51 protein-coding genes, 1 tRNA gene, 3 rRNA genes and 1 riboswitch (2 of these 56 only partly in view) are annotated in these 56872 nt (G+C 57.7%); of the genes, 43 read left to right on the forward strand and 12 right to left on the reverse strand.

Translation table 11 applies throughout. The annotated features are described in order from the left end of the window. The 13 genes from ACKXGA_RS12115 to ACKXGA_RS12175 all read left to right on the forward strand — a co-directional run. A protein-coding gene (locus ACKXGA_RS12115; protein ID WP_423729590.1) for an NAD(P)/FAD-dependent oxidoreductase crosses the window boundary here: on the forward strand, positions 1 to 1207 show its 3' portion. 89 nt of this gene lie to the left of the window's left edge; the window shows 1207 of its 1296 coding nt (coding positions 90-1296); its start codon lies beyond the left edge, outside the window; its stop codon occupies positions 1205 to 1207. A 121-nt stretch (positions 1208 to 1328) separates the two neighbouring features. Beyond that, positions 1329 to 1994, forward strand: coding sequence for a (d)CMP kinase (cmk, locus tag ACKXGA_RS12120; RefSeq protein WP_215666279.1), 666 nt, complete (start codon positions 1329 to 1331; stop codon positions 1992 to 1994). Continuing rightward, positions 1995 to 2606, forward strand: coding sequence for a lysophospholipid acyltransferase family protein (locus tag ACKXGA_RS12125; protein ID WP_117477202.1), 612 nt, complete (start codon positions 1995 to 1997; stop codon positions 2604 to 2606). Between the two features lie 24 nt (positions 2607 to 2630). Further along, on the forward strand, positions 2631 to 4541 hold the full coding sequence (locus tag ACKXGA_RS12130; protein WP_423729591.1) for a bifunctional 4-hydroxy-3-methylbut-2-enyl diphosphate reductase/30S ribosomal protein S1: 1911 nt from the start codon (positions 2631 to 2633) through the stop codon (positions 4539 to 4541). Between the two features lie 155 nt (positions 4542 to 4696). Beyond that, positions 4697 to 5308, forward strand: coding sequence for a sodium ion-translocating decarboxylase subunit beta (locus ACKXGA_RS12135; RefSeq protein WP_423729592.1), 612 nt, complete (start codon positions 4697 to 4699; stop codon positions 5306 to 5308). A 149-nt stretch (positions 5309 to 5457) separates the two neighbouring features. Further along, positions 5458 to 5595, forward strand: a complete 138-nt coding sequence (locus ACKXGA_RS12140) for a hypothetical protein (protein ID WP_005929299.1) — start codon at positions 5458 to 5460, stop codon at positions 5593 to 5595. 14 nt (positions 5596 to 5609) lie between these two features. Then, positions 5610 to 6275 (forward strand): deoxyribose-phosphate aldolase, encoded by a 666-nt coding sequence (gene deoC / locus ACKXGA_RS12145; protein ID WP_005929296.1) that lies wholly within the window; start codon positions 5610 to 5612, stop codon positions 6273 to 6275. A 136-nt stretch (positions 6276 to 6411) separates the two neighbouring features. Continuing rightward, a riboswitch (SAM riboswitch) is annotated at positions 6412 to 6510 on the forward strand. Between the two features lie 104 nt (positions 6511 to 6614). Further along, complete coding sequence (gene metK, locus ACKXGA_RS12150) at positions 6615 to 7769, forward strand: methionine adenosyltransferase (protein WP_097769956.1); 1155 nt, start codon at positions 6615 to 6617, stop codon at positions 7767 to 7769. Between the two features lie 523 nt (positions 7770 to 8292). Continuing rightward, positions 8293 to 9666 carry an MATE family efflux transporter gene (locus ACKXGA_RS12155; protein WP_423729593.1) on the forward strand — a complete coding sequence of 458 codons (1374 nt, stop codon included), beginning with the start codon at positions 8293 to 8295 and terminating at the stop codon, positions 9664 to 9666. A gap of 14 nt (positions 9667 to 9680) precedes the next feature. Then, positions 9681 to 10433, forward strand: coding sequence for an exodeoxyribonuclease III (locus ACKXGA_RS12160; protein WP_035393287.1), 753 nt, complete (start codon positions 9681 to 9683; stop codon positions 10431 to 10433). A gap of 39 nt (positions 10434 to 10472) precedes the next feature. Beyond that, on the forward strand, positions 10473 to 10955 hold the full coding sequence (locus ACKXGA_RS12165; protein WP_215666281.1) for a COG2426 family protein: 483 nt from the start codon (positions 10473 to 10475) through the stop codon (positions 10953 to 10955). 203 nt (positions 10956 to 11158) lie between these two features. Continuing rightward, a complete protein-coding gene (locus ACKXGA_RS12170) occupies positions 11159 to 12547 on the forward strand; it encodes a Sapep family Mn(2+)-dependent dipeptidase (RefSeq protein WP_423729594.1) in 1389 nt (462 codons plus the stop codon). Further along, positions 12547 to 12966: a DUF3842 family protein gene (locus ACKXGA_RS12175; RefSeq protein ID WP_154277558.1), complete on the forward strand. Its 420-nt coding sequence runs from the start codon at positions 12547 to 12549 to the stop codon at positions 12964 to 12966. Before ACKXGA_RS12170 ends, ACKXGA_RS12175 begins: the two co-directional genes overlap by 1 nt. 141 nt (positions 12967 to 13107) lie before the next feature. Here ACKXGA_RS12175 and epsC read toward each other — a convergent pair whose 3' ends face one another. Next, complete coding sequence (gene epsC, locus ACKXGA_RS12180; RefSeq protein WP_097772761.1) at positions 13108 to 13779, reverse strand: serine O-acetyltransferase EpsC; 672 nt, start codon at positions 13777 to 13779, stop codon at positions 13108 to 13110. 483 nt (positions 13780 to 14262) lie between these two features. On the opposite strand from epsC, the gene ACKXGA_RS12185 reads away from it, so the two are divergent. The 18 genes from ACKXGA_RS12185 to ACKXGA_RS12270 all read left to right on the forward strand — a co-directional run bounded on the left by ACKXGA_RS12185 (position 14263) and on the right by ACKXGA_RS12270 (position 34992). Next, on the forward strand, positions 14263 to 15453 hold the full coding sequence (locus ACKXGA_RS12185) for a dihydroorotase (protein WP_423729595.1): 1191 nt from the start codon (positions 14263 to 14265) through the stop codon (positions 15451 to 15453). A gap of 119 nt (positions 15454 to 15572) precedes the next feature. Next, the gene (pyrF, locus tag ACKXGA_RS12190) at positions 15573 to 16439 is read left to right on the forward strand and encodes an orotidine-5'-phosphate decarboxylase (protein ID WP_097769949.1); all 867 of its coding nucleotides are present in this window, start codon (positions 15573 to 15575) and stop codon (positions 16437 to 16439) included. Beyond that, positions 16420 to 17193, forward strand: coding sequence for a dihydroorotate dehydrogenase electron transfer subunit (locus ACKXGA_RS12195; protein WP_156059886.1), 774 nt, complete (start codon positions 16420 to 16422; stop codon positions 17191 to 17193). The genes pyrF and ACKXGA_RS12195 overlap by 20 nt, the downstream gene beginning before the upstream one ends. After that, positions 17193 to 18119 carry a dihydroorotate dehydrogenase gene (locus ACKXGA_RS12200; RefSeq protein ID WP_005929272.1) on the forward strand — a complete coding sequence of 309 codons (927 nt, stop codon included), beginning with the start codon at positions 17193 to 17195 and terminating at the stop codon, positions 18117 to 18119. The genes ACKXGA_RS12195 and ACKXGA_RS12200 overlap by 1 nt, the downstream gene beginning before the upstream one ends. A 136-nt stretch (positions 18120 to 18255) precedes the next feature. Beyond that, a complete protein-coding gene (pyrE, locus tag ACKXGA_RS12205; protein WP_097769946.1) occupies positions 18256 to 18849 on the forward strand; it encodes an orotate phosphoribosyltransferase in 594 nt (197 codons plus the stop codon). Between the two features lie 34 nt (positions 18850 to 18883). Next, positions 18884 to 19993, forward strand: a complete 1110-nt coding sequence (locus tag ACKXGA_RS12210) for a carbamoyl phosphate synthase small subunit (protein ID WP_005929268.1) — start codon at positions 18884 to 18886, stop codon at positions 19991 to 19993. 1 nt (position 19994) lies between these two features. Further along, a complete protein-coding gene (gene carB / locus ACKXGA_RS12215; RefSeq protein ID WP_275253042.1) occupies positions 19995 to 23246 on the forward strand; it encodes a carbamoyl-phosphate synthase large subunit in 3252 nt (1083 codons plus the stop codon). Positions 23247 to 23386: 140 nt separating this feature from the next. Beyond that, positions 23387 to 23698 (forward strand): HU family DNA-binding protein, encoded by a 312-nt coding sequence (locus ACKXGA_RS12220; protein ID WP_005929264.1) that lies wholly within the window; start codon positions 23387 to 23389, stop codon positions 23696 to 23698. A gap of 129 nt (positions 23699 to 23827) precedes the next feature. Next, a complete protein-coding gene (locus tag ACKXGA_RS12225; RefSeq protein WP_423729596.1) occupies positions 23828 to 25015 on the forward strand; it encodes a DEAD/DEAH box helicase in 1188 nt (395 codons plus the stop codon). Positions 25016 to 25206: 191 nt separating this feature from the next. After that, positions 25207 to 25860, forward strand: coding sequence for a MerR family transcriptional regulator (locus tag ACKXGA_RS12230; protein ID WP_423729597.1), 654 nt, complete (start codon positions 25207 to 25209; stop codon positions 25858 to 25860). After that, entirely contained in the window at positions 25841 to 26152 is a 312-nt protein-coding gene (locus tag ACKXGA_RS12235; RefSeq protein WP_005929259.1) for a heavy metal-binding domain-containing protein, read from the forward strand. The genes ACKXGA_RS12230 and ACKXGA_RS12235 overlap by 20 nt, the downstream gene beginning before the upstream one ends. Further along, complete coding sequence (locus tag ACKXGA_RS12240; RefSeq protein ID WP_423729598.1) at positions 26149 to 27051, forward strand: lysostaphin resistance A-like protein; 903 nt, start codon at positions 26149 to 26151, stop codon at positions 27049 to 27051. Before ACKXGA_RS12235 ends, ACKXGA_RS12240 begins: the two co-directional genes overlap by 4 nt. 539 nt (positions 27052 to 27590) lie before the next feature. Further along, positions 27591 to 29101 (forward strand): 16S ribosomal RNA (locus tag ACKXGA_RS12245). A 271-nt stretch (positions 29102 to 29372) separates the two neighbouring features. Then, positions 29373 to 32207, forward strand: a 23S ribosomal RNA gene (locus ACKXGA_RS12250). Between the two features lie 124 nt (positions 32208 to 32331). Beyond that, positions 32332 to 32448 (forward strand): 5S ribosomal RNA (rrf, locus tag ACKXGA_RS12255). Together the 16S, 23S and 5S rRNA genes form the textbook arrangement of a ribosomal RNA operon. Before the next feature lie 561 nt (positions 32449 to 33009). Then, positions 33010 to 33813 carry a DUF1287 domain-containing protein gene (locus tag ACKXGA_RS12260; protein ID WP_423729599.1) on the forward strand — a complete coding sequence of 268 codons (804 nt, stop codon included), beginning with the start codon at positions 33010 to 33012 and terminating at the stop codon, positions 33811 to 33813. Between the two features lie 184 nt (positions 33814 to 33997). Next, positions 33998 to 34327: a PadR family transcriptional regulator gene (locus ACKXGA_RS12265; protein ID WP_117477412.1), complete on the forward strand. Its 330-nt coding sequence runs from the start codon at positions 33998 to 34000 to the stop codon at positions 34325 to 34327. After that, entirely contained in the window at positions 34324 to 34992 is a 669-nt protein-coding gene (locus ACKXGA_RS12270) for a hypothetical protein (protein ID WP_423729600.1), read from the forward strand. The genes ACKXGA_RS12265 and ACKXGA_RS12270 overlap by 4 nt, the downstream gene beginning before the upstream one ends. A 124-nt stretch (positions 34993 to 35116) precedes the next feature. Here the strand turns inward: ACKXGA_RS12270 and ACKXGA_RS12275 are convergent, their stop codons facing one another. The 5 genes from ACKXGA_RS12275 to ACKXGA_RS12295 all read right to left on the reverse strand — a co-directional run bounded on the left by ACKXGA_RS12275 (position 35117) and on the right by ACKXGA_RS12295 (position 41069). After that, positions 35117 to 36655 carry an AAA family ATPase gene (locus tag ACKXGA_RS12275; protein WP_423729601.1) on the reverse strand — a complete coding sequence of 513 codons (1539 nt, stop codon included), beginning with the start codon at positions 36653 to 36655 and terminating at the stop codon, positions 35117 to 35119. A gap of 12 nt (positions 36656 to 36667) precedes the next feature. After that, complete coding sequence (locus ACKXGA_RS12280; protein ID WP_423729602.1) at positions 36668 to 38110, reverse strand: VWA-like domain-containing protein; 1443 nt, start codon at positions 38108 to 38110, stop codon at positions 36668 to 36670. Next, positions 38094 to 39170, reverse strand: a complete 1077-nt coding sequence (locus ACKXGA_RS12285) for a leucine-rich repeat protein (RefSeq protein ID WP_423729603.1) — start codon at positions 39168 to 39170, stop codon at positions 38094 to 38096. The genes ACKXGA_RS12280 and ACKXGA_RS12285 overlap by 17 nt, the downstream gene beginning before the upstream one ends. A 63-nt stretch (positions 39171 to 39233) precedes the next feature. Beyond that, positions 39234 to 39386 (reverse strand): hypothetical protein, encoded by a 153-nt coding sequence (locus ACKXGA_RS12290; RefSeq protein ID WP_005936439.1) that lies wholly within the window; start codon positions 39384 to 39386, stop codon positions 39234 to 39236. 24 nt (positions 39387 to 39410) lie between these two features. After that, positions 39411 to 41069, reverse strand: coding sequence for a glutamine--tRNA ligase/YqeY domain fusion protein (locus tag ACKXGA_RS12295; RefSeq protein WP_156075173.1), 1659 nt, complete (start codon positions 41067 to 41069; stop codon positions 39411 to 39413). A gap of 203 nt (positions 41070 to 41272) precedes the next feature. On the opposite strand from ACKXGA_RS12295, the gene ACKXGA_RS12300 reads away from it, so the two are divergent. The 4 genes from ACKXGA_RS12300 (at position 41273) to ACKXGA_RS12315 (ending at position 42275) form a co-directional block, all read left to right on the forward strand. After that, positions 41273 to 41348 (forward strand) — tRNA-Pro (locus ACKXGA_RS12300). 28 nt (positions 41349 to 41376) lie between these two features. Further along, complete coding sequence (locus ACKXGA_RS12305) at positions 41377 to 41817, forward strand: hypothetical protein (RefSeq protein ID WP_423729604.1); 441 nt, start codon at positions 41377 to 41379, stop codon at positions 41815 to 41817. Positions 41818 to 41843: 26 nt separating this feature from the next. Beyond that, positions 41844 to 42074 (forward strand): hypothetical protein, encoded by a 231-nt coding sequence (locus ACKXGA_RS12310; protein WP_117536024.1) that lies wholly within the window; start codon positions 41844 to 41846, stop codon positions 42072 to 42074. Between the two features lie 3 nt (positions 42075 to 42077). Then, positions 42078 to 42275: a type II toxin-antitoxin system mRNA interferase toxin, RelE/StbE family gene (locus tag ACKXGA_RS12315; protein ID WP_097771795.1), complete on the forward strand. Its 198-nt coding sequence runs from the start codon at positions 42078 to 42080 to the stop codon at positions 42273 to 42275. A gap of 138 nt (positions 42276 to 42413) precedes the next feature. Here the strand turns inward: ACKXGA_RS12315 and ACKXGA_RS12320 are convergent, their stop codons facing one another. Beyond that, the gene (locus ACKXGA_RS12320) at positions 42414 to 42845 is read right to left on the reverse strand and encodes an RrF2 family transcriptional regulator (protein ID WP_117477394.1); all 432 of its coding nucleotides are present in this window, start codon (positions 42843 to 42845) and stop codon (positions 42414 to 42416) included. A gap of 283 nt (positions 42846 to 43128) precedes the next feature. On the opposite strand from ACKXGA_RS12320, the gene cysK reads away from it, so the two are divergent. Beyond that, on the forward strand, positions 43129 to 44061 hold the full coding sequence (gene cysK / locus ACKXGA_RS12325) for a cysteine synthase A (RefSeq protein ID WP_005936447.1): 933 nt from the start codon (positions 43129 to 43131) through the stop codon (positions 44059 to 44061). A 90-nt stretch (positions 44062 to 44151) separates the two neighbouring features. Then, positions 44152 to 45093: a tRNA dihydrouridine synthase gene (locus tag ACKXGA_RS12330; protein WP_423729605.1), complete on the forward strand. Its 942-nt coding sequence runs from the start codon at positions 44152 to 44154 to the stop codon at positions 45091 to 45093. A 46-nt stretch (positions 45094 to 45139) separates the two neighbouring features. Here the strand turns inward: ACKXGA_RS12330 and ACKXGA_RS12335 are convergent, their stop codons facing one another. Continuing rightward, the gene (locus ACKXGA_RS12335; protein ID WP_005936452.1) at positions 45140 to 45385 is read right to left on the reverse strand and encodes an IreB family regulatory phosphoprotein; all 246 of its coding nucleotides are present in this window, start codon (positions 45383 to 45385) and stop codon (positions 45140 to 45142) included. 186 nt (positions 45386 to 45571) lie between these two features. Here ACKXGA_RS12335 and ACKXGA_RS12340 point away from each other — a divergent pair, with 186 nt between their 5' ends. Next, positions 45572 to 45988, forward strand: coding sequence for a holo-ACP synthase (locus ACKXGA_RS12340; RefSeq protein ID WP_117534600.1), 417 nt, complete (start codon positions 45572 to 45574; stop codon positions 45986 to 45988). 143 nt (positions 45989 to 46131) lie between these two features. After that, the gene (locus ACKXGA_RS12345; RefSeq protein ID WP_005936458.1) at positions 46132 to 46482 is read left to right on the forward strand and encodes a type II toxin-antitoxin system PemK/MazF family toxin; all 351 of its coding nucleotides are present in this window, start codon (positions 46132 to 46134) and stop codon (positions 46480 to 46482) included. Between the two features lie 53 nt (positions 46483 to 46535). On the opposite strand, the gene ACKXGA_RS12350 is transcribed toward ACKXGA_RS12345, so the two are convergent. Further along, positions 46536 to 46922: a metal-dependent transcriptional regulator gene (locus tag ACKXGA_RS12350; RefSeq protein WP_035395062.1), complete on the reverse strand. Its 387-nt coding sequence runs from the start codon at positions 46920 to 46922 to the stop codon at positions 46536 to 46538. 403 nt (positions 46923 to 47325) lie between these two features. Here ACKXGA_RS12350 and ACKXGA_RS12355 point away from each other — a divergent pair, with 403 nt between their 5' ends. Continuing rightward, positions 47326 to 48468: a ribose-phosphate pyrophosphokinase gene (locus ACKXGA_RS12355; protein ID WP_156059949.1), complete on the forward strand. Its 1143-nt coding sequence runs from the start codon at positions 47326 to 47328 to the stop codon at positions 48466 to 48468. Between the two features lie 96 nt (positions 48469 to 48564). On the opposite strand, the gene ACKXGA_RS12360 is transcribed toward ACKXGA_RS12355, so the two are convergent. Genes ACKXGA_RS12360 through ACKXGA_RS12370 form a run of 3 tightly spaced genes read right to left on the reverse strand, consistent with a single transcriptional unit; the run spans position 48565 to position 51158 of the window. Then, entirely contained in the window at positions 48565 to 49116 is a 552-nt protein-coding gene (locus tag ACKXGA_RS12360; protein ID WP_005936462.1) for a Fe-S-containing hydro-lyase, read from the reverse strand. A 14-nt stretch (positions 49117 to 49130) separates the two neighbouring features. After that, complete coding sequence (locus ACKXGA_RS12365) at positions 49131 to 49970, reverse strand: fumarate hydratase (protein WP_098923225.1); 840 nt, start codon at positions 49968 to 49970, stop codon at positions 49131 to 49133. A 15-nt stretch (positions 49971 to 49985) separates the two neighbouring features. Next, positions 49986 to 51158, reverse strand: coding sequence for an NAD(P)-dependent malic enzyme (locus ACKXGA_RS12370; protein WP_098923223.1), 1173 nt, complete (start codon positions 51156 to 51158; stop codon positions 49986 to 49988). Positions 51159 to 51438: 280 nt separating this feature from the next. Between ACKXGA_RS12370 and ACKXGA_RS12375 the strand changes: the two genes are divergently transcribed. From ACKXGA_RS12375 to ACKXGA_RS12385, 3 genes are all read left to right on the forward strand, one after another. Beyond that, positions 51439 to 52581, forward strand: a complete 1143-nt coding sequence (locus ACKXGA_RS12375; RefSeq protein ID WP_423729606.1) for a trigger factor — start codon at positions 51439 to 51441, stop codon at positions 52579 to 52581. 237 nt (positions 52582 to 52818) lie between these two features. After that, on the forward strand, positions 52819 to 55431 hold the full coding sequence (gene clpB, locus ACKXGA_RS12380; RefSeq protein ID WP_423729607.1) for an ATP-dependent chaperone ClpB: 2613 nt from the start codon (positions 52819 to 52821) through the stop codon (positions 55429 to 55431). A 306-nt stretch (positions 55432 to 55737) separates the two neighbouring features. Continuing rightward, positions 55738 to 56872: the 5' portion of an HlyC/CorC family transporter gene (locus tag ACKXGA_RS12385; RefSeq protein ID WP_098923219.1), read on the forward strand. The gene runs 185 nt beyond the window's last position; 1135 of the gene's 1320 nt are visible here — the first part of the coding sequence; the start codon lies at positions 55738 to 55740; the stop codon falls past the right edge of the window.

The following is a 56872-nucleotide window of genomic DNA, read 5'->3' on the forward strand; positions in this document are numbered from 1 at the left end:
GGAGCATACCGACAAGCCCGGTCAGAAGATCCTGGTCACGGGCAAGGGGCGCTGCAATGTGACCAACGACTGCACCGCAGAGGAGTTTCTGCACCATGTCCGCACCAATCCGCGCTTTCTGTTCTCCTCGCTGGGGGCGTTCCCGCCCGCCAGGACCATGGAGCTGTTCGAGAGCCTGGGCGTGGAGCTGAAGGTGGAGCGCGGCCGCCGGGTGTTCCCGGTGTCCGACAAAGCCGAAGAGATCCGGCAGGCACTGCTCCGCTACGCACAGGACGCGGAGATCGTCTATGACGGGGCAAAAAAGCTGCTTCTGGAAGAGCTGCCCCCGGAGCCGGAAGCCGCCCCTGCCGTGCCGGAAAATCCGCACCATCCCAAAAAGAAAAAAGCCGGGCCTGCCCTGCGGTGTGTCGGTGTGCGGGGGACTTCCGGGAAAGAATACCGGGCCGATGCCGTGCTGGTGGCTACCGGCGGTGTGAGCTACCCCACCACCGGCTCCACCGGTGACGGCTACCGGCTGGCCCGGCAGGCCGGGCACACCCTTGTGGAGCCGGTGCCCAGTCTGGTCAGTCTGGTCAGCCATGACCCGGACTGCAAAAAGATGATGGGGCTTGCCCTGAAAAATGTGACCCTGACCCTTTTTGAGGACGGCAAGGACATCTTTGAGGAGCAGGGCGAGATGCTGTTCACCCACTTTGGCATCAGCGGCCCGTTGACCCTGAGCGCGTCCAGCCATCTGGGCGATATGAAAAAGCACAAGTACCACGCCGAGATCGACCTGAAGCCCGCCCTGAGCGAGGAGCAACTCTATGACCGCATCACCCGGGATTTTGCCCTGTTGGCCAACCATGCCGCCCAGGGGGCGCTGGTCAAGCTGCTGCCTGCCAGTATGCAGCCGGTCATGGTGGCGCGCTGGGGCATTGACCCCGCCACAAAGGCCAACCAGATCACCCGGGAGCAGAAACGGGAGCTGGTGCGCCTGATGAAGCACTGGAACGTGCCCATCGATGCCCGGGGCGACCTGGCCCATGCGGTCATCACTTCCGGCGGCGTGTCCGTGCGGGAGGTGGACCCCAGGACCATGCAGAGCAAGAAGGCGCTGGGCCTTTACTTTGCAGGTGAGGTGCTGGATGTGGATGCCTATACCGGCGGCTACAACCTGCAGATCGCTTTCTGTACGGCGCAGAGCTTTGCGAGGAATCTGGACTAAACCTCTCAGTCATCTGCGCTTCGCTTGATGTCAGCTCCCCTAGTAGGGGAGCCCTTGGCATTACGTAAAGTTTATACTGACCGATAAAAGAAAAGCTTATATTATAAAAGGAGCGTATCAAATGGTTTCAGTTGCAATCGACGGCCCTGCGGGGGCAGGCAAATCCACCCTGGCGCGGCGGCTGGCCGCAGAGATGGGCTACATCTATGTGGATACCGGTGCCATGTTCCGCACCATCGGCCTGTATGCCCTGCGCAAGGGCGTGGACCCGAAGGACAATGCGGCGGTCAACACCCTGCTGCCGGAGGTCGGCCTGCGGGTGGACTGCATTGACGGGGAGCAGCATATCTATCTGAACGGCGAGGACGTGAGCACCGCCATCCGCACGGAGGAGGCCGGCATGGCCGCCTCTGCCGTGGGTGCCAACCCGGAAGTCCGCGCCTTCCTGCTGGAGCTGCAGCGCGGCATGACCAAGACCCAGAACGTCCTGATGGATGGCCGGGATATCGGCACTGTGGTGCTGCCGGATGCCACTGTCAAGATCTTCCTGACCGCTGCCCCCGAAGCCCGGGCCAGACGGCGCTGGCTGGAATACCAGCAGAAGGGGATGGAGGTCGCCTTTGAGGATGTGCTGGCTGATGTGAAGCAGCGGGACTATCAGGACACCCACCGTGCCGCCGCCCCCCTGAAGCAGGCCGAGGATGCAGTGCTGCTGGATACCTCTGACCTCAACTTTGAGCAGAGCCTTGCGGCGATGAAAAAGATTATTGCAGAAAAGGTTAATTAAATGGTACTATATTACATACTGCTGCCGCTGGCCTGGCTGGTGTTCCACATCGGCTTCCGGGTCCATACCGTTGGCCGCGAGAACCTGCGCAAGGTGCAGACCAAAGGCTGCATCATTGCCCCCAACCACGTTTCAGCCATTGACCCGGTGTTCATCGTCATCAGCCGGTTCTGGGGCAGGCGGATGCTCGTTTTTGCCAAAAAGGAGCTGTTTGAGATCAACGTCCTGCTCACCTGGTTCTTCCGCTGCTGCGGCGCGCTCTGCGTGCGCGGCACCAAGGAGGAGCTGGAGATCATTGACCGGACCGTGGAGGCCTGCCGGGCGGGGGAGACTTTGCTCATCTTCCCGGAGGGCACCCGCGAAAAAGAGGGCAGGCTCCTGCCGCCCAAGAGCGGCCTGTTTGTCATTGCGGCGCAGGCTGGGGTGGATGTAGTGCCGGTGCGCATCCGCTACGATACGCCGGACGGGAAGATGCGGCTGTTCTGCCGGGTGAACGTCATCTACGGCGAGCCGATGCCCGCCGCCCAGTTCGCCATGGAGAGCCGCCGGGATATGAAGGTGCTCCGGGCCAATAAGCAGGCACTGCTGGATGCCTGGGAGAATTTGAAGTAAGAGGTTTGGAGAAGGAGAAACGCTATGGAAATTCGTCTTGCCAAAACCGCCGGCTTCTGCTTTGGCGTGAACCGTGCGGTGGAGCTGACCTACAATCTGCTGAACGAGGGCCATAAGGTGGCAACGCTGGGCCCGCTGATCCATAACCCGCAGGCGGTGGCCGATATGGAAAGGCGCGGTGCGCTGGTGGCCGATACCGTGAACGATATCCCCACCGGGTACGAGGTCATCATCCGCAGCCACGGCGTGCCCCGCACCATCTATGATACTTTGGAGCAGCGCGGCCTTGTTTACCACGATGCCACCTGCCCCTTTGTGAAGAAGATCCAGAGCATTGCCGCCCGGGCCGAGGCCGAGGGCGCGGTGCTTCTGGTGGCCGGTGATGCTGCCCACCCTGAAGTGCAGGGCATCGTGGGCCATACCCGGGGAGAGGTATTTGTGTTCAGTGATCTGGACGAGTTGAAGGCCTGGAAAGGCCCCTCTGACCCCCAAAAGCCCATTTTTGCGGTTGCACAGACCACATTTCAGGTAACAAAATGGCAAGAAAGTTCGGAGTTTCTCAAAAAAGCCTATACAAACGCCCGAATTTTTGATACAATATGTAATGCGACGTGGGCGAGGCAACAGGAAGCGGAAGACCTCAGCCAACAATGCGACATCATTGTTGTCATTGGCGGTCATCATTCTTCCAATACCCAAAAGCTGGTACAGGTCGCCGCAAAGCATACGAAAGCCGTGACGGTCGAGACAGCGAGCGAACTTCGGCCGGAATGGTTTGCAGATGTAAAAACGGCGGGCGTAACAGCAGGGGCTTCAACGCCATCGTCTATTATTGAGGAGGTACTTAACAGTATGAGCGCAGAAATCAATGACAGCATGAGCTTCGAGGAGATGCTGAACGCATCCGAGGAGAAGCGTGTTCATGCAGGCAGTATTGTGAAAGGAATCGTGACCAGCATCTCTGCCAACGAGATCCAGGTGGATATCGGAGCCAAGCAGACCGGCTTTGTCAAGCTGAGCGAGCTGACCGATGATTCCTCCGCCAAGGTCGAAGACCTGGTGAAGGTTGGCGATGAGCTGGACCTCATCGTCGAGAAGGTTATGGACCAGGACGGCGTTATCCAGCTCTCCCGCAAGAAGCTCGCATCTCGCAAGGGCATGGAAGAGATCGCCAAGGCTGCTGAATCCGGCGAGGTCGTCGAGGGCGATGTCACCGAGTTCAACAAGGGCGGCGTTGTCGTCAACGTCAAGGGTGTTAAGGTGTTCGTTCCCCGTTCTCAGGCCACGATGCGCCGTGACGAGGACTACACTGCTCTGGTTGGCCAGCATGTCCAGCTGGTCGTTACCGAGTGCTCCGGCCGCAAGATCGTCGGCAGCATCAACAAGGTCACCGCTGAGCAGAACAAGGCAAAGCGTGAGGAGTTCTGGGCAAATGTCGAGGTGGGCAAGACCTACACCGGCGTTGTCAAGAGCCTGACCTCTTACGGTGCATTCGTCGATATCGGCGGTGTGGACGGCCTGTGCCACATCAGCGAGCTGAGCTGGAACCGCATCAAGCATCCCTCCGAGGTTGTCTCCGTTGGTGACACCATCGAAGTGTATGTGAAGGACATCGACACCGAGAACCACAAGGTCTCTCTGGGCTACAAGAAGGCTGAGGACAACCCCTGGGAGCAGCTGAAGAACAACTACCCCATCGGCAGCACCTTCCATGCTCCGGTCGTGTCTCTGACCAAGTTCGGTGCATTCGTCCGCATCCTGCCGGGTGTTGACGGTCTGGTCCACATCAGCGAGATCAGCAATGATCGCGTTGAGAAGGTCTCCGACGCACTGAAGGTCGGCGATATGGTCGATGTGAAGCTGCTGGATGTTGACTTCGACAAGAAGCGCATCAGCCTGTCCATGAAGGCTCTGCTGAACGACGACGCTGAGTAATCAGTCCGTGGTTCGCTGAGTTTCAGACACAATGCGACTGCAGCCCCGTTGCCGGGTAACGGCGGCGGGGCTGTTTTTGTTAAGCGGATTGCCCTCTCCGTCATTGCTTCCGCAATGACGGAGAGGGTGAGGATGCTGACAGGAAAGATATTTTTATGTTCAAATGGATCAAAAAGCATTATGAGGTCCTGTCCTACCTGATCTTCGGCGTGCTGACCACCCTGCTGAATATTGTGCTGTACGCCCTGTTCAACAGGCTGTTCGGCTACACCGCCGCCAACAGCTGGGGCAATGTGCTGGACAACATCCTCTGCATCCTGTTTGCCTATGCCACCAACCGGGCGTTCGTCTTCCGCAGCAAGACCCGTGGCCGGGAGATGGCACGGGAGTTCGGCACATTTGTCACCTGCCGTCTGGGCACAATGCTGGTGGATACGGTGATCATGCTGGTGCTCGGCAATCTGCTGGCGGCCCAGGGCGCGGCGTTGATGGAAAACCTGATGGGCGGTGTGCTGGGTGTGCTGGCCCGCTGGTTTGGCCCGGATACGGTGGTGCACGCCGTTCAGGCTTCGAGTGTGGCTTCGGCGGCGGATGGATCTGCTGCCATTGCCATCATCGGCGGTGCAGACGGCCCCACGGCCATCTTTGTCACTACCCTCTACGATGCGCAGGAGCTGTGGGGTCTGTGCGTCAAGGTGTTCTCCAACGTGGTGGTCGTGGTGCTGAACTATGTGTTCAGCAAGCTGATCATCTTTAAGAAGAAGTAACTCCCTCTGTCTGCACCTACGGTGCAGCCACCTCCCTCTGGGAGGGAGGCATTGCCTTGCATTTGCCGACAAGGCTCCCTCTCAGAGGGAGCTGTCACCGAAGGTGACTGAGGGAGTTTTAAGTAACAAAACAATGGAGGTACGGTATTATGAAACGTGGTCTGAAAGGTTTTGCATTCCTGGTTTCCGGTCTTGTTCTGGGCATCATTGGTGCCACTGCGTCCGTAACGGCAATTGCCCTGAGCGCTGTGGGCATGGCAAAGGTCCGCCGTGCCAGCAAGAATTGATGGAGGAAAATAATATGACCCGTGAAGAAATCCTCTCCCATGTCGATCATACCCTGCTGAAGCCTGAGGCCACCTGGCCCCAGATCCAGACCATCTGTGATGAGGCCATTGCCAACCACACCGCATCCGTCTGCATCAACACCTGCTATGTAAAGCAGGCGGTCGAGTATATGGCGGGCCGCATCCCGGTGTGCTGCGTGGTGGGCTTCCCTCTGGGTGCCATGGATACCGCCAGCAAGGCCTTTGAGGCCAAGACTGCCATTGAGAACGGCGCTGCCGAGGTGGACATGGTCATCAACATCGGCCGCCTGAAGAACAAGGAATACGATGCAGTCCGTGAGGACATCCGTGCTGTGAAGCAGGCTGTGGGCGACAAGGTACTCAAGGTCATCATTGAGACCTGCCTGCTGACCGACGAGGAAAAGGAAAAGATGTGCGACATCGTCTGCGAGGCGGGCGCTGACTACATCAAGACCAGCACCGGCTTCTCCACCGCAGGCGCTACCTTCCACGATGTGGAGCTGATGGTCAAGGGTGTGCATGGCCGCTGCAAGGTCAAGGCTGCCGGCGGCATCTCCACCGTGGAGGATATGGAAAAGTTCCTCGCTCTGGGCGCAGACCGTCTGGGCACTTCCCGTGCGGTCAAGCTGCTGAACGGCGAACAGGCTAAGGGTTACTAAGAGAGCTTCGGGAAACTCCCGGTACTTCTAGGGGAAATCCTAATCAATTTCGTTGAGATGTCTAAAAAGAGTGATACTCTTCTTGACAATCTGACGAAGAGATGATAAGATATCTCTCGGAAAACAACTGAATACCGACTTATCAAGAGCGGCTGAGGGGACAGGCCCTGTGAAGCCCGACAACCTGTGCGAAAGCATAAGGTGCCAAATCCTGCGGGAAACCGAAAGATAAGAGTGCAAACGCTCAGAGCTTCGGTTCTGAGCGTTTTTGTTTGCGCAAACTTGATGGACGTGTATGAAGCTGTGCAAGATTCACCACACACATGGAGGACAAAATTTATGGCAAGACACCTGTTTACTTCTGAGTCCGTCACCGAGGGACATCCGGACAAGATCTGCGACCAGATCTCCGATGCCATCCTGGACGAGATCCTGACCCACGATCCCGATGCCCGCGTGGCCTGCGAGACCTGCGCTTCCACCGGTCTGGTCCACATTATGGGCGAGATCACCACCAACTGCTATGTCGATTTCCAGAAGATCGTCCGCGAGGTCATCTCTGACATCGGTTACACCCGTGCAAAGTACGGCTTTGACGCTGACACCTGTGCCGTGATCTCCAACATCGACGGCCAGAGCCCCGATATTGCACTGGGCACCAACGACCAGGTCGGCGGTGCCGGTGACCAGGGCATGATGTTCGGCTATGCCTGCGATGAGACCCCTGAGCTGATGCCCATGCCCATCAGCCTGGCCCACAAGCTGGCCAAGAAGCTGACCGAGGTGCGCAAGAGCGGCGAACTGGATTACCTGCGCCCGGATGGCAAGAGCCAGGTGACCGTGGAGTACGACGAGAACAACAAGCCCATCCGGGTGGATGCAGTCGTCATCTCCAGCCAGCACAGTGAGAACGTGACCATGGAGCAGCTCCGGGCCGATATCATGGAGAAGGTCATCAAGGCCACCATCCCTGCCGAGCTGCTGGATGAGAACACCAAGTACTACATCAACCCCACCGGCCGCTTTGTTGTGGGCGGCCCGCAGGGTGACAGCGGCCTGACCGGCCGCAAGATCATCGTTGACACCTACGGCGGCTACGCCCGCCACGGCGGCGGCGCATTCTCCGGCAAGGACCCCAGCAAGGTGGACCGCAGTGCCGCTTACGCAACCCGCTGGGTTGCCAAGAACATCGTGGCTGCCGGTCTGGCCAAGCAGTGTGAGGTGCAGGTGGCCTATGCCATCGGCGTGGCAAAGCCTGTGTCCATCATGGTGGATACCTTTGGCACCGGTACCGTGGCCGATGAGAAGATCGAGCAGGCAGTGGAGAAGGTCTTTGACCTGACCCCCGCCGCCATCATCCGTGACCTCGGCCTGCGGAAGCCCATCTACCGCAAGCTGGCCGCCTACGGCCACATGGGCCGCGAGGATCTGGGCGTGAAGTGGGAGAACACCGACCGCGTGGATGAGCTCAAGGCCGCTGTTGCAGCGCTGTAAAACTGAAACGCAAAGCGCCCTGTACCGTGAAAGGTGCAGGGCGCTTTTCTATGGTGGGCGGCAGACAAACAAAAAACGCTCCCCCGTGCAGGTGGGGAAGCGTTTTTTGTTTGTCCTTTTCAGGACAGGGTAAATGATAAGAAGGTAAATGAAGAAAATAGCATAATAATAGAAGGATGAACAACAGGAGTACCGGAAAGGAAAGCGCGTCGTTTCGCTTTGTATCCAACTGACGCTCCTGTTGGATACAAGATAACACTTTTCACAGAAAAATACAAGAGCTTTTTTGAAAAAAGTTCTCTTGTTCGAGAAAAAAATGCAATTTTGTCACAACGCACAAAAATGGGAGAGATACATTTGGCAAAGTGATGAAACAAGCACGGGCAGGGGGAAGAGGTCCGGAATTGCAGAAGCTGATTCTTTACAACAGGATGCGGCTGTGTTATGATGGATACATCTATGAGAAAAGGACGCTCTGCGGCCCGGAAGGGCAGAAAAGGTGTGGGAAGAAGCGAGGAATAGAATGGAACATACGATCGCACAAAACAAGGCCCCGTGCTTTGGCGGGCGGGCCCCGCTGTTCAGCCAGCGTGACCTGCTCAGGCTGGTGGGGCCGCTGCTGGTGGAGCAGCTGCTGGCCGTGACGGTGGGCATGGCCGATACCATGATGGTTTCCCGCTGCGGCGAAGCCGCCATCTCGGGTGTCAGCCTGGTGGATATGATCAACAACCTCATCATCGTGCTGTTTGCGGCGCTGGCCACCGGCGGCGCGGTGGTGGTCAGCCAGTATCTGGGTGCAAAGGAGCAGAAGCACGCCAACGCAAGCTCGGGTCAGCTGATCCTGCTCAGCGCTCTGCTGGGCGTGGGTGTGGGGGTGTTCTGCTTTGTGCTGGCCCGTCCCATGATCCGGCTGTGCTATGGCAGCATCGATGCCGACGTACTGGAGGCCGGTGTGCTCTACCTGCGCATCACGGCGGTCAGCTACCCGTTCCTGGCCATGTACAATGCCGGTGCTGCGCTCTTCCGCAGCATGGGCAACTCCAAAATCTCCATGCAGATCAGCATCCTGATGAACATCATCAACATCGTGGGCAATGCGGTCTGCATCTTTGTGCTGGGCATGGGCGTGGACGGCGTTGCCTGGCCCAGCGTCCTCTCCCGTGCTGTGGCGGCGGTGCTCATCCTGAACCGCTGCTACCAGAAGGGCCATATGCTCACCGTGCCCAAAACGTTCCGGCTGGATGGCCGGATGGCAAAGCGCATCCTGGGCATCGGCATCCCGTCCGCCTTTGAGAACAGCCTGTTCCAGGCGGGCCGCATTCTGGTGGTCAGCATGATCTCCACCTTCGGCACCGTGCAGATCGCCGCCAATGCCGTGGCAAACAATCTGGACGGCGTGGGCTGCATCCCGGGGCAGGCCATTGGTCTGGCCATGATCACGGTGGTGGGCCGCTGCGTTGGCGCAGGGGACAATGAGCAGACCGTTTTCTACACCCGCAAGCTGCTGCTCTGGGCTTACCTCTCTATGGGAATCTTCAACGGCGGCATCCTGCTCTTCCTCAAGCCGCTGGTGGGCATCTACGCCCTCTCCGGTGAGACCATGGCGCTGGCCATCCTGCTGGTGCAGATCCACGCAGGCAGCGGCCTGTTCCTGTGGCCGGCCTCCTTTGTTCTGCCCAACGCCCTGCGCGCGGCCAACGATGTAAAATTTACCATGGTGGTCTCTGTGCTCAGCATGGCTGTCTGGCGGCTGGGATTCAGCTACCTGCTCTGTGTCAGGATGGGCTGGGGCGCTGTGGGTGTCTGGATCGCCATGGTCATTGACTGGGTCTGCCGTGTCATCTGCTTTGTGGCGCGCATGAAGAGCGGCGCATGGAAAACAAAATATCAGGCATAAGAAAGGAACAGGATATGAAACTGATCAGCTGGAACGTCAATGGCCTGCGGGCCTGCCTGACCCACGATTTTGCCGCAAGCTTCGCGGCGCTGGATGCCGACATCTTCTCGGTGCAGGAGACCAAGATGCAGCCGGGGCAGGCTGATTTTGCCCCCGAGGGCTACACCGAGTACACCTACTCCGCCGAGAAAAAGGGCTACTCCGGCACGGCATGCTGGTGTAAAACGGCCCCGCTGGCCGTGACCACCGGCATCGGCAGGGAGGAGCACGACCACGAGGGCCGGGTGCTGACGCTGGAATATCCCGGCTTCTATCTGGTCAACTGCTACACGCCCAACAGCCAGGACGGCCTGAAGCGGCTGGACTACCGCATGACCTGGGAGGATGCGTTCCGGGCTTACCTGCTGGAGCTGGACGCGAAAAAGCCGGTCATCCTCTGCGGTGACCTGAACGTGGCCCACACTGAGATCGACATCAAGAATGCGAAGACCAATCGGATGAGCGCGGGCTTCACTGACCAGGAGCGGGCCAAGATGACCGAGCTGCTGGCAGCGGGCTTTACCGACACCTTCCGCGCGGTTCACCCGGACGAGGTGAAGTACAGCTGGTGGAGCTACCGCTTCCACGCCCGGGAAAAGAACGCGGGCTGGCGCATTGATTATTTCATCGTTTCAAACCGCATCGCCGACAAGGTGACCGCCGCCGAGATCCACAACGAGGTGTTTGGCTCCGACCACTGCCCGGTGGAGCTGGTCATCGACCTGTAAGCCGTTACGATCATGGTCTTATAATAAGGAGAAACCTGGATGCTCAAGAATTATCTGATGGTGTTTTTTGTCTCGATGGTGCCGGTCATTGAACTGCGCGGTGCCATTCCGATCGGGCTGGGCATGGGCCTGCCCGCCCTGCCCACCTATCTGGTCTGCGTGCTCGGCAATATGCTGCCGGTGCCCTTTATCTATCTGTTTGCCCGCAAGTTCCTCATCTGGGGCTACCACAAGCCGGTCATCGGGCCGGTGTGCAAGTTCTTCATCACCAAGGGGGAAATGGGCGGCCGCAAACTGGAGGAAAAGGCCGGCAAGGGTCTGACCGTTGCCCTGCTGCTCTTTGTGGGGATCCCGCTGCCCGGCACCGGTGCCTGGACCGGCACGCTGGCAGCCTCCATTCTGGACATGAAGTTCAAGGATGTTCTCATTGCCTGCATGGGCGGTGTGCTGCTGGCGGGCATCATCATGGGTCTGGCCAGCGCCGGTGTGCTGGGCGCGGCCAGCAGCCTGTTTGCAGTGTGACAGATTCGGGCTTCGCCGCGACAGCTTCCCTGATAGGGGAACCAAGTCCTGCCTCGCCTATTAGGAGAGGTGGCATCGAGCGATCGCGATGATGACGGAGAGGTTTCGTACAGAAGCGGGCTGCCGAAGGCTGGCAAAAGCGCTTTAAGTGTGTTACAATAAACAGTAACGTGTCGTTACGACAAAGAAAGGACGAAGCAATCATGGATCAGGCATTGAATCAGAAGATCGACGCCTTTATTGCGGCGAACAAGGAGCAGATTCTGGAGGACATCGCGGCGCTGGTGGCCATCAACAGTGTGGAGGGCACCCCGACCGAGGAAGCTCCCTTTGGTGAGGGCCCCCGCGCGGCGCTGGACAAGACGCTGGAGCTGGCTGCAGGCATGGGTCTGGCGACCCGCAACTGCGAGAACTACATCGGCTATGCCGAGCTGGCCGGTGCAGACCCCGAGAAGTATCTGGCAACCATCTGCCATGTGGATGTGGTGCCCGTGGGCAACGGCTGGAGCCAGGACCCCTTCAAGATGCAGATCCAGGACGGCTGGATGATCGGCCGTGGTGTGGCCGATGACAAGGGCCCCATGGTGGCTACCCTGTACGCCCTGAAGTTCCTCAAGGAGGAGGGCGTTTCCCTGCGGTATCCCATCCGCGCAATGGTTGGCGACAACGAAGAGACCCACATGAACGATGTGGAATACTACCTCAAGAACTACCCGGCCCCGGTGTTCTGCTTCACCCCGGATGCAGAGTTCCCGGTGTGCAACGGCGAGAAGGGCCATTTCGGTGCGGAGCTGGTCAGCCCGGTGTGCAACGGCGAGATCAAGGAGTTCGAGGGCGGCGTTGCCAACAATGCAGTCCCCGACCGCGCCAGCGCACTGGTGGAGACTGACATCACCAAGCTGAAAAATGCCCCCAACATCACGCTGGAGCCGGAAGGCAATGGGGTGCGTATCCGGGGCTGGGGCAAGAGCGGCCATGCCGCCATGCCCGAGGGCACGGTCAACGCCATCGGTCTGGTGGTGAACTACCTGCTGGACAACGATCTGTGCAACGATGCAGAGCGCGCCTATCTGGAAGCCCTGAAAAAGCTGCACGCTTCCACCGCAGGCACCGGCCTGGGCATCGACTGCGCCGACGGCCCCTTCGGCCCCCTGACCATCATCGGCGGCCGCATCTTCATGCGGGAGGGCCGGATCGTCCAGACCATGGACAGCCGTTACCCCACCTGCACCAACGCCGAGAAGATGAAGGAGCAGATCAAAGCTGCCATTGGCACGGGTGCTTCTCTGGAGAAGGCCGAGGGTGCCGAGCCCTTCTATATCGCAGCCGATACCCCCGCCATCAAGGCCTGCATCGAGACCTACAACGAGGTCACCGGCGAGAATGCCACGCCCTTTACCATGGGCGGCGGCACCTATGCCCGCCACTTCCCCTATGCGGTGAGCTTTGGCCCCGAGCACGAGGACATGGTGCTGCCTGAGTTCGGCGGCCCGATGCACGGTGCCAACGAGGCAGCTCCCATCGATAAGCTGCTGGAGGCCCTGAAGATCTACATCATCGCTCTGCTGCGGCTGGAGGAGATCGACTTCTGATGAACGTTCTGGTCATTGACGGCCAGGGCGGCGGTCTGGGCCGCCAGCTGGTGGCGGCCATCTCTGCCGCCTGCCCGGAAGCCCGGCTGACCGCCGTGGGCACCAACAGCCTTGCGACTTCGGCCATGCTCAAGGCGGGGACGGTCCGCGCCGCCACCGGCGAGAACGCCGTGGTCGTGAACTGCCGCATCGCGGATGTTATCGTGGGGCCCATCGGCATTGTGATCGCTGACGCGCTGCTGGGCGAGATCACCCCCGCTATGGCAGCGGCAGTCTGCCAGAGCCCCGCCCGGCGGGTGCTGGTGCCCATCAACCACTGTGAGAACATCGTGGTGGGCGTGCCCGACCAGCCCATCGGCCAGCTGGTGGCGGCAGCGGCACAAAAGGTCAAAGAACTGGCTGAAACTCCTTGTAAATAACAGAAAAGCAGCTGCGTTCCGTGTGTGCGGAGCGCAGCTGCTTTTGTTTTGCAGAAGCTTTGTTCAGTTTTTGCGGATAGTACCGCCATGCCAGCGGCTCCCCTATGAGGAAAGCTGGCACGCAAAGTGGGACAGAAAGGTTCAGCGCTGCTGTTTCTGGATGACCTCGTGGATGCTGGGGGGCACATCCCCCTGTGCGTCCTTTTCCAGCCTGCTGATGCGGCGGTCCAGCTCGGTGAGGCGCTGGGCCATGACATCCGGCAGATCCTGCTGGTCCAGGTCATCGGCGGGGTTGACGGCCTTGTTGTTGATGCGCACCACCTCGGCGGGCACGCCCACAGCGGTGCAGTTGGCGGGCAGGTTGCGCAGCACAACGCTGCCTGCGCCGATGCGGGCGTTATCGCCGATATACACCGGGCCCAGCACCTTGGTGCCCGCGCCGATCAGCACATTGTTGCCCAGGGTGGGGTGGCGCTTTCCGGTGTCCTTGCCGGTGCCGCCCAGCGTCACGCCGTGGTAGATGGTGCAGTTGTCGCCGATCACGGTGGTCTCGCCGAACACGATGCCCATGCCGTGGTCGATGAACAGGCACCTGCCGATCCGGGCACCGGGGTGGATCTCGATGCCGGTTTTGTGGCGGCCGTGCTGGCTGACCCAGCGGGCAAGGAAAAAGTGCCCGTGCTCATACAGCCAGTGGGCAATGCGGTGGTAGACCAGGATATGGAAGCCGGGATACAGCAGGATGACCTCCAGCACACTGCGTGCGGCGGGGTCTTTGCGCTGGATGTTCCGTGCGTCCTCCAATAAGCTCATGTGGGAAACCCTCCCTTTTTGTTCAGCCGCCTCAGTGCGGCTCTCTCTTTTTGACAGATACTATAATAACACATGCAAACTTCAATGTACAGTGCTTTGGTAGGAATTGACGGAGAAAAATCCCCCTCCGCGCAGGGATTATGGGGCGGGAAGCGGGTTTTCGGTAGAGTAGCCAAAATTCCGGGAGATACAGTCAAAACCTTTTCACACAGGAATCTTACAGAAAGCATTGACACATTTTGCGTTTCTATGATAAAATATAACGAAAACAAATGCGAAGGAAAAGGAGAAGCGGACGAATGCTGTCAAAAATGAACGCTGAACTGAAAAAGCAGTTTGCAGCCGTTTTTGCGGTGGGTTCCGTGTTTCCTTTTTTCGCTTTTTGAACTTTTCCGTTTGTGGAAAAGTTCTTTTTTTTGCCTGTCCGCGGGCTGCCATGCCCGCATCCGCCCATCCGAAATACGAACAGGGAGGTAAAAGAATATGCTGCTCATCAACGCTGTAAACGCTGCGGGCCGCCCGGTGGAGCTTTTCGTGAAAGACGGAAAGATTGCCGCCGTGGGTCAGGATCTTTCCGCACTGGCCGGGGAGGGGGAGACTGTCCTCGATGCAGGCGGTCTGACCGTGCTGCCCGCCTTTGTGGACCTGCACTGCCACTGGCGCACCCCGGGCTTTGAATATAAGGAGGACATTGCCACCGGAAGCATGGCTGCGGCCGCAGGCGGCTACACCTTTGTCAACCTGATGCCCAACACAAAGCCCGTCTGCTCCTCTGCCGCACAGGTAGCCATGGTGGAGCAGAAGGCCGCCGAGGTGGGCCTGTGCGATGTGAACCAGACCGTTTCCATCACCGAGAACTTTGACGGCAAGACCATCGACCACCTCAAGACCCTGCCCGCCAGCGTGAAGTTCATCACAGAGGATGGCCACGGTGTGCAGGACAACGCCACCATGGCCCGGGCCTTTGCCATCTGCACCCAGCGGGACATCACCGTGATGAGCCACGCCGAGGATATGGAGATCAGCCCCTGGGATTACCGGCTGGCCGAGGATCTGGAGACCGTGCGCAATTGCTGGCTGAGCGAGTACTACCAGACCAGGCTGCACATGTGCCATGTTTCCACCCGTGGCGCGCTGGAGGCCATCCAGATGGCAAAGCTGCGCGGCGCACCCGTGACCTGCGAGGTGACCCCGCATCACCTGTGGTTCAACAATGAGACCTGCGATTACCGGGTCAACCCGCCCATCCGCACCGCGGATGATGTGCAGGCGCTCATCGATGGCATCCGTTCCGGTGTGGTGGATGCCATTGCCACCGACCACGCTCCCCACTCCGAGGAAGACAAGCTGAAGGGCATGGCCGGTATGGTGGGCAGCGAGACCGCCTTTGGAGTCTGCTACACCAAGCTCTGCAGGGAAGAGAGCCTGCCGCTGGAACTGCTGGTGCACCTGATGAGCACCCGCCCGGCAGAGATCCTGGGCCTTGCCAAGGGCCAGCTGGAGCCCGGCTACGATGCAGACTTCGTGCTGGTGGATCTGGACACCCCCTACACCGTGGACAAAGAAAAGCTGCACTCCAAGAGCCATAACTGCCCCTTTGATGGTGCACAGCTCTACGGCAGGGTCTATGCCACCATCAAGGGCGGCAAGCTGACCTATCAGGCTGAGGAGTAAAAGTCAGAACGTATCACTTCACCTCTTTGCCAAGGGCTCCCCTACTAGGGGAGCTGGCAGCGCGTCAGCGCTGACTGAGAGGTTTAATTCGTAATAAGAGAGTATGGAGGAACCCGACAATGACAAACATGGACAAGCTTTACGAAGCAGTTGCAGCCCGCGGCCCGGTGTGTGTGGGTCTGGACACTGATTTCAGCTACCTGCCCGCTGACTTTGTGGACACCGCCCTGACCAAGGGGGAGAACATCGTCCGCTTCAACAAGAAGCTCATCGATGCCACCAAGGCTGTGGCAGGCTGCTACAAGGTGCAGATCGCATACTATGAGTCCCTGGGTCTGGAGGGCATGAAGGCCTACGCCGAGACCCTGGCCGCTGTCCGCGAGGCTGGTATCCCTGTTATCGCCGATATCAAGCGCGGCGATATCGCCAAGACCGCCGAGATGTACGCCATGGGCCACTTTACCGGCGACTTCGAGTCCGATTTCGTCACCCTGGCCCCCTACATGGGTCTGGATTCCATCAGCCCCTACCTGCCCTATGCCGAAAAGCAGGGCAAGGGTATGTTCGTCCTCTGCCGCACCTCCAACGGCGGTGCCAAGGACTTTGAGTATGAGAAGCTGGCAGACGGCCGCCACGTCTACGATCTGGTGGGCGACAAGCTGAACGCTCTGGGCAAGGACTACATGGGCGAGCACGGCTACTCCTCCATCGGTCTGGTCATCGGCGGCACCCACATCGAGGAAGCCACCGAGATCCGCGCCAAGTATCAGGACAGCTTCTTCCTCATCCCCGGCTACGGCGCACAGGGCGGCAAGGCGGAGGATATTGCCCAGTACCTGACCAAGGGCAACGGCGGCGTGGTCAACTCCAGCCGCGGCATCCTGCTGGCCTACAAGAAGCAGCCCGGCGTGGCCTTTGATGAGGCCGCTTACAACGAGTGTGTGAACATGAAGGAGGCCATTGCTCATGCGTGCAGCCTGCTGTGAAGCCACCGTTCTGAGCCATGAGAGTATCCTGCCGGACATCCGGCTCCTGCGTGCCCTCTGGCCTGACCGGGAGCATGCCCCCCACGCCGGGCAGTTTTTTACCCTGCGTGCCTGGGGTGCCGATGAGGCCCCCTTCCTGTCCCGCCCCATCAGCGTGCACAAGTGGGAGCCGGAGACCCAGACCATTGAGTTCCTGTATCAGGTCATCGGCGAGGGCACTCACAAAATTGCCCAGCTGAAGACCGGCGATACCTTCCAGCTGACCGGCCCCATGGGCAACGGCTTTGATATCCCGGCCCTGACCGAACAATACCATAAGATCGCCGTGGTAGGCGGCGGCATTGGCACCGCCCCCATGTATCAGGTCACCCGGGAACTGGCAGCTGCCGGTGTTAAGCCGGACGTGTTCTTCGGCTTCCGGGATACCCCTTACTGCATGGAAGAGTACCGCTCCATCGCAAATGTGGTAAAGGTATCCACCGATACCGGCGCAGTGGGCTTCCACGGCTTTGTAACCCAGCTGTATGACCCGGCAGATTACGATGCCGTGCTGATCTGCGGCCCCACCGTGATGATGAAAAACGCCGCCCGGATCTGTGCCGAAAAGGGCACCCCCTGCTTCGTGAGCCTGGAAAAGAAGATGGCCTGCGGCATTGGTGCCTGCCTTGGCTGCACCTGCGAGACCAAGGGCGGCGAGGGCAAGAGCGTGTGCAAGAATGGCCCGGTCTTTGATGCAACGGAGGTGTTCTTCTGATGGCTGACCTGAAAACAAACCTGCTGGGCTTTGTGATGAACAGCCCGGTCATCGGCGCTTCCGGCACTGTGGGCTACGGTGTGGAGTACGAGGAACTGGCCGATTTTTCCAAGATCGGCGGCATCTCCGGCAAGGGCCTGACCCTGCACGGTCAGTACGGCAACAAGGGCGAGCGCCTGTGGGAGACCCCCTCCGGCCTCATCAACAGCATCGGCCTGCAGAACCCCGGCGTTCAGCACTTCATTGATGTGGAGCTGAACGAGATGCTGGAGCTCAAGCAGAAATACGGCACCGTGGCCATTGCCAATCTGGGTGGACACAGTGAGGAAGAGTATGTTGAGGGCGCGGCTCTGCTGAGTGAGAGCGCTGTGGACATCGTGGAGCTGAACATCTCCTGCCCCAACGTCAAGGTGGGCGGCATGGCCTACGGCGTGAAGGCTGAGGCTGCCGGTGAGGTGGTGCGGATGGTCCGCGCGGCCTGCAAAAAGCCCCTGATGGTCAAGCTGAGCCCCCAGGCAGAGAACATCCCCGAGATGTGCAAGGCTGTGGAGGCCGCCGGTGCGGATGCCATCAGCCTGACCAACACCTTCCAGGCCTGCGCCATCGATCTGGAAAAGCGTAAGCCGGTGTTCAACAACATCTTTGCCGGTCTGTCCGGCCCGGCGGTGCGGCCCATTGCCCTGCGCATGGTCTGGCAGGCTGTGGGTGCCGTGAACATCCCGGTGGTGGGTCTGGGCGGCATTGCCACCGGCCGTGACGCACTGGAATTCATCATGGCAGGTGCCACGGCGGTACAGGTGGGCGCGGCAAACTTTGCCAACCCCCGCGCCATGGAGACCATTGCCGACGAGATGGCACAGTGGATGGATGCCCACGGCGTGAAAACGCTGGAGGAGATCCGCGGCTGCGCACGAAATGCTGAATAATCGAGCTGATATACCAGAATAACCACGGCTTATGCGTATAAAGCGAAAAATTTCGCATAAATTTGCAATTGCTGCAAAAGCGTGGTACAATACCGTTCAAAAGATATTTTTCATAAAAAAGAGAGGGAGAACTACAATGAGTGAAGCACTTGAAATTCTGAAGAGCTGTGACGCATTCCTGGAGGGCCATTTCCTGCTCTCCTCCGGCCGCCATTCCAGCGCATACTGCCAGATGGCCTACCTGCAGCAGTACCCTGACCGCTGCGCCGAGGTAATGAAGGCTGTGGCAGACAAAGTCAAGGAGCTGGACGTGGATGTCATCGTGGGACCTGCCATGGGCGGCATCGTCTATGCTTACGAGCTGGCCCGCCAGACCGGCAAGCGCGCCATCTTCACCGAGCGCGTGGACAATGTGATGACCCTGAAGCGCTTTGCCATCCAGCCGGGTGAGAAGTGCATCATTGCTGAGGACGTTGTTACCACCGGCATCTCCTCCCTGGAGACCAAGCGCGTGATCGAAGAGGCCGGCGGCATCTGCCTGGGCATCACCTGCGTGGTGGACCGCACCAAGCCTGAGGCTCCGTCTCCCATTCCCATCCTGGCCAGCGCCCTGAAGCTGGACCTGCCCAACTACGCACCCGAGGAGTGCCCCATCTGCAAGGAGGGCAAGCTGCCCCTGGTGCACCTGGGCAGCCGTAAGATGAAGCAGGAAGCCAAGCAGACCCTGTAACTTGACAACAACCGTGTTGAAACAAGGAGTACCTATGAACGCTTATCTTCTTTTGGCAAACGGCATGGTCTTTGCAGGCCAGTCAGTGGGTGCTGAGGGCGTTACCGTGGGCGAAGTCGTCTTTGCCACCGGTATGGTGGGCTTTGAAGAGACCCTGACCGACCCCAGCTACTACGGCCAGATCATCACCCAGACCTATCCCCTCATCGGCAACTACGGCATGAACAAGGACGATATGGAGTCGGACCGCATCTGGGCCAAGGGCTACATTGTGCGCGAGGCCTGCACCACCCCCTCCAACTGGCGCTGTGAGGAGACGCTGGACAGCTTTTTGAAGAAAAACAATACCATCGGCATCGAGGGCATCGACACCCGCCACCTGACCCGTATCATCCGGGAGAGCGGTGTGATGAACGGTGCCATCCTGACCACCTTTGATCCCGCTGACCCTGCCAACAAGGCCGAGACGGAGAAGCTGCTGGAGACCATCCGCGCCTATGCCGTGACGGACGCTGTCAAGAGCGTGACCTGCGAGAAGCCCGAGGTCTTTCACGAGAAGGGCGAGACCCACATCGTGCTGATGCACTACGGCTGCAAGCGCAATATTGTGCGCTGCCTGGTCAAGCGCGGCTGCAAGGTAACGGTGATGCCCGCCTTTGCCACCGCTGAGGAAGTGGCTGCCCTGAACCCGGACGGCATCATGCTGTCCAACGGCCCCGGCGACCCCGCCGAGCCGGTGGAGGTCATTGAGAACCTGAAGCAGATCTTTGCGCTGGGCATCCCCACCTTCGGCATCTGCCTGGGCCACCAGCTCAGCGCTCTGGCCGCCGGTGCCAAGACCATGAAGCTGAAGTATGGCCACCGCGGTGCCAACCAGCCTGTCACTGATTTTGAGTCGGGCCGCACCTTCATCACCAGCCAGAACCACGGCTATGCGGTCGTGGGCGAGGAGCTGCCCGCCGAGATGGGCGAGGTGGCACAGGTGAACGCCAACGACGGCACCTGCGAGGGCATCAAGTACAAGAAGTGGAACTGCTTCACGGTCCAGTTCCACCCGGAAGCCAACGGCGGCCCCAAGGACACGGAGTTCCTGTTCGACCGCTTCCTGAACAACGTCAAAGCAGCAAAAAAGGAGGTGCGCTGAAATGCCCAAGGACCCCAGAATCAAAAAGGTGCTGGTCATCGGCTCCGGCCCCATCATCATCGGCCAGGCCGCTGAGTTCGACTACTCCGGCACCCAGGCGTGCCGCGCCCTGAAAGCAGAGGGCATTGAGACCGTTCTGCTCAACTCCAACCCCGCTACCATTATGACCGACCCGGATGTGGCCGATCATGTCTATATCGAGCCCATGACCCTTGAGGTGGTGGAGCGCATCCTGGAGATCGAGAAGCCCGACTCCGTTCTGCCCAACCTGGGCGGCCAGATGGGCCTGAACCTCTCCATGGAGCTGGCCCGTTCCGGCTATCTGGACCGCACCGGCATCCGCCTGCTGGCCTGCAAGCCTGAGACCATCGACCGCGCCGAGGACCGTGAGCTGTTCAAGGAGACGATGGAAAAGCTGCATCAGCCCATCATCCCCTCTGAGGTCGTGGAGACCCTGCAGGATGCGCTGGCCTGTGCGGACCGCATCGGCTATCCCGTCATTGTCCGTCCTGCCTTTACCATGGGCGGCACCGGCGGCGGCATCTGCGAAAACAAGGAAAAGCTCATCGAGATCGGCACCAACGGCCTGCGTCTTTCCCCCATCCATCAGATCCTGGTGGAAAAGTGCATCGCCGGTTGGAAAGAGATCGAGTACGAGGTTATGCGCGACCACAAGGGCAACGTGATCACCGTCTGCAACATGGAGAACCTGGACCCCGTCGGTATCCACACCGGCGATTCCGTGGTCGTGGCTCCCTCCCAGACCCTGACCGATCACGAGTACCAGATGCTGCGCACCGCCGCACTGGATATCATCACCGAGCTGGGCATCGAGGGCGGCTGCAACTGTCAGTTTGCCCTGAAGCCCGACAGCTACGATTACGCGGTCATCGAGGTCAACCCCCGTGTGTCCCGTTCCTCCGCTCTGGCCTCCAAGGCCACCGGTTACCCCATTGCCAAGGTGGCCACCAAGATCGCCATTGGCTATACGCTGGACGAGATCACCAATGATGTCACCGGCAAGACCTGCGCCTGCTTTGAGCCTGCGCTGGACTACATCGTGGTCAAGTACCCGAAGTGGCCCTTTGATAAGTTCGTCTACGCCGACAAGTCTCTGGGCACCCAGATGATGGCCACCGGCGAGGTGATGAGCATTGGCAACAGCTTTGAGGCGGCCATGATGAAGGCGGTTTCCTCTATCGAGCTGGGTATGGACACCCTGACCCACAAGCCCTTTGAGGAGCTGACCGATGACGAGATCGTGGCCCACCTGCATGTGCAGGATGCGGAGCGCGTGTTCTGTGTCTACGAGGCCCTCAAGCGCGGCATCGACCACGAGACCATCTGGAAGATCACCAAGATCGACTGGTGGTTCCTGGATAAGATGCAGCACCTGGCTGACCTGGAAAAGGGTCTGGCAAAGTGCAACGGCGTGCTGAGCCTGGAGCAGTATCAGACCGCCAAGAAGTATGGTTTCCAGGATAAGACCATCAAGCGTCTGGCACAGGTGGATGCTCTGCCTGTGGAGAACTACCGCGCCGGTTTCAAGATGGTCGATACCTGTGCTGCTGAGTTCTCGGCCAACACCCCGTACTTCTACTCCACCTACGACGGCGACAACGAGGCCGCCGAGTTCATTGCTGCCAAAGAGGCAGAGGCTGCCGCCAACGGCCAGCCCAAGAAGAAAAAGGTGCTGGTCTTTGGCTCCGGCCCCATCCGCATCGGTCAGGGCATCGAGTTCGACTACTGCTCTGTCCACTGTGTCTGGACCCTGAAGAACCACGGCTGCGAGGCCATCCTCGTCAACAACAACCCAGAGACCGTATCCACCGACTTTGACACCGGCGACCGTCTGTACTTCGACCCCCTGAACCCGGAGAGTGTGGACAACATCATCGCCACCGAAAAGCCCGATGCCTGCGTGGTCCAGTTCGGCGGCCAGACCGCCATCAAGCTGGCAAAGCACATGGATGAGATCGGCCTGCCCATCCTGGGCACCCCGGCAGATGCCATTGACGAAGCAGAGGACCGTGAGCGCTTTGACGAACTGCTGGAGCGCTGCAAGATCCCCCGTGCGCCCGGCCGCACCGTGTTCAATCTGGAGGAGGCTCTGGCTGCTGCCGATGAGATCGGCCTGCCTGTCCTGATGCGTCCCTCCTACGTTCTGGGCGGTCAGAACATGATCGTGGCCTACACCAAGGCCGATGTCATCGAGTACATGGGCGTTATCACCGAGCACGTGGACATGGATCACCCTGTACTGCTGGATAAGTATATCATGGGTACCGAGTGTGAGGTCGATGCCATCTGCGATGGCGAGAACTTCCTCATCCCCGGCATCATGGAGCAGGTGGAGCGTACCGGTGTCCACTCCGGCGACTCGATCTGTGTCTACCCGGCACAGCATCTGACCCAGGCCGAGATCGACACCATAGTGGATTACACCGGCCGCTTTGCCCGCGAGCTCCACGTCACCGGTCTGGTCAATGTCCAGTACGCGGTCTCCAACGGCAAGGTCTATGTCATCGAGGTCAACCCCCGTTCCTCCCGTACCGTGCCTTACATCTCCAAGGTCACCGGTGTGCCCATGGTGGATCTGGCTGTGCGCTGCTGCCTGGGCGAGAAGCTGGCAGATATGGGCTACGGCACCGGCCTGCACCCCAACGCCCCCTATGTGGCCGTTAAGGTGCCTGTGTTCAGCTTTGAAAAGCTGCACGGCGTGGATACCCAGTTCGGCCCTGAGATGAAGTCTACCGGCGAGGTGCTGGGCATTGCCCCCAACTATCATGATGCCCTGCTCAAGGGCCTGATCGGTGCGGGCTATACCTTTAAGACCCCCGGCCCCGCCTCCTGCTGCATCTTCACCGTGAAGGACAGCGACAAGCCCGAGTTTGTGGATATCGCCTGGAAGCTCAAGAGCATGGGCTACAAGCTGTACGGCACCTCCGGCACCTGTGCATGGCTCAACAAGCACATGGTCCCCTGCAACGAGGTGCGCAACATGTCCGGCGAGTCCCCCAACATCGTGGACCTGCTCCAGAGCGGTCTGGTGGACTATGTGTTCTCCACCAGTGCCAAGGGCCGTGACCCCAAGCGTGATTCTGTCCGCCTGCGCCGCAAGGCCGTGGAGCTGAGCATCCCCTGCATCACTGCTGTGGATACCGCCAACGCACTGGTCGATTGCCTGCGCAGTGACCATGACCTGAAGAATATCCCGCTGGTGGATATTGCAACGCTGTATCATAAAAAATAACGCACAAAATGTAACTCGTGCGCAATATTATGCGTTTCGTGCGCAATCTCTCGTAATGAGGGGCTGCATTTGTTATACTCAACAACGCAAAATTTGCCAAAAGACGTTACTTTTGGACGTTCCAGGAGGATATCGATACAATGACTCGTTCCCAGATGATCGAAACCGTGGCACGCAAGACCGGCTTTACCGAAGCACAGGTCGAGACCACGATGGACGCTTTGTTTGACCAGATCGCTGACTGCCTGCGTGCAGACGAGAAGGTGACCATTGCCGGCTTTGGCCGTTTTGAGATGCGTCCCCGCAAGCCCAAGGCTTACACCAACCCCAAAACCAAGGTCTCCAGCCGTCTGGAGTCCACCTCCATCCCTGGCTTCAAGGCCAGCGGCCGTTTCAAGCAGAAGCTGGAAGCAGGCCGTGCCGCCGCTCAGAGCGTGGAAGAGACTGCCTGAGCGCGTACATCCCAGATCCAACCGCAGAGCCGTGCCCCAAAAGGGCGCGGCTCTTTTTGCGTGCTGACAAGCGCCGCGTTTCATGGTATACTGAACAAAACAAGGGTAGAAGGATAAGGAGTATCAAACATGCTTTACAGTGAGTTGCAGTGCAGTGAAGCCATCCACAAGGCCGTGGAGCGGATGGGGTTTGCAGAGATGACGGAAATTCAGGAAAAGACCATCCCTGTGATGCTGGCAGGCCGGGATGTGATCGCCAAGGCCCCCACAGGCACCGGCAAGACCTGTGCCTTCGGCATCCCGGTGGCGGAACATATCGACCCGAAAAAAAAGTACCCGCAGGCTGTGATCATGGCCCCCACCCGGGAGCTTGCCCAGCAGATCGCCGAGGAGCTGACCGAGCTGACCTACTTTATGCCTGAGGTGCAGGTGGCCTGCGTGTACGGCGGTGCCAACATGGAAAAGCAGGCCAGGCGTTTGGCAGAGGGCTGCCAGATCGTGGTGGCCACCCCGGGCCGCCTGATGGACCACTATAAGCACCACAGCATCGATCTGGCCCATGTGACCCAGGTGGTGCTGGACGAGGCCGATGAGATGCTGAACATGGGCTTTTATAAGGATGTGCGGCATATCATTGAGCTGATGAAGGCCCGCAAAAGCCTGTCCATGTTCTCCGCCACCATCAGCCGCGAGGTCATGGACATCGGCTGGCTGTATCAGAACAACGCCGAGGAGATCACCGTTCAGCCCAGGGAGGAGAGCCAGCCCAAGATCACCCAGTATATGCTGGAGACCTCCGGCCGCAACAAGCTGTCCGACCTGGCACAGATCATCATTGGCGAGGGCTACAAGCGGGTCATGGTGTTCTGCGATACCAAGTTCAATACCGCCACCCTGGCCAACCAGCTGGCCCGTCTGGGCTTCTCTGTGGACTGCCTCCACGGCGACCTCTCCCAGAAAGAGCGCAACCAGATCATGCAGAACTTCCGGGACGGCAGGCTGGCTATCCTTGTGGCCACCGATGTGGCTGCCCGCGGCATCGATGTCTCGGATGTGGATGCGGTCATCAACTACGATGTCCCCGGCGACAACGAACATTACACCCACCGGATCGGCCGCACCGGCCGCGCCAAAAAGGAGGGCGTGAGCTATCTGTTCTATGTGCCCGAGGAGAAAAAGCGGGTGCAGGAGCTTCTCCGCCTGACCCGCAACACCGACCTGTGTACCCCGGTCCACTTTGATTTCAACCATGAGCGCATCGTGGTGGAGAAAAAGCAGGACAATGCCGATCGGTTCCAGATCAAGTGCTATTTCTAAAGGAAGAAACTCCCCCGGTCTGCTCCGCAGACAGCCCCCTCAAGGAGGGAGCCTGCCCGTACGGTAAGCCTCCCTCTCTGAGGGAGGTGTCGAGCGAATGCGAGACGAAGGGAGTTCTTTTTTCAAAAAACCATTGACCTTCCCCTTTCTGGAAGGTGTAAGATGGTACCTGTAAGGAGGCTGCAGAGCCAATGAAGATCAACGAGGTGGAAGCCGCCGTGGGCGTGACCAAAAAGAATATCCGCTTTTATGAGGAAGAGGGGCTCATCAGCCCCCGGCGGGAGCCCGGCAACGGCTACCGCAGTTACTCGGAAGCGGATGTCGAGCGTCTGCGGCGCATCAAACTGCTGCGCAAACTGGATGTGCCGCTGGCCGAGATCCGGCAGATGCTGGAGGGAGAGTGTACGCTGGCTGAGGGAATGTCCCGACAGCTGGAGCGCCTGCACACCCGCCGCACCGATCTGGACGAGGCAGTGAACTTCTGCACTCTGCTTCAAAAGGAAACTGTCAGCCTCAATGAACTGGATGTGGAACAGACGCTGGCGCGCCTGACCGCAAAGGAAGAACAGGGAGTGAGTTTTGTGAACATTGAGCAGACAGACCGGAAAGCAGAACGGGTCCGGGGTGCACTGGTGGGAGCCGGATTGTTTACTGCGATCATGCTGCTGTCCATCGGCATCATGGCGTGGGCGTTCTGCGTCGATCCGCAGGATGTGCCGCCGCTGCCGCTGCTGGTGGTGCTGTTTGGCATCCCGGCGGGCTGCATCATCGGCACGCTGAAGGTGCTGGTGGATCGTCTCAAAGAAATCGGAAAGGGAGAAGAAGATGCTTATTGTAACTATTAACGAAGTCCCCGGTAAAAAGATCGAGGCTCTGGGTGTGGTGCGGGGCAGCACCGTGCAGAGCCGCAACCTTGGCCACGACATCATGGCCGGGTTCCGCACCCTTGTGGGCGGCGAAGTCACCGACTACGCTGAGATGCTCACCGAGGCCCGGCAGATCGCCACAGGCCGCATGGCAAAGAATGCGGAGGAACTGGGAGCCGATGCTGTGGTTGGGATGCGTTACGCCTCCGCCAGTGTCATGCAGGGTGCGGCAGAGGTCATTGCTTACGGAACGGCGGTGAAATTTGTATGAGTGCAAAAGAAAAACAGGGCTTTTCCCTTTATTTCCTGATTGCCTTTGGTCTGGCGTGGCTGTGCCAGGTGGGCGGCTGTATGGCCCTGCTCCAGCAGAAGAATGCCGTGCTGTATCAGCTGGCACTGATCGCCACTATGTTTTGCCCGCTGCTGGCTGTGCTGCTGGTGCAAAAAGTGTTTCTGCGCCAGCCTGTCGGCATCGGCTGGAAGGTGCAGGGCAAACGGCGGTTCTGGCTGGCTGCATGGTTTGGCCCGGCTGTGTTCACCCTGCTGGGCGCAGCGCTGTATTTTGCCGTGTTCCCCTCCCGGCTGGACTTTTCCTGCAGCTGGCTGGTAGCCGCCTACGGCGGTGAGATGGATGCCGAGACCCTGCGCAGCGAGCTGGGGGTCTCTACCCTCAGCTATCTGCTGCAAAACGGGCTGTTTGCGGTGATCCTTGCCCCCGCCATCAACATGTTCCCCGCACTGGGCGAGGAAGTCGGCTGGCGCGGCTACATGATGCCCCGCCTGAAGGAGCGGTTCGGCCTGATGAATGGCCGTCTGTTGGGCGGCGTTGTGTGGGGTGTCTGGCATTGGCCCCTGATGCTGTTGGTGGGTTACGAGTATGGCACAAACTATCTGGGCGCACCGGTGCTGGGGCTTGTAGTGTGGTGTGTGGTCTGCTTTGCCCTGAACACCCTGCTGGATCTCCTCTACGAGAAAACAGGCTGTATCTGGGTGCCTGCCATTGCGCATGGTGCTTTCAATGCCATTGCGGCGCTGCCGCAGGTACTGATCACCCCGGCAGATGCATATTATAATGTGCTTGGTCCCATGCCCATCGGTTTGATCTCTGTGCTGCCCATGCTTGCTGTGGCAGTAGGATTGACCCTGCATCAGATGAAACAGGAACAGTAAGAGGAAAACGCAGTCCCCGGCGGTCAGATCGACTGCCGGGGATTTTCTGCGCTTATAATATAAATAAGGAAAGCAGGCAGAAAAATGTCGCAAAAACCTGCCCGGAAGCACTCATTTTGCGAAATATAGAAAAAACTCAAAAAAGATGCAAAAAAGTGTTGACAGAAGGCTGGGAATATGGTATCATACTTGAGCGCCAAGGGCCGCCGGAAAGAATGACTTCTGAAAGCGGCAGAAGCAAAGCGAAAGAACCAATATGGATACGTTGAAAAACGAGCCACAAGTTCGAAAAGATCGAAAAGCTTCTGAAAAAAGTACTTGACAAAAAATCACTTCTGTGGTAAAATAATCAAGTCGTCAGCCGCAAGGCTGAGGCGCACAGGACCTTGAAAATTGAACAATATCGAAAAACTTGTAACGGAACCTATTTTCGTGTTGGAAAAACACGTTAAACAATTCCAAACAAAGTAATTCACACAGGACGCAAGCGATTGCGTGCTGAGCGAAACGATTTAACACTTTTTAAGTGATAAATATCATTTATAAAGAGTTTGATCCTGGCTCAGGACGAACGCTGGCGGCGCGCCTAACACATGCAAGTCGAACGAGCGAGAGAGAGCTTGCTTTCTCGAGCGAGTGGCGAACGGGTGAGTAACGCGTGAGGAACCTGCCTCAAAGAGGGGGACAACAGTTGGAAACGACTGCTAATACCGCATAAGCCCACGGGTCGGCATCGACCAGAGGGAAAAGGAGCAATCCGCTTTGAGATGGCCTCGCGTCCGATTAGCTAGTTGGTGAGGTAATGGCCCACCAAGGCGACGATCGGTAGCCGGACTGAGAGGTTGAACGGCCACATTGGGACTGAGACACGGCCCAGACTCCTACGGGAGGCAGCAGTGGGGAATATTGCACAATGGGGGAAACCCTGATGCAGCGACGCCGCGTGGAGGAAGAAGGTCTTCGGATTGTAAACTCCTGTTGTTGAGGAAGATAATGACGGTACTCAACAAGGAAGTGACGGCTAACTACGTGCCAGCAGCCGCGGTAAAACGTAGGTCACAAGCGTTGTCCGGAATTACTGGGTGTAAAGGGAGCGCAGGCGGGAAGACAAGTTGGAAGTGAAATCTATGGGCTCAACCCATAAACTGCTTTCAAAACTGTTTTTCTTGAGTAGTGCAGAGGTAGGCGGAATTCCCGGTGTAGCGGTGGAATGCGTAGATATCGGGAGGAACACCAGTGGCGAAGGCGGCCTACTGGGCACCAACTGACGCTGAGGCTCGAAAGTGTGGGTAGCAAACAGGATTAGATACCCTGGTAGTCCACACCGTAAACGATGATTACTAGGTGTTGGAGGATTGACCCCTTCAGTGCCGCAGTTAACACAATAAGTAATCCACCTGGGGAGTACGACCGCAAGGTTGAAACTCAAAGGAATTGACGGGGGCCCGCACAAGCAGTGGAGTATGTGGTTTAATTCGACGCAACGCGAAGAACCTTACCAAGTCTTGACATCCTGCGACGATGCTGGAAACAGTATTTTCCTTCGGGACGCAGAGACAGGTGGTGCATGGTTGTCGTCAGCTCGTGTCGTGAGATGTTGGGTTAAGTCCCGCAACGAGCGCAACCCTTACTGTCAGTTACTACGCAAGAGGACTCTGGCAGGACTGCCGTTGACAAAACGGAGGAAGGTGGGGATGACGTCAAATCATCATGCCCTTTATGACTTGGGCTACACACGTACTACAATGGCGTTAAACAAAGAGAAGCAAGACCGCGAGGTGGAGCAAAACTCAGAAACAACGTCCCAGTTCGGACTGCAGGCTGCAACTCGCCTGCACGAAGTCGGAATTGCTAGTAATCGTGGATCAGCATGCCACGGTGAATACGTTCCCGGGCCTTGTACACACCGCCCGTCACACCATGAGAGCCGGGGGGACCCGAAGTCGGTAGTCTAACCGCAAGGAGGACGCCGCCGAAGGTAAAACTGGTGATTGGGGTGAAGTCGTAACAAGGTAGCCGTAGGAGAACCTGCGGCTGGATCACCTCCTTTCTAAGGAGTCAGGCAGATGGAAGAACATCAAAGATGGTCGGTCATCTGGAACAGGTGACAGATACAAGCAGAGTAGATATTGTTCGATTTTGAGGGCCCTGAAAAGGACACTCAAAGACGTACCTTGAAAACTGAATAATAACTGCGAAACAAAGATTATAGTAAGTTCTTTTAAGAAATATTGCAATTTCAAAAGGAAGGGTAACAATAATCTTCGTTGGCAAAAGAGAGAATCAAGAGGATACCAAATGTTCTGAAAGAACGTTTGAAAGGTCAAGCGAACAAGGGCGCAGGGCGAATGCCTTGGCACTGGGAGCCGATGAAAGACGTGATAAGCTGCGATAAGCTTCGGGGAGCTGCAAATAAGCATTGATCCGGAGATTTCTGAATGAGGAAACTCACCTGGGTTCATACTCAGGTACAATGCACTGAAATTTAAAATAGGTGTATTGAGGGAACCGCCTGAACTGAAACATCTAAGTAGGGCGAGGAAGAGACATCAAACGAGATTCCGTAAGTAGTGGCGAGCGAACGCGGAAGAGGGCAAACCGAGAGTAGAAATACTTTCGGGGTACGGACTGCTTTTAAGACTCAATCTGTTAACCGAACGGCATGGGAAGGCCGGTCAGAGAGTGTGAGAACCACGTAGGTGAAAACGGAGAGAGCTGCGCAGGATCCAGAGTACGGCCAGACACGTGAAACCTGGTCGGAATACGGGGGGACCACCCTCCAACCCTAAATACTACCCAGTGACCGATAGCGTATAGTACTGTGAAGGAAAGGTGAAAAGCACCCCGGGAGGGGAGTGAAAAAGAACCTGAAACCCTGTGCCTACAAGCACCTAGAGCGCGTCAAAGCGTGATAGGGTACTTTTTGTAGAACGGTCCGGCGAGCGATTGTATGCAGCAAGGTTAAGGACTTAAGGTCTGGAGCCGAAGCGAAAGCGAGTTTGAAAAGGGCGTTAAGTTGCATATAATGGGCCCGAAACCGGGTGACCTACCCATGGTCAGGTTGAAGTGGAAGTAAAATTCCATGGAGGACCGAACCGACCTCCGTTGAAAAGGCGGCGGATGAACTGTGGGTAGCGGAGAAATTCCAATCGAACCCGGAGATAGCTGGTTCTCCCCGAAATAGTTTTAGGACTAGCCTCAAGTTAGATACCTGGAGGTAAAGCACTGAATAGCCTAGCGGCCGAGAGGTTAGCGAAGCTTATCAAACTCAGAATGCCAGAGTATTGATGCTTGGGAGTCAGACAGTGTCAGATAAATGTCATTGTCAAAAGGGAAACAGCCCAGATCTACAGCTAAGGTCCCAAAGTCAGGTTAAGTGGAAAACGATGTGAAGATACGCAGACAACCAGGATGTTGGCTCAGAAGCAGCCACTCATTCAAAGAGTGCGTAATAGCTCACTGGTCGAGCGTCTTTGCGCGGAGAATTTAACGGGGCTAAACCTGACACCGAAGCTTAGGCAATACAGTAATGTATTGGGTAGGGGAGCGTTGTATACGCGGAGAAACAGTAGCGCAAGCGGCTGTGGAGTGTATAGAAGTGAGAATGCCGGAATGAGTAGCGCGAATGCAGTGAGAATCTGCATGGCCGAAAGCCTCAGGTTTCTGGAGGAAGGTTCGTCCGCTCCAGGTTAGTCGGGAGCTAAGGTGAGGCCGGAAGGCGTAGCCGATGCACAGACGGTAGAGATTCCGTCACCACCAAAAGAGTTAAGCACAGGGACACATATGAAGTCTCAGAGCCGGGTGTTGGTTCCGGTAGAGATCGAGGGAAATTAGTACCGAAGTCTGAGATGGAAGATGGCGAGAAAAGCTGTGTGTATTTCTGAGGTGCCCGTACCGCAAACCGACACAGGTAGGTAGGAAGAAGATTCTAAGGCCAACGGGAGAAGGGTTGTTAAGGAACTCGGCAAATTGACCCCGTAACTTCGGGAGAAGGGGTGCTCCAGAGATGGAGCCGCAGAGAATCGGCCCAAGCAACTGTTTACCAAAAACACAGGTTTGTGCTAAATCGAAAGATGACGTATACGAGCTGACGCCTGCCCGGTGCTGGAAGGTTAAGAGGAGATGTGCAAGCATTGAATCGAAGCCCCAGTGAACGGCGGCCGTAACTATAACGGTCCTAAGGTAGCGAAATTCCTTGTCAGGTAAGTTCTGACCCGCATGAAAGGCGTAATGATTTGGGCACTGTCTCAACAGCCCGCCCGGCGAAATTGTAGTACCGGTGAAGATGCCGGTTACCCGCGACAAGACGGAAAGACCCCATGGAGCTTTACTGTAGCCTAATATTGGGTTTCGATGTTGCATGCACAGGATAGATGGGACTCTTGGAAACCAAGGCTTTGGCTTTGGCGGAGAGGCCGTTGGGATACCATCCTTGCGATATTGGAATTCTAACCTGCGGCTCTGAATCGAGTCGGGGGACATTGTTAGGTGGGCAGTTTGACTGGGGCGGTCGCCTCCTAAAGAGTAACGGAGGCGTTCAAAGGTTCGCTCAGCTTGAACGGAAATCAAGCAAAAGAGTGCAAACGCAGAAGCGAGCCTAACTGCGAGACTGACGGGTCGAGCAGTAACGAAAGTTGGAGTTAGTGATCCGGTGGTATGTGAGTGGAAATGCCATCGCTCAACGGATAAAAGTTACCCTGGGGATAACAGGCTGATCTCCCCCAAGAGTCCACATCGACGGGGAGGTTTGGCACCTCGATGTCGGCTCATCGCATCCTGGGGCTGTATTCGGTCCCAAGGGTTTGGCTGTTCGCCAATTAAAGCGGTACGCGAGCTGGGTTCAGAACGTCGTGAGACAGTTCGGTCCCTATCTGTCGTGGGCGCAGGATATTTGATGGGAGCTGTCCCTAGTACGAGAGGACCGGGACGGACGTACCTCTGGCGCACCAGTTGTTCCGCCAGGAGCATAGCTGGGCAACTACGTACGGATCGGATAAACGCTGAAAGCATCTAAGCGTGAAGCCGACCCAAAGATAAGATATCCCACTGATTCAATCAGGTAAGATTCCTTGTAGACTACGAGGTTGATAGGCACGATGTGTAAGTGGAGTGATCCATTCAGCAAGTGTGTACTAATAGATCGAGGGCTTGACCACAATTCGCTTGAATTCTCAAGTCAATGACAAAATGTGAGCAGTGATTATTCAGTTTTGAAGGCACGTCCTTCAAGAAACACTGGACAAAGTAGAATAGAAATGTTATACTGAACCAGTCATATTGGTCGGTGACGATGACGGTGAGGTTCCACCTGTTCCCATTCCGAACACAGAAGTTAAGCTCACTCGTGCCCAAGATAGTTCGCTGGAAACGGCGCGTGAAAATAGGTAGTCGCCGACTTAAACAAAACCCCTGAGGAAGAAATTCTTCAGGGGTTTGTTGTTTTGGTGCGGTACTTTCTTTCACTGGCAAAGAAATTGCCAAAAGTTTCTATTTTTTCTTGATTTTTTTGTACATTATGTTATGATGATATTGAGGATGCTGGTTGACCAATCCCATTCTATAATGATGTGTTATCTAGTGACCTCGAATCCGCTTATTCAACATTAGACAGAAGAAAGGAAATCAGAAAGGATTAAATTATGAAACGTGCAATACTTGTACTGCTTTCGGTTGTTCTGATGCTGGGTGTGCTGTGCAGTTGCAGCACCAACGATAAGGCTGCGGATGATTCGGTTCAGACTACCACCTCTTCTCACCACTCTGGTCATCATGCAGAACCCGGTGAACCAAACCATCATAAATAAATCGGCATAGATGTAGTCCGCCGACTTACATGAAACCCCTGAGGAAGAGATTCCTTGGGGGTTTGTTTTTACCATTTTCCGAGAAAGAATATATGTTAGAGGGTTGCAGACTGGACTAAAAACTGGTATTCTCAGAACAGAAAGGGGTGAGAATATGCGTTCGGACATGACACGCAAAGATTCAGCAATGTATTATGCGATAATAATAGTACTTTTTGTATTTTGCAGTATTGTATTTTATGTGCAGACACATTACCAGCATACCTCGGCAATCAGGCCGGAGGACGATTATAAGGGCAAGATACCGCAGCTTCATAGTAGCGAGGATCGGGATGATGACGGTGTAGATGACCAGTTAGATATTCTGAACGGTGCACTGGCCTATGTGAGTACACATCCAAAATACAAAAGCCGCTACTATGAGAACGGCTATCCTGACGATAATTACGGAGTGTGCACTGATGTAGTGGCTTATGCGTTGAAATATGCCGGATATGATCTACAAGTGCTTGTGGACGCGGATATCCGGGTACACCCACAAGATTATATGGTAGCCGAGCCGGATGCAAACATAGACTTCCGGCGGGTGCGAAACCTGAATATATTTTTTTCACACACAGCAGTTGCCCTGACCACAGATGTCTCAGAAATAGAAGCATGGCAGGGTGGCGATATTGTAATCTTCGAAAGACATATCGGCATCGTGTCCGACCGACGAAATAAAAATGGAGTGCCCTATATCATTCACCACAATGATCCATGGCAGATGGCCTACGAGCAGGACATTCTGGAAAAACGAACTGACATCGTGGGTCATTACGAATTTCAAAATAAAAAGCGGTCCTACTGCACGGTTATGCACAATGCAGCAGGGGGGCATACTTTATTGGGCGGTATATCGGTTACGATACGGGCTTCTGCAGATAGTTCGCTGGAAACGGCGCGTGAAAATAGGTAGTCGCTGACTTAAGTGAAAGCTCTGAGATGAAAGTCTCAGGGCTTTTTTGTTGTGTATTACCGAAATGCGAAGATATAGTTTGTTCAAACCGCGCATAGCGTACTGCTTGACAAACTGACTACTATGTAATACAATATAGATAAGCTACAACGCATTGCATAGTAGATAGAAAGGAGGAAGCGGATTGGAAAATAATGCACAGCTGCTAAAGGGTGTATTGGAATATTGCGTGTTGCGGCTGATTGAAAAAGAACCAACCTATGGCTATGAAATAGTGATGCAGTTAAAACAGGTCGGTTTTGCAGAGATCAGCGAAAGCACGCTGTATCCGCTGCTTTTACGCCTGGAGCAGCAGGAGAAGGTGACAGTGGAGCGGCGACCTTCTCCCAAGGGCCCAAGCCGAAAGTACTATGTGATCACCGAAAAGGGGACGGATTCTCTTTTGGATTTTCAACAGGAATGGAACCGACTGTGCGGTTTGGTAGAAAAGATTTTTCGGGAGGATAGAAGATGAATAACTATTTCACCTTGCGAAGAGCGAACCGTCTGCGCGTAAAACTGCTCAACAGCAAAAGCCAGGAGCAAATCAGAGAGGTTATTCGATATCTGCGGCGTACCAGTTGGGATGAGTGCGGCGTAGAGCTGATATACAGTGACCTGATCGATATGGCGGTGCAGGCCAATGAGAATGGGCAGGAACTATTCAACGTGATTGAGGATGCAAAAACCTTTGCTGAGGAGGTTAAGCCAAGCCTTAAAACTTTGAGGACTGGAGATTATTTCTGGTTTGTGGCACCACTGTATTTCTTCTTTTGCTGGGGGATAGGGGGTCTGCTGCTGTATCCGGTGGTTCCGGACTGGGTGTTTGAACTCTCACTTGGGTATTTGATGCAGCTTGTGGTCTGCATAACTGCTTTTTGCTGGCTGTTCCGGAGAATGATGGAGCAGGCGGGGTTTCCGCCAAGCAAGCATCGTCTGAAATACTGCGGCTGGCTGGTGCTTTATATTGCAGTGCTGTATGCAACAGGTGCATTTTTTACACGGATCGCTGGAGCTTTTGTTTTGCTGCGCCTGCCGATTTTGCCCTATGCCCTTTTCAGTCTCCTGCTGGGTGCGGGGTTGTATGGCATAAAATTTTGGAGGTATGGCAAAGATGAACGCTTGAGAGAACGTATCTGAATCCTCTTTATGATGTACGTCTGCCGGGCTATGGAAAACAAGCTTATTCCTGACCCTAACAAAGTACAGAAGCGCTTCATCCTCTCCCGGATGAGGCGCTTCTTTTCTCATGGATGATGGGTGCTTACTGCCCTCCGTGGCGGCGGTCCTCGGCGGTAAGCTCCTGCTGTAGCGCGGCCTTGCGATGGTCGAGCAGCAGGTCTTTGTTGTACCGGAAATAGCGGTCGCAGCCATTTTCGGTGATGAAAGCATGGGAAGCAGGGTTCAAGGTCAGCTCCGTGACGAACACCACCATCTCCTGGCTTTCGGCAAAGGCGTTCTCCATAAAGTCAAATGCAGCTTCCAGCGCGGCGCTGGCGGCTTCCTGTGCCTGATCCCGGGCCTCGGCAAGGGACTGGAACTGTGTGCGCAGGAGGTCAAAGGCGGGCTGTGTGCTCACCGCATTGGCGCGGCGCAGCTCCGCATCCCAGCTGCGGAGGGCGGCATACACCTGCAGGCGGGTATTCAGCGCGTCATGGCTCAGCAGACCGGCGGCACGCTGGCGCTGGGTCTCGGCATCATAGTCCGTGACCATCTGAGCGAACAGGGTAAGCTCCCCATCCGGGATGTCTGCAGGCAGGGTGGAAAAGCCCTGTTTGGCCTCCCTCAGGAAGGCGTAGCAGGCATCGGCGACGGCATCGGCCTGCCGGGAGGCAGTGAACCGGGTGTTCAGACCGGACAGGATCAGACTGACCAGCGAGAGCCGTTCATCAAACGGTGCATTGAGCAGGCGGGCATAAACGGCAGGCTTGACCTGACCGGCCAGGATCTCCTCTACGCCGTAGTCATCACGATACTTATAATAGAGATCAAGATAGGCAGAGAAGTCCTCTGCGATCTTCTGGTGCTGGAGATACTGCCGGATGAGCGCTTCATCTGCCTGCAGGCCCAGCGATTCATAGGTGTCCAGCAGGTTGGACAGATCCTCCCAGCCGCGGGCAGTGACGAACTGTGTGCCGTCCACGTCGGCGTTGATCTGGTAGAAATTCTGGGGATGCAGATCGAGGTAGCTCAGGATGGCACTGTGGATGTGGGCTGTGCGGGCGTAATCCTTCCATACCTGCAGGTCGGGCTCAATGTCCATCCGACGGACACGGTCCAGCGTGACGATATCGAAATCGCGGACGGATTTGTTATACTCCGGCGGGTTGCCTGCCGCCACGATGACCCAGCCGGCAGGCATAGCCTGGTTGCCGAAGGTCTTGCACTGCAGGAATTGCAGCATGGTGGGGGCCAGAGTCTCGGAAACGCAGTTGATCTCGTCGATGAAGAGGATGCCCTCTTTCAGACCGGTGGCTTCCATCTTGGCGTAGACGCTGGAAATGATCTCGCTCATGGTGTATTCGGTCACAGAGACATCCTTGTCGCCATAATGGCGCTGCCGGATGAAGGGCAGGCCCACGGCGCTCTGGCGGGTGTGGTGGGTGATGGTGTAGGCCACCAGTGCCACGCCGCACTCCCGGGCGGCCTGCTCCATGATCTGGGTCTTGCCGATGCCCGGAGGGCCCATCAGCAGGATGGGGCGCTGCCGGATGGAGGGAATGGCATATTCGCCCAATGTGTCCTTGGCCAGGTAGGCTTTGACAGTGTGTTCGATCTCTTCTTTGGCGCGTTTGATATTCATAAGTTTACATCCTCACGAGTTGTTCAATTCACGGTAAGGGTCGTCCTCTTCGGCCAGCGCGTCGGCCAGTGCCGATGCGGCCCGGGCCGTTGGCCCTGAAAATTCATCCTCATCCAGAACCACCTTCATGGCCCAGGGGGGAACGTTGGCATCGTCGAATTTTTCGCCCAGGAACAGGAACGCGGTGTCGTAGGCTGGGCGGCGGGCCGGGTAGGTGCCCATGCCATCGGTAAAATAGAGCAGGCCCCGCAAGTGGGAGAACTTCTTCTCGGCGCAGAGCTGGTTCACATATTCAAAGGCAGGCCGGAAATCGGTGCCGCCGCCGCCCCGTAGCTCAAAGTGGTTCATGGCATGGATGAGGTCGTCTTCGTTACGGATGAGCAGATCCTGCCGGATGGCGTTGTCTGCCTGAATGAGATGCAGGTTCATCCGGTGAAAGAAGTTCTCCCGCCCTTTCAGCAGGGTATAGGTTTCGGCCAGAAAGGCCCGTACCAGCTCGCCGGAGGTGGAGTAGCTGGTGTCAATGACCAGCGCCAGCTCCTCGATCTTCTTGCTTTCCCGGGTCTCCAGCGGCTCGATCAGGGGCATGTTTCCGTAGACCGACAGGCCGTAGGTGTAGAAGTTCAGGTCGAACTCATCCGGATCGAGGTGGACCTCCTCCCGGGTCACGCAGAACCGGCGCAGGAAATCCTGATAGCTCCGGCGGCTGCGGTTGGCGGCCTTGACCTGCTGCTTCAGGGCATCGGCACCGTCACCGGCTTCCTTGTCCCGCAGGTCCAGCTCGGTCTGCATCCGCTCACCGATCTTCTGCCACGTCTTCTGGGGCAGGGGCATGGGCATCTGCTGGGGCTGCTCGGGGGCATCCTTGGGCCACAGGCGGTGGTCATCGGTGTAGAATTCCCGCTCCAGCTGGCGCAGAATGCCGGGGGTCTGGCCCGCCAGCCATCGGTAAGCCGGGGCAGCGGCCACCACCCTGCCCTCTGCGGCAATGGCGGCGTAGGCGTTCTGGCGCACCCAGGTCAGCGGGCGCTTGACACTGGAACGATTCAGGCTGTCCAGCACATTCTCCACGGCAATATCGCAGGCCAGATTCCACAGCCGGGCATCCCGCTTGCCCTTGAGCCAGAGATGCCGGAATACGCAGTGGAATACCGTGTGCAGATACAACCGATTGAGATATTTTGGGTTCTCCTGGTAGAGCCGCAGTAGGGCGCTGGGCTGATAATAGAGGTTCACGCCGTCTGTGGCCAGCACGCCGCACCGCTCGTCCGGTACCGGGGTCAGGGCACTGAGAGCCATATCCAGAAAGCGGAAGTCGAGGTACAGCCCGCTGCGCACCACAGCCAGCACCTCGCCGCCCATCCGGGCCTGCCACTCCTCGTGGGTCTCAGGCCGTTTGGATGCAAAGGGCTTGCGGGGGTCAAAGAATTTCTCTTTTTCAGAAATCAAAATCATACCTCCGCTTCTTCGGGGCGGAACCCCTCTTTTTGTGCTCTGCGTCGGCCAGCAGCGCCGCGGCAGCTGCGTTGTCTGCCTTGGCGGCAAGTGCCGCGCCCTCAGCAAAGGCAGCAGCATCCAGCACATCCAGCGCCAGCAGATCCTTTATGCTGTCGGTATCCTGTGCCTTCAGCAGGCGCTGGAGCACAAGGCCGGTGTGAGCGGCCAGAAATTCACGGTAGGGGGCCTTTGCCTTTTCGGTCAGGTTCCATGGCCAGCGCAGGCGGTCGAAGCAGAGCATAGCCGCCACGCCCTGATCCTCGGCGGCGTGGCCGTCCGGGAAGATGGCATCATATTCTGCGGAAAGGATTTTTCCATCCAGAAAACACTGCCTGTAATGATATCCCTGCCCCGAAAAGGTGTGAAGCAGGATGTGGGCGGGGCTTTCTTCTACGTCCTCCCAGTAGGCGGGGTACCATAGCCCTGCCCGGGGACGCGCCTCACCCGGGAGCCAGAACATTGCCCGCACGGCCTCGGTGATGTTGTTCACAAGGGCGAACAGGCCGGTCTTTTCCTCGGGAGCGGCCCGGACAAGGAGGTCTGCCAACGCAAAGCAGTTCAGGAACACGTCGCTGCCCACGGTCAGATCTCCGGCTCCCACACTGAGCCGCCGCAGCCTGCGGCAGTTGTAAAAGGCGCAGCTGCCGATGACCTGCAGGCTGTCCGGCAGGATGATCTCCTCCACGAAATTGCCGCACACCGGGTGCAGCTCCTCCGGGGCAGCAGGCTCTTTCCCGAAGTCGAGGTCGTAGCGGCCATGCCGTCCGGTCAGGTCGCGGCCAAAGGCCTGCACAAGGGTGCAGGTGCCGTCCGGGCTGACTTCATAGCGGCAGAGCGTATCGGCCCCGGGCAGGCTTCTGGGCTTCTCGGAGAAGCAGTAGTCCCCCAGCTCGGTGATGGCCAGCACCCCGCCCTCCGGGCCCGGTACGCTTGCGGGAAGGGCCGCACAGGGCGCGTCGCCGTAAACACGGGTCAGGCGGGCGGTGTTCTTCTGTAACGGGATGATATCGATAAACATAGGGGCTCCTAACAAAAAAACTGCTGCACGGGAAGAGCCGTGCAGCAGTTGGGAGGGATGCGGTTACTGTGCGGCCTGTGAAGAAGCGGTAGAGGCGGCCGCATTGTCGGCAGCTGGAACCGTGCCGGTATTGGCAATATACAGGCTGAGGAACACACCCATAATGAGGGTGGCAACAGCCATCAGGATCGCATTCCGGATCAGATGCTTTTTCATCTGTTTGTACTCCTTTGAAAGGATTTACTTTGCAGGCTTGAAGCTGTCGCGCAGGGTGACCACGCGGTTGTACACGCCGGGGTTCTTGCTGTCCGGGGTGAAGAAGCCGGTGCGGACAAACTGGAACTTCTCGCCGGGCTTGGCATCCTTCAGGCTCTCTTCCAGCTTGCAGCCCTTGCGCACCACAACGCTCTCGGGGTTCAGGTAATCCTTGTAGTCGCTGCCCTCGGGGATGGCGTTCATGTTGGCCTCGGTAAACAGCTTGTCGTACAGGCGGACTTCAGCATCCACAGCGTGGTCAGCGCTGACCCAGTGGATGGTGCCCTTGACCTTGCGGCCATCGGCGGGGTTGCCGTTGCCGGTCTCAAGGTCGGCGGTGCAGTGGATGGCGGCGATGCTGCCGTCGGGGTTCTTCTCCACGCTCTCACACTTGACGATGTAAGCGCCCATCAGACGAACCTCGCCGCCAATGGTCAGGCGCTTGAACTTCGGGGGCGGCACCTCAGCAAAGTCCTCGCTCTCGATCCACAGCTCGCGGGTAAAGGCGACCTTGCGGGTGGAGGCATCGTTGGCTTCGCGGTTGGGGTTGTTGGCCACCTCAAAGAATTCGGTCTTGTCGGCGGGGTAGTTGTCCACGACCAGCTTCACAGGGTCCAGTACGGCGATCCGGCGCTGGGCGGTCAGGTCCAGCTCACTGCGGATGCAGGCTTCCAGCTGACGCATGTCGATCAGGTTGTCGGACTTGGAGATGCCGGCCTCCCGGACAAAGGTGAAGATGGAGGTGGGGGTGTAGCCGCGGCGGCGCAGGCCGCACAGGGTCGGCATCCGGGGATCATCCCAGCCGTCCACGATGCCCATTTCCACCAGCTCGCGCAGGTAGCGCTTGCTCATCACGGTGTTGGTCATGTTCAGGCGGGCGAACTCGCGCTGCTTGGGGAACTCGGTGCCAAAGATATTCTCGATGACCCAGTTGTACAGGGGACGATGATTCTCGAACTCCAGGCTGCACATGCTGTGGGTGATGCCCTCAATGGCATCCTGGATGGGATGCGCAAAGTCGTACATGGGATAGATGCACCACTTATTGCCCTGGCGGTGGTGTTCGGCATACTTGATGCGGTAGATGGCCGGGTCACGCATATTCATGTTGGGGCTGGCTAGGTCGATCTTGGCGCGCAGAGTCTTTTCACCCTCCTGGAACTCACCGGCACGCATCCGGCGGAACAGGTCCAGATTCTCCTCCGGGGTGCGGTCACGCCACGGAGAGGGACGGCTGGGCTTGCCGGCATCGGCACCACGGTACTCGCGCATCTCGTCACGGGTCAGGTCGTCCACGTAGGCCTTGCCCTCCAAGATGAGCTTCTCGGCGTACTCGTAGCACTTGTCAAAGTAATCGCTGCCATAGAAGATGCCGCCGTTGGGGTCAGCGCCCAGCCAGTGCAGATCCTCAATGATGCTGTTGACATACTCCTCACCTTCGCGGGCGGGGTTGGTGTCGTCCAGGCGCAGGTTGAACTTGCCGCCATACTGGTTTGCGATGGACCAGTTGATGTAGATGGCCTTGGCGCTGCCGATGTGCAGGTAGCCGTTGGGCTCCGGCGGGAAGCGGGTATGGATTTCGCTGATCTTACCCTCGGCCAGGTCAGCGTCGATGATCTCCGTCAAAAAGTTTTTATCTGCCATAGTGGTTTCCCCCTTGGTTTCAGGGCATCGCAGCCCGGAATTACACTTTCTTTCAATACACTTTATAATACACCATTTTTGGCTCTGCTTCAAGGCAAAAATACAAAGTAAGGGTGGTTTTCGGTGCCCCGGGCAGATTTCTGCATTCTACGCACTTGACGAATGCACAAAAAAAGGGTATAGTATGGTAGTATTCATTTTTACGGGGTGTTGCGCAGTTGGTAGCGCGCCTGCTTTGGGAGCAGGAGGCCGCGAGTTCGAGTCTCGCCACTCCGACCAGGATAAAAGCCACGATACAGCGCTGGAAATGGCGATTGCATCGTGGCTTTATTTGTTGTATAAATGCTCTGAAAATGCTGGTTTGTGCGTCTTTTGTGCGTTATTGGCGCAAAAACTGCTGACAGAACAGACAGAGTTAAACCGTGAATTTTGTACAGCTTTACACTGTTCAACAAGAACGAAATGTGCTATATTGTTTATGGGGCAGGATAGGCATTTTATAACAGCCCCGCCGGAAAAGAGGTTGAATATGCTGTCTGACGCGAAGAAAAAGGCAAATGCCAAGTGGGACAAGGCCCATATGATGATTTTGGGCTGTAAGGTCCGTAAGGATTTTGCGGCCCAGTTCCGGGAGGCCTGTGCCGCAGCGGGAACCACCCCCAACGCTGTTCTGAAACAGGCAGCGGAACAGTTTTTAAAAGAACATGCGGTGTCAGAGGAGAAAACCGCCGTGGAAGAATGCGCATAATATCCATACGAAAGGACAGGTGCAACATGAGTACAAGAGAATTGGCAAGAACCCTGCTGGACGAGATGCCGGATAGTGATTTGATCTATCTGGTGGCGTATATGCAGAGCTTAAAGGCTCTCAAAGATGCAGAAATTCCCAACGCCAAGACACAAGCGGCGATTGATGAAGTGGACAGCATGATTAGAACCGGCGAGGGAGAACACTTTGAAGGCTCTACCGCTGACTTCTTCGCTCAACTGGCGGCGGAGGGCTAAACCGTGTTAAAACTGAACACTTCCACGCAGTTTAAGAAAGATTATAAAACCTGCATCAAGCGGCATTATAAAATGGATTTGCTGCAAGCAGTTGTTGATGTACTGCGAGTGCCTGACGCATTGCCACAAAAGAACCGAGACCACAGCTTAACAGCCCTGTTGCTCATCATCGAGCGGCAGGGCTGTTGTGCTGTCCAATAATGCGGATTTTTAAGTGGGCTTTTGCGTTTTTTGACCGGAAGCTGTTTGGGATTCTTCGTGCTCCAATATGCAGCAAAGCCAAAAAGGCACGCTGATCCGTTTGAGATCAGCGTGCCTTTTTGGCTTTGTTTCTGTCATTTAGATGATATAATCATTCCCCGCCTGATCGGGTGCGGCGAGGTCGGCCAGAGTGATCTTGCCAAAGTAGTCGGCGATCATGTCGTTCAGGCCCTTCCACATCGTATAGGTTCGGCAGTTGGGCATCCGTTCGCAGGCGGGAGCACCGGGCACAAGGCAGCTCACGGGGGCAAGGCTGCCCTCGGTCAGCAGCAGGATCTCTGCCACGGTGTACTGGTCGGGGGTGCGGGTCAGCCGGTAGCCGCCGCCCTTGCCGCGCAGACCTTCCAGAAAGCCGTTCTGCACCAGCACCTTCAGGATGTTTTCCAGATATTTTTCCGAGATCTCCTGCCGTTCGGCGACCTCCTTCAGCGGCACATACCGCTCCGCCTGGTGTTCGGCCAGGTCGATCATTACGCGCAGTGCGTAACGGCCCTTGGTTGAAACGATCATAGCTTTTCTCCTTATCAACCCCTCAGACGCTTTGCGCCAGCGGCCCAGTCAGGGGCGGCAATGCGCAGGCATGGATGGTGGGGTTGTCCTCTTCTCATTAACAAACCTATTATACAACAGGGTTTGTAACTTTTCAATCGCTTTTTTCGCTTTTTCCATTGACAAAGGGGGAAAAGAGGACTATAATACCATCAAACCTACAAACCATGTTGGTTTACAGGAAATATGGAATGCGTCAGAATAACATCCCGGGCTCTGCGCCCGCAGAGGGAGGACTTTTACTATGAGCAAGATTTACACTTCCGCAGATCAGCTGATTGGCCACACTCCGCTGCTGGAGCTGACCCATATCGAGAAGGAAGCAGACCTGAAGGCCACCGTTCTGGCCAAGCTGGAATACTTCAACCCCGCCGGCTCTGTCAAGGATCGCATTGCCAAGAAGATGATCGACGATGCCGAGGCCACCGGCAAGCTGAAGCCCGGTTCCGTGATCATTGAACCTACCTCCGGCAACACAGGCATTGGTCTGGCCGCTGTGGCCGCTGCCAAGGGCTACCGCATCATCATCGTGATGCCCGAGACCATGAGCGTGGAGCGCCGCCAGCTGATGAAGGCTTACGGCGCAGAGCTGGTCCTGAGCGAGGGCGCAAAGGGCATGAAGGGTGCCATTGCCAAGGCGGATGAGCTGGCAAAGGAGATCCCCAATGCCTTTATCCCCGGCCAGTTCGTGAACCCTGCCAATCCGCAGGCGCACATCGAGACCACCGGCCCTGAGATCTGGGAGGACACCGATGGTCAGGTCGATCTCTTTGTGGCTGGCGTTGGCACCGGCGGCACTGTTACCGGCGTGGGCAAGTACCTCAAGAGCAAGAACCCCAATGTCAAGGTCGTGGCTGTGGAGCCTGCCTCCTCTCCCGTGCTGAGCAAGGGCGTTGCAGGTGCGCACAAGATCCAGGGCATCGGCGCGGGCTTTGTGCCGGATGTGCTGGATACCAAGGTTTACGATGAGATCATCACCGTGACCAATGAGGATGCCTTTGCGACCGGCCGCCTCATCGGCCACAAGGAAGGCGTTCTGGTGGGTATCTCTTCCGGTGCAGCGGTCTGGGCTGCGCTGGAGCTGGCAAAGCGCCCCGAGAACGCAGGCAAGAAGATCGTTGCTCTGCTGCCCGATACCGGCGACCGTTACCTGTCCACCCCGCTGTTTGCTGAATAAGCTGTAACCACACAAGCCGCTGCGCAGAAATTTTTGCGCAGCGGCTTTTTTTGTGCTACAATAAACCCATCAATTCCAAGGAGAACTGTTATGAACTACTACGCCGCCCCGATGGAGGGGCTGACAGACCGCATCTGGCGGCAGGCCCACCAGCGCTGGTTCGGTGCACCGGAGGCCCCGGTGCGGTACTATGCGCCGTTTCTCTCGCCGCCGGAGAACCGGGTACTCATCAAAAAGAAGATGGCTGAGCTGGAACCGGCGGCCAACCCGGGGGTGCAGGTCATCCCGCAGCTGTTGGCAAAGGACGGCGAACTTGCGGCCTGGATGATCGGGGAACTGCGCCGGATGGGCTATACCGAGGTCAATCTGAACTTCGGGTGTCCCTCCGGCACCGTGACAGCCAAGGGCAAGGGCTCCGGGATGCTCCGGGACCCGCAGAAGCTGGATGCCTTTCTGGACGCTGTCTTTTCGCAGGCAGGCGGGCCGGTGTCGGTCAAGACCCGGTTGGGCGTGGCCCGGGCGGAGGAGTTCGGGGAGATCCTGGACGTTTACAACAAATACCCCCTTTGCGAGCTGACCATCCACCCCCGGGTGATGAAACAGCTCTACCGTGGACAGGCCGACCGGGAAGCCTTTGCTGCTTACCTGCCCGCCTGCACTGTTCCGGTCTGCTACAACGGCGATGTGACCACTGTGGATGACCTGCGGGCACTGGAAGCGGCATTTCCGGGACTGTCGGGCATCATGGTGGGCAGGGGCCTCATTGCAGACCCTGCCCTTCTGCGCAAGGCTGTGGGCGGCTCTGCCGCTTCCCGGGAAGAACTGCGCGGCTACCATGATGAACTTTATCACGGCTACACCGAAGCCTTTGGGATGGCCAGCTGTGCCGTGAGCCGGATGAAGGCCCACTGGTTCTACCTCATCCACCTTTTCGATGGGGCCGACGCACTGGAAAAGCCCCTGCGCAAGGCCCGGGAAGGCTGGGAGTATGAGACGGTGGTGAACCAGATCTTTGCCTGCTGGCCAAAATAAAAAGTCCGCTGCCTCCTGCGAGGCAGCGGACTTGTGTAAGCACGGCTCAGACGTTCAGGTAGCTGCGGAGCATGGCCTGCAGCAGATCGTCACGGTCAACCTTGCGGATGAGGGAGCGGGCTCCCTTGTATGTGGTGATATAGGTGGGATCTTCGGACAGGATATAGCCCACCAGCTGATTGACCGGATTGTAGCCCTTCTCCTTTAATGCATCGTACACCTGCTGTACGATCTCGTGAATCTCGTAGTCCTTTTTGTCGTGGATCGAAAAAATAGCAGTCGCGTCGCCCACGCAATGCACCCCCTTCGGTATCCCTCTCGCATTCCATTCCGAGAGGTCATTGGAACTTATAGCCCATTGTACACGAAATGAACGCTGACTTCAAGATTCCAAGCTGGAATTTGCACACTTTGAATAAAAAATTTTGAAAATTTGAGTAAAAAGAACGGAGCGGATTTTCCGTTCAGGAGGTTTTTCATGGTCTACGGAATCGGCTGCGACCTGTGCAGCATTGCGCGGATGGAAAAGAGCCTGCTGGGCCCCCATGGCGCGGTCTTTGCACGCCGGGTGTTCGGCCCGGCGGAGCAGGCGGCACTGGGCCTGCCTCTGGCAGAGGAAGAGGGCACGGCCCGCCGCACCGCCCATACCGTGGCCAGCGCGGCGGCGGACTTTGCGGCCAAGGAGGCTTTCCTCAAGGCGGCGGGCACCGGTCTGCGGGAGCCCTTCTCCCTCTGCGAGATCGAAGCCGTCCGCCTGCCCGGCGGGGCACCGGCCTATCACTTTTCCGGCCGGAGCGCCCAGTGGGTGGAAGCACACCGCCTGCGGGCACATCTCTCCCTGAGCCATGAAGACGGCATGGCCATGGCGTACTGCATCCTGGAAACGGAAACCTGAACTTCTCGTCTGCATACAATGGAATAAGCCCGCGCGTGCATAGCGGCCCGGCAGTCGGCTCATACTAAAGGCAGAGCGACTGAGGATGCGCAAAACGCACCACATAGCGGGCGCATCCTCCAAGATCAGGGAGGGAAGATTCCATGGAGGTACACAGAGGAGAAGTTTTTTACGCCGATCTTTCGCCGGTGGTGGGCTCGGAACAGGGCGGTATCCGGCCGGTGCTCATCGTCCAGAACGAGATCGGCAACCGGCACAGCCCCACCGTGATCGCAGCGGCCATTACATCCCGGCTGGACAAAGCCCGCCTGCCCACCCATATCAATATCCGGGCGGCAGATACCGGCCTTGCCAAGGACAGTGTGGTGCTGCTGGAACAGATCCGCACGCTGGATAAGCACCGCCTGCGCGAGCGGGCCGGGCAGATCACGCCTGAGGATCAGCGCCGGGTGAATCAGGCACTGGATGTCAGCCTTGGGCTGGACAGCTACTGACAAAAAAATGAGACTGCCAAGGCCTGGCAGTCTCATTTTTTTGATGATTCCGGTTATTTTACGCTGTCCTGCGCGTCGTGGAGCAGGGCATATTCGCGGATCTTTTCCAGCGTCTGCTCACTCAGGATATGCTCTGCCTTGCAGGCATCCTCGGCGGCGACCTCCTCGTCCACGCCCAGCTGCACAAAGAAATGGGTCAGCAGGCGGTGGCGGCTGTAGATGCGCTCTGCGATCTCGCGGCCCGGTTCCAGCAGGGTCAGGTTGCCCTCACCGTCCACCGCGATATAGCCGTTCTCCCGCAGCTTCTTCATGGCAATGCTCACGCTTGCCTTGGTATAGCCCAGCTCATTGACCACGTCGATGGAACGGACACGGCCCATTCTCTGGTTGAGCATCAGGATCGTTTCAAGATAATCTTCTGCGGATTGGTGGATCTGCATGGTATCGGCCTCCTGCCTTCTTGATTCCCGGCCCGGGGCTGAAAACGCACGTCGGTTCGGTTTGTTATAGAATACCACATTCTCCCGGGGGATGCAAGCAATCCCTAAAAGTTTGTTAAAACAAACCGATTTGAACATGAAAAATTTGTGGGTTTGTGCGCAGGAACCACCGGGCAGCAGGCAGGGGGAAAGGGAAGAGGAAGGTAAAAGGAAGGTTTTTTGTGTGAAACTCACAGTCTCCAACGTGTTTTTGAACAACAGCTGTGCAAGCCGCAGAAAATGGCTCCAAGACAGAAATTAGGTGTGTCGAAATCTGTTTTTTGTGATAAAATAAGAACAGATATGCGCTTTCAGCATCTGATTTCATCGTCAAGACAACAGGAACATTGAAGGAGTTGTAAGTATGTCCAACGAGATCAATCCGATGGCATTTTTCCAGGAACCCAGCGTGGCAGACCTGCGTCTGCTGGCCTGCCCCGGTGCAGAGGAGCTGACCGAGCTGATCGACCGGCATCTGGTGGAATGGGCAAAGTCCGCAGGCGTGGAGAAGGATAGCTTTATCATTCCCTGCGAGTGCCCCCGCTTCCAGAGCGGTGACGCAAAGGGCCTGGTCAGGGAGTCTGTGCGCGGCGACGATATCTTTATCGTTATCGATCCGGGCAATTACAGCGTTACCTACAACCTGTTCGGTTACGAGAACCACCTCTCGCCGGATGATCACTTTGCCAACCTCAAGCGCCTGATCCAGGCAGTGGCCGGCAAGGCACACCGTGTGTCCGTTATCATGCCCAGCCTGTACGGCGGCCGCCAGCATCGCCGCGTGGTTCGCGAGAGTCTGGACTGCGCTGTGGCCCTGCAGGAGCTGCAGACCATGGGCGTGCGCAACATCATCACCTTTGATGCCCACGATCCCCGCGTTCAGAACGCTGTGCCGCTGCTCAGCTTCGACAATGCAATGCCCACCTATCAGGTGCTCAAGAGCCTGCTGAAGAAGAACCCTGAGATCAGCTTTGATAAGGAGAAGTTCATCGTGGTCAGCCCCGACGAGGGTGCCATGAACCGCAACATGTACTTCTCCAGCGTGCTGGGCTGCAATCTGGGCATGTTCTACAAGCGCCGCGATTACACCCGCGTGGTGAACGGCCGCAACCCCATTGTGGCACACGAGTACCTGGGCGATTCCGTTGAGGGCAAGACTGTCTTTATCGCCGACGATATCATCGCTTCCGGCGAGAGCATGCTGGAGGTTGCCGGCAACCTGAAGGAGCGCGGCGCTGCCCGCATCATTGCCAACGCGACCTTCCCGCTGTTCACCAGCGGCCTGAAGAAGTTCGATCAGGCAGTTGCCGATGGCAAGCTGGACTACGTTGTGGGCACCAACCTGACCTACCGCCAGCCCGAGCTGCTGACCCGCGACTGGTATGTTGACGTGGATGTCTCCAAGTATGCTGCCTACTTTGTGGTGGCACTGAACCACGATATGTCTGTTTCCAGCATCATCGATCCCATCAAGAAGATCGAGGCTCTGCTGGCAAAGCGCGGCTGATCAGAAAAAATGCAATGCAAAAGGAGCTGTACTCCCGCGGGGGTACAGCTCCTTTTCGTATGTACAGCATTCGGCGGAAGCCGGGGCTGCTGTTCCTCAGCGGTTCCGGTAGGCCTCCGGGCCTTCCAGATACAGATCTCCGCCGTGGGCATCCAGGATGACAGTCAGGGGCATATCCTGCACGGTCAGGCGGCGGACGGCTTCACAGCCGAGGTCGGGCCAGGCGATGACCTCCAGCGTCTGGACGCTTTTGGCCATCAGGGCACCGGCACCGCCCAGAGCGGCCAGATAGACCGCGCCGTTGCGGACAACGGCTTCCTTGACGGCGGCATCCCGCTTGCCCTTGCCGATCATAATTTTGTTGCCCAGATCCAGCAGGCGGGGGCTCATGGCATCCATCCGGCCGCTGGTGGTGGGGCCGGCAGAGCCGATGACCTCACCCGGGCGCTCCGGGGTGGGGCCGACGTAGTAAATGGCGCTGCCCTCAAGGTCGAAGGGGAGCGGTTCGCCCCGGTCCAGTGCTTCGATCATCCGCTTATGGGCCTGATCCCGGGCGGTATACACCACGCCGGAGAGCAGCACGGTATCGCCTGCCCTGAGGGGGGCCAGATCCTGGGCGGTGCAGGGGGTGGTCAGTCTGTATTCCATTGCAAAGCCCCTCCTTACAGCCGGGCCGACGCGCGGCGGGTGACATGGCAGGAAACGTTCACAGCCACGGGCAGGCCCGCCACATGGGTGGGCATCTGTTCAATGGCAAGGCCCAGACAGGTGGTCTGGCCGCCAAAGCCCTGCGGGCCGATGCCCAGCTCATTGATGGCGGTCAGCAGCTCCCGCTCCAGGCCGGCATAGTAGGGATCGGGGTTGGGAACATCCAGCGGGCGGAGCAGTGCCTTTTTGGCCAGATAGGCCACCTTGTCAAAGCTGCCGCCCACGCCGATGCCCAGCACGATGGGCGGGCAGGGGTTGGAACCGGCCAGCTGGACGGTCTCCAGCACGAACTTCCGGAAGCCCTCCACGCCGTCGGCGGGCTTGAGCATCTGGATGCGGCTCATGTTCTCGCTGCCAAAGCCCTTGGGGGCCACGGTGATGGTGCAGCCGTCGCCGTCCACCAGATGAACGGTGATGGCGGCGGGGGTGTTGTCGCCGGTGTTGCCCCGGCGCAACGGGTCGGCCACGATGCTCTTGCGCAGGTAGCCGTCGGTGTAGCCGCGGCGCACGCCTTCGTGGATGGCGGCCTCAAAGCTGCCGTCGATGTGGACATCGGTGCCCAGCTCCACGAACACGCAGGCCATGCCGGTGTCCTGGCAGATGGGCAGGTCTTTTTCTCTGGCGGCGCTCAGGTTGGACCACAGCAGGTCCAGGGTATTCTTTGCCAGCGGCCAGGGCTCTTCCTGCCGGGCCTTGTCCAGTGCCGCCTGCACATCCTGCGGCAGGCGGGTGTTGGCCTCGATGCAGAGCCGGGCTACGGTATCGGTGATGGCTTGTGCGGAGATGTTCCTCATCTCGTGTTCCTCCCTTTACAGGCGGGCAACGCCGGTCTCGCGGGCAGCCTTTGCCACAGCAGCAGCCACAGCCTCGGCTACACGGGGGTCAAATGCGCCGGGGATGATGTTCTCCTCGCTGCGGTCGGCATCGGTGATCAGGTCGGCAATGGCGTAGGCGGCGGCCAGCTTCATCTGGTCGTTGATGTCGCGGGCGCGGACGCTCAAAGCACCCTTGAACAGGCCGGGGAAGCAGAGCACATTGTTGACCTGGTTGGGGAAGTCGCTGCGGCCGGTGGCCATCACGCGCACGCCGCCTGCCTTGGCTTCGTCCGGCATGATCTCCGGGGTGGGGTTGGCCATGGCAAAGACGATGGCATCCTTGTTCATGGTCTTGCACAGCTCGGTGGTCAGGATGCCGGGGCGGGACACGCCGATGAATACGTCGGCTCCCTCGATGGCTTCCTTCAGGCCGCCCTTGATCTGGCGGGGGTTGGTCACCTCGCCCAGCCAGTTCTTGTGGGCCTCGGCGCTGTTGCAGCCCTTGTACAGGGTGCCGAACTGGTCCACGGCCACGATATCCTTTGCGCCAGCGGTCATGAGCATCTTGATGATGGCAGTACCGGCAGCACCGGGGCCGTTCAGGACGATGTGCACGTCCTCCATCTTTTTGCCCACCACGCGCAGGGCATTGATGAGGGCAGCGGTCACCACGATGGCGGTGCCGTGCTGGTCATCGTGGAACACGGGAATATCCAGCTCCCGCTCCAGCGTCTCTTCGATCTCAAAGCACTCGGGGCTCTTGATATCCTCCAGATTGATGCCGCCAAAGGTGGGGGCAATGGCCTTGCAGGCCGCGATCACGCTGGCGGCATCGTGGGCATCGATGCAGATGGGGAAGGCATCCACGCCGCCGAACTCCTTGAACAGCACGGCTTTGCCCTCCATCACAGGCAGACCGGCCTCGGGGCCGATGTCACCCAGGCCCAGCACGGCGGTGCCGTTGGAAACAACGGCCACCATGTTGCCCTTGAAGGTGTACTTATAAACATCGTCGGGGTTTTCCTTGATCTTGCGGCAGGGCTCGGCAACGCCGGGGGTGTAGGCGGTAGACAGGTCATCACGGGTCTTGACCTCCACCTTGCTGGTAATGCCCACCTTACCGTGGTGGGTCTCGTGCATTTCAAGGGCGGCTTTGTTGTAATCCATGGGGTGTTCCTCCGTTTGTATCGGGCGCTTCCCGCGGAAGGGAGCGGCCGGGGTTTCTCGTATCTCCTTTATTTTAACAGAACCGGGCGGGCATTTCCACCGGAAAAGCCGCTTTTTCGGCCGGTGCCCCGCAAAAGTCGGACAAACCCGGCGCTCTATTTGTGGAATTTCTGCAAAATTCTTTTCTTTTTCACTTTTGCCCTTTATAATAAGGTCTGTACTATGCGACCCGAATCTGAACCCGGCGGGATGCCGGTGTTCCAACAGGAGGAACTTTATTTTGAAAAAGATCATCACAAAGGCGGTCTGCCTGCTCTGCGCCGGTGCGCTGGTGCTGGGCGCAGCAGGCTGCTCCAAGTCCGCTGATTCTTCTTCTGCCGCTTCCAGCACAGCCGCCGCTGTTTACGGCAGCGCGGAAGATTACGATTACGAGAACTTCTCCTACAGCAGCGGTCTGGACGAGAATGGCTACTGGGAGGGCGTGAAGGCGCTTGACTATGTCACCCTGCCCGAGAACTTTGCAAGCCTTACCTTCAAGCGTTCTGAGATCGAGCCCACCGAGGAAGAGGTCCAGAGCGAAATCGACAGCCTGCTCAGCGACCACGCCACCGAGAAGCAGGTGACGGACCGTGCCGCAGCGGACGGTGATACCGTCAACATCGACTATGCCGGGTCCGTGGATGGCGTTGCGTTCAGCGGCGGCACTTACAGCGGCTACAGCCTGACCCTGGGCAGCGGTACTTTCGTCGATGGCTTTGAGGATCAGATCGTAGGCCACACCCCCGGCGAGACCTTTGATGTCACCGTGACCTTCCCGGAGGGATACAGCGATTCTACCGATTTCGAGGGCAACACCGTTGTCCTGAGCGGCAAAAAAGCCGTGTTCTCCGTTACCCTGAACTACATCAGCGAGAAGGTCCTGCCCGAGCTGACCGATGCGTGGGTGGCCGAGAACTACGGCGAGAGCGATGATGTTCACACCGTGGAGGAGCTGAAAGCGCTCTACCAGAAGATGCTCTACAACACCAACCTGCAGAACGCCATCATGGACGACCTGCTGGCGAACTCCACCTTCAAGGAGCTGCCCAAGGAGGTCACAGATTATCAGGTGAACCAGTGCCTGAACTACTACTACACCATGGCCAACTACTACGGCTACGATCTGGACAGCTTTGTGCAGACCGCCGCTGGCTATGAGAACGCCGATGCCCTGCTGGAGGGGATGAGCGACAGCATCACCACCTACTCCAAGGAGGCCCTGCTCTATCAGGCAGTGGCCGAGACACTGGACATCGTGCCCACCCAGGAGCAGATCGATACCTATTCCTCCTACACCGGCACCTACGGTGAGAACTACTGCACCATGGTCGCCCTGATGGATGCCGTCACCGATGCGCTGACGGAAAGCGCAGTGGTGAGCTGAGTGCCCTGCCCCCATATCAAGAGAACTTGTGCCGCTTCGGGTCTGCCGGGGCGGCATTTTTGTCTTGTTTGCAAACAATTTGTGAATTGTTGCCGTACCATCGAAAACCCTATTGACAAAGTGGGGTGTTTGGAGTATAGTTTTAGCAGTCGAGCAGATAGAGTGCTAAAAATGAAATGGCAATCAATCTGAAAGACTGCTGAAATAACACTTCCGGTACGAATGGAGGTCGATTCTATGAATACCAATCAATATACGCAGAAAACACTGGAAGCCCTGCAGGCTGCCCAGCAGCTGGCTGTGGAGTACCAGCACAACGCTTTGGAGCCGGAACATCTGCTGCACGCCCTGGCTTCGCAGGAGCAGGGCCTGATCCCGCAGCTTCTGCAGAAGCTGAACGTGGACCCGGGCAGCTTTGCCGCTGCTGTGGCCGAAAAGCTGTCGGCCCTACCCCGGGTGTCTGGCTCCGGCCGTGACCCGGACAAGGTCTATATCTCGCAGGCAGCGGATAAAGTCCTGAGCGCCGCCGCCCGGGAAGCCAAGGCCATGAAGGACGAATACGTCAGTGTTGAGCATGTGTTCCTGGGCCTGCTGGATGAGCCGACCCAGAACACCACGGAGCTGTTCCGCGCCTTCAACATCAAGAAGGATGCGTTCCTGCAGCAGCTGACTGCCGTGCGCGGCAACCAGCGCGTGACCAACGACAACCCCGAGGATACCTACAACGCCCTGCAGAAGTACGGTCAGGATCTGGTCGATCTGGCCCGGAAGCAGAAGCTGGACCCCGTGATCGGCCGTGATCAGGAGATCCGCAATGTGATCCGCATCCTGTCCCGTAAGACCAAGAACAACCCCTGCCTGATCGGTGAGCCCGGCGTTGGCAAGACTGCCATCGCCGAGGGCCTGGCCCAGCGGATCGTGCGCGGCGATGTGCCCGAGAACCTGAAGGACCGCACCGTGTTCAGCCTGGACATGGGCGCTCTGGTGGCCGGTGCAAAGTACCGCGGCGAGTTTGAGGAGCGCCTGAAGAGCGTCCTGAATGAGGTCAAGAAGAGCGAGGGCAAGATCATCCTCTTCATTGATGAGCTGCACACCATCGTGGGTGCGGGCAAGACCGACGGTGCCATGGACGCGGGCAACCTGCTCAAGCCCATGCTGGCCCGGGGCGAGCTGCACTGCATCGGCGCAACCACGCTGGACGAATACCGCCAGTATATCGAAAAAGACCCCGCTCTGGAGCGCCGGTTCCAGCCGGTGCAGGTGGATGAGCCCACAGTGGAGGACACCATCTCCATCCTGCGTGGTCTGAAGGAGCGCTATGAGGTGTTCCACGGCGTGAAGATCAGCGATAATGCGCTGATCGCCGCCGCAACCCTCTCTGACCGCTATATCACCGACCGCTTCCTGCCGGATAAGGCCATCGACCTGGTGGATGAAGCCTGCGCCATGATCAAGACTGAGATGGACAGTATGCCCAGCGAGATGGATGATCTGGCCCACCGCATCACCCAGCTGCAGATCGAGCAGGTCAGCTTGAAAAAGGAGACCGATGCCCTGAGCCAGAGCCGCCTGCATGAGCTGGAAAAGGAACTGGCCGAGCTGCAGGATAAGTTCCGCAGCATGAAGGCAAAGTGGGAAAACGAGAAGAACGCCATTGGCAAGGTGCAGACCCTGCGTGAGCAGATCGAGCAGACCAATGCCGCTATTGAGAAAGCCCAGCGTGAGTATGACCTGAATAAGGCTGCTGAGCTGAAATACGGCAAGCTGCCCGAGCTGCAGAAACAGCTGGAAGCGGAGGAAAAGTTGGCCAACGAGAAGAAGGAGGACAGCCTCCTGCGTGACCGCGTGACCGACGAGGAGATCGCCCGGATCGTGGCCCGCTGGACCGGCATCCCGGTGGAGAAGCTGGTGGAGGGCGAGCGCGAGAAGCTGCTGCACCTGGACGATGTGCTCCACAAGAGAGTCATCGGTCAGGACGAGGCCGTGACCAAGGTGAGCGAGGCCATCCTGCGCAGCCGCGCCGGCATCGCCAACCCCAACCGCCCCATCGGCAGCTTCCTCTTCCTCGGCCCCACCGGTGTGGGCAAGACCGAGCTGGCCAAGGCGCTGGCACAGGCTCTGTTTGACGATGAGCGCAACATGGTGCGTATCGATATGACGGAGTATATGGAGAAGTTCAGCGTCAGCCGCCTGATCGGCGCGCCTCCGGGATACGTTGGTTATGAGGAGGGCGGCCAGCTGACCGAGGCTGTCCGCCGCAAACCCTACAGCGTGGTGCTGTTCGATGAGGTGGAAAAAGCCCACCCCGACGTGTTCAACATCCTGCTGCAGGTGCTGGACGATGGCCGCATCACCGACAGTCAGGGCCGTACCGTGGACTTCAAGAACACGGTCATCATCCTGACCTCGAATCTGGGCAGCGACATCATCCTGAACGATCTGGAGCAGCGCCGGGCCAATGGCTCCAACGAGCTGAGCGAGGACGCAAAGCATCAGATCGACTTGCTGCTCAAGAGCAAGTTCCGCCCCGAGTTCCTGAACCGTCTGGACGAGATCGTCTACTACAAGAGCCTGACCAAGGACGAGATGCGCAAGATCGTGGATCTGCAGCTGGCAGACCTGCGCAGCCGCATGGACGAGGGCAAGCACCTGAATCTGGACGTGACCACCGCCGCCAAGGACTACATCATCGATTCTGCCTACGACAGCGTCTATGGTGCCCGCCCCATCAAACGGTTCATCCAGAGCCGGGTGGAGACCCTGATCGCCAAGGCGATCATTCAGGGCCGCTATGCCGAGGGCAGCACCCTGACCGTGGATTACGACGGAAATGCCCTTGTGCTGAAATGATTTTCCACAGTTTTGCCAGTTTTTTACCTCTGTGCCGGCTGTAATGCTTGCATGGGGGTGCGGAATATGATATTATAACAAGTAACATTGATGTGCTTTTCATCGCGGAACAGCCACGGTGGAAAGCACATTTTTGTATCCCTAGGAAAGAACTCCTTCCGTCATCGCTGCGCGATGCCACCTCCCTCGGTGAGGGAGGCTGACCGTGCGGCAAGGCTCCCTCTTTGAGGGAGCTGGCTGCGAAGCAGACTGAGGGAGTCCGTTCTTTAATAAAAAACAGAAAGTTGAGTGTGATTTTCCTTTATTATGGACGATGGCAGTATGACGCTCTGGGTAGCGCTGGTGATCCTGGTGGGTTTCTCCGCCTTTTTCTCCGCTTCCGAGACCGCATTTTCCTCCCTGAATCAGATCCGCCTGAAAAGCCGCGCCGAGGACGGCGATTCCTCTGCCGCCCGGGTGCTGGCCATGGCGGAGCAATACGATAAGCTGCTTTCCACCATCCTCATCGGCAACAATATCGTGAACATCGCCGCCGCTTCCATTGGCACCATCCTGTTTACCCAGATGCTGGGTGCCGAGCGGGGCGCTACGGTGTCCACCATTGTGCTGACGATCATCGTGCTGATCTTTGGCGAAGTGACCCCCAAGAGCCTGGCCAAGGAGATGCCGGAAAAGGTGGCCACGGCAGTCTCGCCCTTCCTTGTGCTCCTGATGGCCCTGATGACCCCGCTGACCTGGCTGTTCACCCAGTGGAAGAAGCTGCTGGGTCACTTTGTCCACAGCGGCGAGGCCGATACCATCACAGAGGGTGAGCTGATGACCATGGTCAGCGAGGCTGAAAACGACGGCGAACTGACCGACCGGGAAAGCGAGCTCATCCGCAGCGCCATCGAGTTCGATGACGTGGAGGTGGAGGAGATCCTGACCCCCCGTGTGGATGTGGTGGCTGTGGAGGATGATATCCCGCTGGAGGAGCTGGCCCAGACCTTTGCGGAGTCCGGTTACTCCCGTCTGCCTGTCTACCACGGCACCATTGATAACATCATTGGTGTGGTACATGAAAAGGATTTCTATATCGCCCGCCTGAAAAAGGCGACCAAGATCGATGATCTGGTGGTGCCCACGCTGTATACTACGGGTTCCACGCAGATCTCCCAGCTGCTGCGCACCCTCCGGGAGCAGCACCACCACCTGGCCGTTGTTGTGGACGAATACGGCGGCACCGAGGGTATCATCACGCTGGAGGATATCCTGGAGGAGCTGGTGGGTGAGATCTGGGATGAGCACGACGAGGTCACTGAGGACTTCCGCAAGCAGTCGGACGGCAGCTGGCTGGTGTCCGGCTCTGCCAGCGTCGATGATCTGTATGAGGAACTCGACCTGCCGGAGGAAGAGGATATCGATTCCAATACCGTCAACGGTCTGGTGCAGGAAAAGACCT

The sequence above is a fragment of the Faecalibacterium hominis (ex Afrizal et al. 2022) genome (genome assembly GCF_049545105.1).
GTDB classification, from domain to species: Bacteria; Bacillota; Clostridia; order Oscillospirales; family Ruminococcaceae; genus Faecalibacterium; species Faecalibacterium duncaniae.

What these genes read in the sequence shown, in the direction of transcription:
- cmk (WP_215666279.1), top strand. Translation starts at nt 1,329, where the DNA reads ATGGTTTCAGTTGCAATCGACGGCCCTGCGGGGGCAGGCAAATCCACC.
- ACKXGA_RS12125 (WP_117477202.1), top strand. Translation starts at nt 1,995, where the DNA reads ATGGTACTATATTACATACTGCTGCCGCTGGCCTGGCTGGTGTTCCAC.
- ACKXGA_RS12130 (WP_423729591.1), top strand. Translation starts at nt 2,631, where the DNA reads ATGGAAATTCGTCTTGCCAAAACCGCCGGCTTCTGCTTTGGCGTGAAC.
- ACKXGA_RS12135 (WP_423729592.1), top strand. Translation starts at nt 4,697, where the DNA reads ATGTTCAAATGGATCAAAAAGCATTATGAGGTCCTGTCCTACCTGATC.
- ACKXGA_RS12140 (WP_005929299.1), top strand. Translation starts at nt 5,458, where the DNA reads ATGAAACGTGGTCTGAAAGGTTTTGCATTCCTGGTTTCCGGTCTTGTT.
- deoC (WP_005929296.1), top strand. Translation starts at nt 5,610, where the DNA reads ATGACCCGTGAAGAAATCCTCTCCCATGTCGATCATACCCTGCTGAAG.
- metK (WP_097769956.1), top strand. Translation starts at nt 6,615, where the DNA reads ATGGCAAGACACCTGTTTACTTCTGAGTCCGTCACCGAGGGACATCCG.
- ACKXGA_RS12155 (WP_423729593.1), top strand. Translation starts at nt 8,293, where the DNA reads ATGGAACATACGATCGCACAAAACAAGGCCCCGTGCTTTGGCGGGCGG.
- ACKXGA_RS12160 (WP_035393287.1), top strand. Translation starts at nt 9,681, where the DNA reads ATGAAACTGATCAGCTGGAACGTCAATGGCCTGCGGGCCTGCCTGACC.
- ACKXGA_RS12165 (WP_215666281.1), top strand. Translation starts at nt 10,473, where the DNA reads ATGCTCAAGAATTATCTGATGGTGTTTTTTGTCTCGATGGTGCCGGTC.
- ACKXGA_RS12170 (WP_423729594.1), top strand. Translation starts at nt 11,159, where the DNA reads ATGGATCAGGCATTGAATCAGAAGATCGACGCCTTTATTGCGGCGAAC.
- ACKXGA_RS12175 (WP_154277558.1), top strand. Translation starts at nt 12,547, where the DNA reads ATGAACGTTCTGGTCATTGACGGCCAGGGCGGCGGTCTGGGCCGCCAG.
- epsC (WP_097772761.1), bottom strand. Translation starts at nt 13,779, where the DNA reads ATGAGCTTATTGGAGGACGCACGGAACATCCAGCGCAAAGACCCCGCC.
- ACKXGA_RS12185 (WP_423729595.1), top strand. Translation starts at nt 14,263, where the DNA reads ATGCTGCTCATCAACGCTGTAAACGCTGCGGGCCGCCCGGTGGAGCTT.
- pyrF (WP_097769949.1), top strand. Translation starts at nt 15,573, where the DNA reads ATGACAAACATGGACAAGCTTTACGAAGCAGTTGCAGCCCGCGGCCCG.
- ACKXGA_RS12195 (WP_156059886.1), top strand. Translation starts at nt 16,420, where the DNA reads ATGCGTGCAGCCTGCTGTGAAGCCACCGTTCTGAGCCATGAGAGTATC.
- ACKXGA_RS12200 (WP_005929272.1), top strand. Translation starts at nt 17,193, where the DNA reads ATGGCTGACCTGAAAACAAACCTGCTGGGCTTTGTGATGAACAGCCCG.
- pyrE (WP_097769946.1), top strand. Translation starts at nt 18,256, where the DNA reads ATGAGTGAAGCACTTGAAATTCTGAAGAGCTGTGACGCATTCCTGGAG.
- ACKXGA_RS12210 (WP_005929268.1), top strand. Translation starts at nt 18,884, where the DNA reads ATGAACGCTTATCTTCTTTTGGCAAACGGCATGGTCTTTGCAGGCCAG.
- carB (WP_275253042.1), top strand. Translation starts at nt 19,995, where the DNA reads ATGCCCAAGGACCCCAGAATCAAAAAGGTGCTGGTCATCGGCTCCGGC.
- ACKXGA_RS12220 (WP_005929264.1), top strand. Translation starts at nt 23,387, where the DNA reads ATGACTCGTTCCCAGATGATCGAAACCGTGGCACGCAAGACCGGCTTT.
- ACKXGA_RS12225 (WP_423729596.1), top strand. Translation starts at nt 23,828, where the DNA reads ATGCTTTACAGTGAGTTGCAGTGCAGTGAAGCCATCCACAAGGCCGTG.
- ACKXGA_RS12230 (WP_423729597.1), top strand. Translation starts at nt 25,207, where the DNA reads ATGAAGATCAACGAGGTGGAAGCCGCCGTGGGCGTGACCAAAAAGAAT.
- ACKXGA_RS12235 (WP_005929259.1), top strand. Translation starts at nt 25,841, where the DNA reads ATGCTTATTGTAACTATTAACGAAGTCCCCGGTAAAAAGATCGAGGCT.
- ACKXGA_RS12240 (WP_423729598.1), top strand. Translation starts at nt 26,149, where the DNA reads ATGAGTGCAAAAGAAAAACAGGGCTTTTCCCTTTATTTCCTGATTGCC.
- ACKXGA_RS12260 (WP_423729599.1), top strand. Translation starts at nt 33,010, where the DNA reads ATGCGTTCGGACATGACACGCAAAGATTCAGCAATGTATTATGCGATA.
- ACKXGA_RS12270 (WP_423729600.1), top strand. Translation starts at nt 34,324, where the DNA reads ATGAATAACTATTTCACCTTGCGAAGAGCGAACCGTCTGCGCGTAAAA.
- ACKXGA_RS12275 (WP_423729601.1), bottom strand. Translation starts at nt 36,655, where the DNA reads ATGAATATCAAACGCGCCAAAGAAGAGATCGAACACACTGTCAAAGCC.
- ACKXGA_RS12280 (WP_423729602.1), bottom strand. Translation starts at nt 38,110, where the DNA reads ATGATTTTGATTTCTGAAAAAGAGAAATTCTTTGACCCCCGCAAGCCC.
- ACKXGA_RS12285 (WP_423729603.1), bottom strand. Translation starts at nt 39,170, where the DNA reads ATGTTTATCGATATCATCCCGTTACAGAAGAACACCGCCCGCCTGACC.
- ACKXGA_RS12290 (WP_005936439.1), bottom strand. Translation starts at nt 39,386, where the DNA reads ATGAAAAAGCATCTGATCCGGAATGCGATCCTGATGGCTGTTGCCACC.
- ACKXGA_RS12295 (WP_156075173.1), bottom strand. Translation starts at nt 41,069, where the DNA reads ATGGCAGATAAAAACTTTTTGACGGAGATCATCGACGCTGACCTGGCC.
- ACKXGA_RS12305 (WP_423729604.1), top strand. Translation starts at nt 41,377, where the DNA reads ATGGCGATTGCATCGTGGCTTTATTTGTTGTATAAATGCTCTGAAAAT.
- ACKXGA_RS12310 (WP_117536024.1), top strand. Translation starts at nt 41,844, where the DNA reads ATGAGTACAAGAGAATTGGCAAGAACCCTGCTGGACGAGATGCCGGAT.
- ACKXGA_RS12320 (WP_117477394.1), bottom strand. Translation starts at nt 42,845, where the DNA reads ATGATCGTTTCAACCAAGGGCCGTTACGCACTGCGCGTAATGATCGAC.
- cysK (WP_005936447.1), top strand. Translation starts at nt 43,129, where the DNA reads ATGAGCAAGATTTACACTTCCGCAGATCAGCTGATTGGCCACACTCCG.
- ACKXGA_RS12330 (WP_423729605.1), top strand. Translation starts at nt 44,152, where the DNA reads ATGAACTACTACGCCGCCCCGATGGAGGGGCTGACAGACCGCATCTGG.
- ACKXGA_RS12340 (WP_117534600.1), top strand. Translation starts at nt 45,572, where the DNA reads ATGGTCTACGGAATCGGCTGCGACCTGTGCAGCATTGCGCGGATGGAA.
- ACKXGA_RS12345 (WP_005936458.1), top strand. Translation starts at nt 46,132, where the DNA reads ATGGAGGTACACAGAGGAGAAGTTTTTTACGCCGATCTTTCGCCGGTG.
- ACKXGA_RS12350 (WP_035395062.1), bottom strand. Translation starts at nt 46,922, where the DNA reads ATGCAGATCCACCAATCCGCAGAAGATTATCTTGAAACGATCCTGATG.
- ACKXGA_RS12355 (WP_156059949.1), top strand. Translation starts at nt 47,326, where the DNA reads ATGTCCAACGAGATCAATCCGATGGCATTTTTCCAGGAACCCAGCGTG.
- ACKXGA_RS12360 (WP_005936462.1), bottom strand. Translation starts at nt 49,116, where the DNA reads ATGGAATACAGACTGACCACCCCCTGCACCGCCCAGGATCTGGCCCCC.
- ACKXGA_RS12365 (WP_098923225.1), bottom strand. Translation starts at nt 49,970, where the DNA reads ATGAGGAACATCTCCGCACAAGCCATCACCGATACCGTAGCCCGGCTC.
- ACKXGA_RS12370 (WP_098923223.1), bottom strand. Translation starts at nt 51,158, where the DNA reads ATGGATTACAACAAAGCCGCCCTTGAAATGCACGAGACCCACCACGGT.
- clpB (WP_423729607.1), top strand. Translation starts at nt 52,819, where the DNA reads ATGAATACCAATCAATATACGCAGAAAACACTGGAAGCCCTGCAGGCT.